We start from the raw sequence: 57,671 nt of genomic DNA, 5'->3' as shown, positions 1-57,671 counted from the left end.
GGGTTGATGGTTGGCGGAACGTTACAGCTTATGCGCTTAGGGATAGCCGCTTTCGGAGGGGCTTCTGTACCGGATTATTTTACTGGAGCTGTGTTAGGAACAGCGTTTGCTGTTATTTCAGGTAAAGGTGCTGAGTATGGTATTGGGTTGGCTGTTCCTGTATCATTGCTGATGCTCCAATTGGATGTTGTCGCACGATTTTGCAATGTGTTCCTTTTACACCGTGTAGATAAAGCAATCGATAATATGCAGGTCAAACGGATTCCACGATTGGTTTTATCAGGTTCATTTTTGTGGGGATTATCGCGAGCTATTCCCATTTTATTAATGTTATTAGTTGGAGATGCCGCTGTGACAACCATTACTGAAAACATGCCGGAATGGTTGATGACAGGATTGAAAACAGCTGGTGGGGTATTGCCAGTAGTGGGTGTGGGTATTTTACTACGTTATTTACCGACGAAACAATATATTCCTTATTTATTATTAGGTTTCTTTTTAGCAGCATATTTACAAGTCCCTATGTTAGGTGTGTCGATTATTGGAATGGTAGCTGCGATGCTTGTCTTTAAACGTGATAGTGACAAACCAACAGCTCAGGCAAATGCTAGTGTAAGTAATTTTGAAGGAGGGTTTGATGGCGATGAGTAATCAAAAACTAACAAAGCAAGAGTTGAATGCGATCAGTTGGCGCTATATTTTAGGAAGTCAATTGAATTGGAACTATGAACGAATGATGAGCTCTGGTTATCTATATGGTGTTTTACCTGTATTGAAAAAGTTCTACGGCCATGATGAAAAACAATTTCAAGATATGATGCGGACGCATAACCAATTTTTCAATACTAATGCTATCTTTGGGAATTTGATCATGGGAATCGATGTTGCGATTGAGGAACAAGATGGCTACAAAGCAAAAGACACGATCGTGGCCTTAAAAACAGCATTGATGGGTTCACTTGCTGGTGTTGGGGATTCACTATTTCATGTTATTTGGGGAACGATTTTCGGCTCAGTTGCCGGAACACTTGCTCAAAATGGCTCAGTTGTCGGATGTGTGATTTGGATCATTGCCAATATTGCCTTGTTATTTGGTCGAGCAGCATTATTGCCGTTAGGTTACAAACAAGGGGTGAAATTAGTCACAACATTGAAAGATAAATTGTCTGCTTTTACCAATGCAGCAACAGTCTTGGGGGTTACAGTAATTGGCGCCTTGATTCCGTCTGTGATCAAAGCGACAGTACCGTTTGTGTACAAAAAAGATGGCGTTGAACTAGTTATCCAAGATACATTAGATGCAATTTTACCTTCATTGGTACCGATTCTTTTAGTTCTGTTGACTTACTGGATGCTAGGACAAAAGAAATTAAATTCAACACGTGTGATTTGGATCATTTTGATTCTTTCAATCGCATTAAGCGCTTTTGGGATTTTAGGATAATAAAACGAGAGAATAGGTGATTAGATGAAGCGGGTCGATATTTTATCACGTTTAGAGAAAGCGGGTGTGATTGCGGTTGTCCGTGGTGCGACAAAAGAGGAAGCTGTAAAAGCCAGTCAGGCAATTATCAAAGGCGGAATGACTGGGATCGAATTGACCTTCACTGTACCACAAGCAGAAGAAGTAATCAGAGAATTAGCGAAGGAATATAAAAATCAATCAGATATTGTGATCGGGGCCGGTACTGTTTTAGATGAGGTCACTGCACGTTTCGCTATCATGGCGGGTGCTGAATATATTGTCAGTCCAAGTTTTAATGCAAAAACAGCGGAAATCTGTAATTTGTATCAAGTGCCGTACTTGCCAGGCTGTATGACAATCACCGAAGTTCAGGAAGCGTTGAAAAGCGGTGCGGATATCGTGAAATTATTTCCAGGAAGCGCTTATGGACCAACTATTATTTCGGCATTTATGGCGCCGATGCCTCAAGCGAGTATTATGCCGACAGGCGGTGTCAATTTAGAAAATATGGCAGATTGGTTTAAGGCAGGAGCTGTAGCGGTTGGAATTGGCGGAGATTTACTAGCACCAGCGGCTGTGGGGGATTTTCAAAAAGTTTCCGAAAAAGCTAGTCAGTATGCGGCAAAATTAAAAGAAATTAAGGGATGAGTAAATGGGAAAAGTCGTGACTTTAGGAGAAATTATGTTGCGTTTATCTACTCAAGCAGGAAATCGCTTAGTCCAAAGTGATCTTTTACAAGCTCATTATGGTGGTGGCGAAGCCAATGTTGGGATTTCCTTGGCTAATTATGGCCATGATATTATTTTTGCAAGCAAAATTCCAGATACAGCGCTAGGTGATGCAGTCTTTAAACATTTACGGCGTTATAGAATAGATACACGTTTTCTACTGACAGGCGGTCAGCGGCTAGGAACCTATTATTTAGAAACGGGCATTGGTGAACGAGCAGCGTCTGTTTTATACGATCGAGCGGGGTCGAGCTTTGCCGAAATGGATACACTTGAATGGGATTTAGCTGAATTGTTCCGAGAGGTTGACATTTTTCATGTCTCTGGGATCACGCCAGCGTTGTCAAAACGATGGCAGAAAATGACTTTGGAACTGATGAAACAAGCCAAGAAAGCGGGTTGTAATATCAGTTTTGATATCAATTATCGCAGCAAATTATGGAGTCAGCAGGAAGCGGGGCAAACATTACAACAACTTTTACCTTACGTTGATTATTGTTCAGCTGGAAAGTTAGATGCTATTCACTTATTGGGGATCGACGAAGCAACGAGCAAGCAAAAAGTAGATAAAGCTTTTTATTATCGGAAAATGCAGCAAATGTTTCCAAATATTCAACTATTTTACGGCACAAAACGAACCGTCCATTCAGCCAGTGCCAATCAATTGATTGGGACGATTTGGCTAGAAAATAAGTATTACGAATCAAAAATGCATGACATCGATCCAATCGTAGACCGAGTAGGTGCAGGAGATGCGTTTGCTGGCGGAATCTTACATGGTTTACTAGTGGAAATGCTGCCACAAGCAATGGTAGACTTTGCTACGGCTGCTTCGGCATTGAAACATACGATACATGGAGATTGCAATCAATTTAGTAAAGAAGAAGTCGAACGGTTCAAAGAAGTTGGTTCAGGAAAAATAAGTCGTTAAAGGAGCATAATCATGCAAAATATGGAAAATAGATATACACATAGTCCAGAAGATATCCGTCATTATTCGACGGAAGAATTACGTAGAGAATTTTTAGTAGAAAAAGTATTTGCACCAGGTGAAATTAGTCTGACTTATACGCATAATGATCGGATGATTTTCGGAGGCGTAACACCGACAGAAGAGCCCTTAGAAATTATTTTGACAAAAGAACTAGGGGTTGATTATTTCTTAGAACGTAGAGAATTAGGTGTGATCAATATTGGTGGGGCAGGTTCGATCACGATTGATGGTGAAACAGAGCCGATGAAAAAACAAGATGGGTATTATATTGGAAAAGAAACGAAACAAGTTGTTTTTCGGTCAGATGATCCCAAAAACCCAGCTAAATTTTACGTAAACAGTGTGCCAGCACATCACAAATACCCAAATGTGAAAATTAGCATTGATCAAATCAAACCGATGGAAACAGGAGAAGCATTGTCTTTAAATAAACGTAGAATCTACCAATATATTCACCCAAATGTCTGTGAAAGCTGTCAGTTACAAATGGGTTATACCGTATTGGAACCAGGAAGCTCTTGGAATACGATGCCTTGTCATACGCATGAACGTCGCATGGAAGCGTATCTGTATTTTGATTATGCTAATGAAGAGACTCGTGTGTTCCATATGATGGGCAAACCAGATGAAACAAAGCACTTAGTTGTAGCCAATGAACAAGCAATCATTTCGCCAAGTTGGTCGATTCATTCTGGTGTGGGAACAGGAGATTACACCTTTATTTGGTCAATGTGCGGAGAAAATATCACCTATACCGATATGGATATGGTTCCTATGGATCAATTAAAATAGAAAAGAGGCAGTAAAATGGAGTTCAATATGGACATGTTTCACTTAAATGGCAAAGTAGCCTTAGTGACAGGAGCGGTACATGGAATTGGGTTTGAAATTGCTAAATCTTTAGCAGCGGCTGGTGCGACAATCGTATTTAATAATTTGTCGCAAGAATCTGTGGACAAAGGACTAGCCCTTTATCAAGCAGCTGGCATTGAAGCAAAAGGTTACGCATGCGATGTAACCGATGAAAAAGCAGTTACTACCACGATCAAACAAATCAAAGCAGACGTGGGCTCAATCGACATTTTAGTCAATAACGCGGGAATCATCAAACGAATCCCGATGATCGAAATGTCTGCTGCAGAATTTAGAGAAGTAGTCGATGTGGATCTAAACGCGCCATTTATTATGGCTAAAGCGGTGATTCCAGATATGATCGAAAAAGGTGGCGGCAAAATCATCAATATTTGTTCAATGATGAGTGAATTAGGTCGAGAAACAGTCAGTGCCTATGCTGCGGCTAAAGGTGGCTTAAAAATGCTGACAAAAAATATTGCTTCTGAATATGGGCAGTACAATATCCAATGTAACGGGATTGGTCCAGGTTATATTGCGACGCCACAAACAGCACCATTGAGAGAAGTGCAGGCAGACGGTGAGCGCCATCCTTTTGACCAATTCATCGTGGGGCGGACACCTGCTGCGCGTTGGGGTGAGCCAGTAGATTTAGCAGGTCCTGCCGTTTTTTTAGCTTCAAGTGCTTCTGACTTTGTCAATGGGCATATTTTATATGTGGATGGCGGCATTTTAGCGTATATTGGCAAACAACCATAAGTAAAGAACTTATAATAGTAACAAGAGACCCATAATCAGTGTAATTGTATTATGGGTTCATGATTATAGTTATAATGTAAACGCTTGCTTTTTGTTACTGGATATTTTATCGTAAATTGCATAGTTGTTAGGTCAAAGAAGGAGGGTATCAAATGATACGTTTACACAAAAATATATTGTTCATGTTAGGCTGTTCCTTGTTGGTGGGGAGTTTTTCGTATGGAATGAATAGTAAGAGCTTTGCAGAAGAGGGAATAGAAAACAATCAAACGTCGAATAGTTTTTATGAGTCGGATTTTACTAAGCAAATAGGTGATTGGCAGGATGTTGTTGGAAAGTCTGATAAAGTGATTGGCAGCAATGGTTTGACTATTGGAAATACTAAACAGGGAACAAGTCTAGAATCGGTTTCCCTAAACAAAAATGCAGGAGCTAGAAGTGCGGGTGATTTAGAATATACTTTTTTATACGAAGGACAAACGAATTTTGGTTTGGTTTTCCGTGGTGATGTACAAGACTCAAAAAAATGGCAGTCTTTCGCTTATACCCGCGATGGCCAGTGGCAATTAGGGCAACCAGGAGGTAAATGGCTCACTAATATCACTGGAGCAACATTGATTTCAGGACAACGCTATAAATTGATGATTCGTTATGAAGGGAAAAGTATTAAAGCCTTTTTGAACGATCAAGTCTTGTATGAAAATAATGAAGTGATTTATCCCAATACCTCCGCTTCTATTGATGGCGATTGGAATGGCTACTCAGGAATTCGTTTGTTTGGAAACTTATCAAAATTGAATGTATTGTCAATGCGTAGTGGGGAGGTAGGAAGTATTCCTGTTGAAGAGGGAACAAATGAATATACTAGTTTAAAAGAAAAATGGAAAAATCAATTGGTCTCTGAGCAATATGATGCAACAAACACGACCGTTGTTCAATATGTTCAAAAACTTTCTGAAGAAGCGGAGCAATTATATCAAGCGTTAAATAAAGAGCCAAATCGAACATTTCTGTGGCCTGTTGAACAAGGAAACACCCCTTCCGCAGATTTGACGACCCAATTTACTAAATTACAGAAATTAGCGTTAGCCTATGGTACCAAGGGGAGTGTTTATTACAAAGATCAGCAAATTGCCGCAACAATCGAAAGTGGTCTCGATTTTATGGTCACTAAAAAAGGTTATGATGGAAAAAAATATCATGGCAATTGGTGGGATTGGCAAATCGGTGTGCCGCAAAAATTTGTTGGGATTTTAATGATCCTTGGAGAGAACATCTCACAAGCGAAGCAACAGCAATATACAGCAGCAATGAGTGGCTATGTGCCAGATCCATTTAAGCAATTGTATACAAAAACCCAAGGGGATTTTGTCGATTTAGCATTTATCCCAAATTTTGTGACCTCGGGAGCTAACCGGACAGATCTTGCTCAAACCGTTTTAGCATTGGGGATTTTACAAGAAAACGAAGGGAAAATCAGCCAAGCATCCAGTAGTATCGTAGAGGTGTTCAAACTTGTGAATAAAGGCGATGGCTTTTATCAAGACGGCTCATTTATTCAGCATAATAATATTCCCTATACAGGTTCATACGGAAATGTATTGATGAAAGGTGTTGGACAGATTTTAGCGATCACTAAAGATTCTAAATTTGAAATGGCACCAGATATCGTGCAGTCATTCGTTGAAAATATTGACAGGGCCTTTATTCCTCTGATCTATCAAGGAGAAATGATGCCAGGCGTCAATGGTCGCTCAATTTCTAGAGCACCTGCTAAAACGAAAGCCGGCTATGGTTCCACTACACTTTATAATTTATTAATCGTATCCAAATTTGCTCCAGCGGACTATCAACAAAAATTCAAAGAAGCAGCTAAATATTGGATGAAAGAAAATCCTACGTATTACTTAACCAATGCGAGAGATTATAATGATTTGCAGATGACGATGTCATTATTAGATGATTCACTGATTACTGGGGCTGCATTGCCGTTTATTGGTACGAAAATGTATGCTTCTATGGATCGCTTTGTCCAAAGAACACCAAATTACCAGTTGGGATTGAGTCTGTATTCTAGTCGGATTTCATCCTTTGAAGCAGGGAATAAAGAAAATAAACGTGGTTGGCATACAGCAGATGGTATGATCTATTTATATAATGATGATCAGGTTCAGTTTAATTCAGCATACTGGCCAACTGTCGATCCGTATCGCTTACCAGGCACCACAGTTGACACTATTCCTTTAAAAGACGAAATCTCATCTTTTACTACTGTTACGTCAAAAGAAAATTGGGTTGGTGGGGTAGCGCTGGATGATCAAGCTGTTGTAGGGATGGCACTAAACAAAACCGGTACAAAAAATAATGGTACGGTATTGCCGATGAATGTTCAAGGGAAAAAATCATGGTTTGTAATAGATGGACAAATTGTGGCGCTTGGAGCGGGTATTACAGGGAATACCACAGCTTCAATCGAAACGATCGTAGATAATCGTTTGTTGAATGATGACTATACGTATCAAGTCTTATCAAACAACGGCCCGATACAAGAGACCAAAGAAAGTAGTGCTAAAGAATGGTTACTTTTAAAATCTGACCACCAAAAGGCGAATATCGGGTACTATTTCCCAGGGAATACTACAGTGGATGTGATCAGTGAAGTTCGTAAAGGCACCTATGCTGATATCAATGAAGCTTTTCCAAGTAATGATGTTTATATAGGAAACTATCGGAAGTTTCTTCTTAATCACGGGAAAAATCCTACGAACGAGCAATACGCATATGTAACACTACCGGGAATTGATGAAGCAGGAATGAAAACATATGCAGCAGAAAAGCCAGTAACGATTTTAGCCAATTCAGCAGATATCCAAGCGGTAGAATTAAAAAAAGCTCATTATTTAGGTATAAACATCTGGAAAGACACCGGCGGCAGCATTTCTGGCATCACTTCTAACAAAGCTGTGTCGTTAATGCGCAAAAATAATGATGGCAAGAAAACTTACGTATTATCAGACCCTACTCAGTCAAATACTGTGATGACGGTCAAATTACCAAAGGATTTCACTAAAATTTTGACGTTGAGTGAAGGAATCACATATGATGAAGCAACAGCAACTTTCACAATTCATTTTGAAAATTCAGGTGGAAGTAGTAAGCAAATTATTGTAGAGTAATAGAATATCAATTGCGTTCATCTTAGACTTCTTGTGTTCTAGAGAAGCCTAAGATGGATGTCTTTTTTTTGCGTAATAGGCACTCAAACGAATAAATGGAATCCCTCCTAGCGTGATTAGCCCGAGCATAAAAAATAATTGTTGATAACCATCAATAGAAAAATAGTGAATAAAGAGAGCGCCGACGACAGGTCCTAGTGAATTACCTAGTTTTGTCAATTCCGCTAATCCAAAATAAAATCCCTTGTTGTGGCTAGGGGCAAGGGAATCAATCAAAAAGTCAAAGCGTGCACCTAACAATAATTCTCCTAGACTATTGGTCAGCGCAATAAAAAATACGGCAATAGAATGAGAGGCCTGAGGCAATAACCACAAACTGAGACAAAAAAAACTATTGCTTGCCGTGATAATCGAATAGGAAGAAAAAGATTTCGTAACTCTTAAAACAGGGAATTGTAAAAGTAAGATCATCGCTGCATTCATAGTCAAAATCAAACTATACAATCTAACGCCATCATCAAAGAGTGCACTGCTCGCAAGAAACTGTGGAACGGTTGAATTGAACTGAGCGTACGCAAAATAGGAAAAAGTGATTCCTGCGAGCAGTAAAAGATAAGGAACAAACGTTGTTTTAGTCAGTTTCGATTCCTCGATTGATTCAGAGGAAACCTTTTTCGTATTGGCTGGAGATAGGGGCATCACAAACCTATTGGCAATGCCATAAAGAATATACAAAATCCCTAATAGTAAGTAAGAACGAAGGGAATGTTTGACATGAAACAACAAGCTTAGTAACGGACCTAAAAAACCACCAATGTTGATTGCGGCATATCTAAAATTATAAACGATGATTCGTTGCTCGGGTTTGGAATGAAATGACAATGCTTTTTTTGAAGTTGGTTCAAAAATAACATAGCACAATCCATTAAGAGCATTTAACAATAGGAACAAATAAAAAGATTCAGCAAAGTAAAAACAGGAAAAAGTGACGCCCCACAAAATTGGAATATAAGTGAGGATCGTACGGCTATTGAATTTGTCAGATAAAAAACCACCCAAAGGACTACCTAAAACATTGATCAAAGGCCCAACACCTAGAATATAGCCAATTTGAAGTGCTGAAAAATGGCATTTATTGGAAAGATAGATTGCCAAAAAAGGAGTACTCATAAATAGGACTGTCCGAGTAAACAATGTTCCTAGTAGCAATACTTTTACTTCTGTACTTATTTTTTTCATTATGATCCCCTCCTAAATCGTTCTCAAGTATGGTACCATGATGAAAAATAAACCAGTTTTTTGTTGCGTATACGCAACAATTTCGAGGAGGACCATGATGCATTTTGGACAAACAATCAAACAAATTCGCCTGTCAAGAAGTCTTAGCCAAGAAGAATTATGTCAGGGAATCATGAGTCGTTCTAATTTATCCAGATTTGAAAACCAGCGCTTTATTCCAAGTTTTGACAAGGTTTTAAAGTTATTGGAAAGATTGACCGTTACCTTAGATGAATTTATGTATATCAATAGAGATTTCTTGCCAAGCCGCTATGAGCACTATTACCTTAAACTGATTCAAGCAGAAAATTACAAAAATAAATCAATGTTATTAGAAGTAACAAAACAAATTAGTGAGAATAAACAGGAAAGCACTGAATTTTACGAATTATTTTTACTCTCTCAACTGGCTTTGCTTGAAAATGGTTTGACAGCAGGACTAACAGTAGAGGATGTTGCGTTATATATACGTCCAAGATTATTTGATTTAGAGAATTGGTTGTTCTTTGATTTTCGTTGCTTGAATAATTTTTTGAACGTATTCGAAATAGAAGAAGCTGTGTTTCTTTATGATCGAGCAATCAAAGAATTTTCGAAGTATGACGGTTTTACGAAAGAAAATAATGTGAAAATCCACTTATCTTTAAACATGGGGCAACGGATGATGGAGGCTAGACAGCCTGAAAAAGCTGTCAGTTACTTTGAAAAAGCCAAACAATATGCGAATCAAAAAAATAAACTCTATCAAGAAATAATGAGTGATCTATTTATTGAAAAGATTTTGCTTGAGAAAGATAGCATTTATCGAAATCGAACGTATACGGAACTGCTCGATTTAATGACTGAATTAGGCTATAAGTCGTGGGTTCAATCGCTGACTTCTTATACAAGTTAAACGATGGCTATTTTTTTGTTGACATTTTTCCTTAATAGCAGTAAGATTTAAATGTAACTTAGAATGTTACTAAGAGTTGGAGTGATAGACATGGCCATGTCGACGAAATTAAGTGTTGCGATCCATATCCTCAGTTTGATTGAAATCGGACCACCCAATCGTGTTAATTCTGAATTGATCGCATCTAGTGTCAATACGAATCCAGTCGTTGTTAGACGATTGATGAGCAAGCTGAAAAAAGCTGGACTCATTCATACAAGTAGAGGGGCAACCCAGACCTATTTACTGAAAAAGCCAGAAGACATATCCCTATATGATATCTATGAAGCAGTTGAGTTAGAACATGAGCTATTCAATATCCATCAAAACCCTAATCCAAACTGTCTAGTAGGCGCAAATATTCAACTGGCTTTAGAAGAGCAATATACAAGAATACAGCATAGCATGGAAGCCGAATTAAAAGAGATCGCTTTATCTGAGGTGATTCATCAAATTAAGCTACAAGAGACCTGAACGTGTCTCTTCTCTTTTTAAATTTAAATGTAACAAAAAAAGTTTCATTAGAAGAAAGGAAGAATAAACATGAAAGTAGCAATTTTAGGAGCAAATGGTAAAGCAGGTTCAGCAATTTTGAAAGAGGCCAAAAAACGTGGCTTAGACGTAACAGCTATCGTTCGTGATGCAGCAAAAATCACTGATGGTACACCTGTTCTTGAAAAAGATGTGTATAGTTTAACGACAGAGGATATCTCAGACTTTGACGTTTTGGTCAGCGCCCTAGGATTTTGGGGAGATGTTAGTGAATTTACTGGCTCAACACAACGTTTGATCGATATCTTAACCAATCAAAAAACGCGATTATTAGTAGTAGGAGGCGCGGGAAGTCTATATGTTGATCCTGAGCATACTGTACGTTTGAGTGAAACACCAGATTTTCCAGATGGGTTTAAGCCGTTAGCTACGGCGATGGGGAAAGGGCTTAATCTATTAGAAGCAGCTAAAAATGTGAACTGGACATATCTTAGCCCAGCAGCAGAATTTGATGCAGAGGGCCCAGCAACCGGTCAGTATGTTGTAGCTGGTGAAGAATTAGCAACGGATAAAGATGGTAAGAGTTATATTTCTTATGCTGACTATGCCATTGCAATGGTCGACGAGATTGAAAAAAATGCTCATCCAAATCAACGTTTTAGTGTTCATCAATAAAAATGAGGAAGAGAAGTTAAGACAAAACGTTTGGTGTTTTGTCTTAACTTCTCTTATTCTATCTAACACTATTGATAGGCTCTTGTAAGAGGAATCCAAGGCAAAAAAGATTCCTTTATTTTATAATACTTTGGGTAAACTAGGAAGGAGCATGTCATAATGGAAAGTTTAACCACAAGTAAGTTCAAAGGATTCACAACATTTGATTTAAAAATAATAGGAATTGTTCTCATGTTTATCGATCATATTCATCAGATGTTTGTTCCAATGGGAGCACCTGATTGGTTGGATTGGTTCGGAAGACCTGTTGCAACACTTTTCTTTTTTGTTAGTGTGGTCGGATTTAGTCATACAAGAAGTAAAGAGAAATATATGTTGCGTTTGTATATAGGAATGCTCATCATGACGTTGGGAAGTTTTACTTTACAGCAAATTGTCGGTTATGAAGAAGTTCAGTTAATGAATAATATTTTTCGTGATCTTTTAGTCGGAACATTGATGATGTATGGCATCGATAAAATTTCGGAGGGGCGTTCAAGCAAAACGTTTAGCAAGATAGCATTGGGGATTGTGATCATATTGTTTCCAATCATTTCATCAGGCATTTTAATGTTACTTATGTCAAATCCAAGTGCGATCATGGTAGCAGTCTGGGGTGTGAATGTTATTCCAGCACTACTATTTACTGAAAATAGTTTCATGGTCTTGTTGATTCCGTTGTTGTATTTAGCTAAAAATCACCGTTGGTTACAATGTATGTTAATTGCCTTGACTGCAGTATTTTTCTTTTTTCAAGGCTCGACACAATGGATGATGATTTTTGCTGTACTGCCTATTATGTTGTTCAATGGAGAAAAAGGACGAGGCATGAAAAACTTTTTTTATGTATTCTATCCACTGCATATTTGGCTATTGTACTTAATTTCTGCATATGTATTTATGCATTGATCGTTGTAAATAAAAAAGGTTGGTGCAGAAGTTTTTCCGAAAGAATTACTTCTGCACCAACCGTTTATTCAAGTTCCTTTGAGGATGGGATGTGACTCTTAGAGTTACACCTGTCTTCTTTTTTATTGCTTAACCAAAACATTTTGAACACGGGGTTAAGCCTCTTGCCTGTGCTTGTTCTAAGGTTGCTTCAGTGTAAGTGCCATTACCGCATTTACGATTATGATATTTTGATCCAGTAGGTGTTACTAAAATGGTGTTTCCGACAGCTTGTGTATTTGGTACCTGTGATTCGGGAGTTTGTGCAGCGGCCGCTTGGGCTTGTTGTTCAGTAGCTTTTTGAGCTTCAGCAACTTTTTTGTCTTCTTCTTTTTGAGCAGTCAAAGTTTGTTTGACGTTATTTGCTCGGTTCGTTAAATCAGGATTGCCATTAGGTAATTCTTTGATTCTTGCAATTGCTTGATTGTAATGATCATCTGTCGGTTCCTGTTCGGCTTTTTCTACAGCTTCTCGGGCAGCAGCGATTTGTTTCTCCGCTTTTTCTTTTGCCGTGATTTTTTGTTGAACCGTTGTTAGACGCTGTACCAAAGAATCTTTATTTAAAGTAGCATTAGCAACTAGAGCAGTAGCAGAGTCTAGCTGTTCTTTTGTTTGTTTTGTTTCGGCCAATTCAACCGCTTCATAGATTGGCACATTTTCTTTTACGATGGCTAAACGCTTAGTGAAATCGGTCTGTTCCTGCGTTAAAGAAGTAATACGAGTTGAAGCTTCGTCATAATTTTTTTGGGTCGGTTTACTTTCAGCTAAAACTAAAGCAGTTTCAGCTTTTTTTAGCGTTTCTTGCTCTTGTTTCTCTTCATTTAAAAAGGCAATAAAAGCTTTTGAAGGTTTGACCTCGATGGTTTCAGCTTGATCACTATCACCGATTGACGCGACGAAAGTTAACTTTTTTGGCTGATCATCCTTCAACGTTACTTTATAAGTAAATTCACCATTTTTAGTGTTGATTTTTTCGCCATCAACAGTGATTTCACTTTGGTCATTGGTTGATCCTACGATTGTTGCGAGTCCTTGATCATTTGTTTCAATCGATTTTTCAGCGAGTTCTATTTCGGGTACAGAAGAATCTAATCCGAATGCTCCCGCAGTCAAAAGAAAACAAACGCCTGTTAAAATGAAAACTTTTTTATTCGGTTGTTTCCTAATAAGTGCTTTTACGGATAAAACGCCCCCGACGATTAACCCTACAAAACTTAAGACACCAATCATTGCTAACATCTTTCCATGTTCCTCCTTAATTTGAGAGCCCAATAGACTCATTTTTGCCGATAAATTAGTTCATAAGATCAGGTATACGAATAGACAAATTGTATCATATTATTATATAAATGGTAATTATTTACCTGCTTCAATGAAAAAAGTAAGTCATTTAAGCGTTGTAAAAAAAAATCCTGTGATAAAATGAAAATAGGAATCGTTTACGTATCTTATTAGAGAAGAGGAGAAAAATGAAAGCAGAAATCATAGCTGTTGGTACAGAGTTACTATTAGGACAAGTCGTCAATACGAATGCAACATTTTTATCAGAAGAATTAGCAGATCTAGGAATCGAGGTGTATTATCATACGGTTGTAGGAGACAATCCTCAGCGTTTAGAAAGTATTTTAGAGGAAGCACAAGAGCGAAGTGATTTAATCGTTTTATGCGGTGGATTAGGACCCACAGACGATGATTTAACCAAAGATACTGTTGCAGCACACATACACCATACCTTGATCCAAGATGAACAAGCACTTGCTCGACTTCATGAGTTTTTTGCGTTTTCAAAAAATAAAATGACAGAAAATAATTTAAGACAAACGCTGATGATTGAGGGAGGGCTCGCAGTGCAAAATCCTACAGGCCTAGCAGTTGGAACCTTGATCACCGAACAGGGGACGACATATTTGCTATTGCCAGGACCTCCGAATGAGTTAAAGCCCATGTTTCAACAATATGCTCGTCCATTATTAGAAGAGCTTTTCCCACAAGAAGAACAACTGATATCCAGAGTGCTACGCTTTTATGGCATTGGTGAATCTCAGCTCGTTACCGAGCTAAAAGAGTTGATCGATACACAAACCAATCCAACGATCGCACCATATGCTAAACCCAATGAAGTAACCTTACGCTTAACGGCTAAGAGTGGGGATGAAAAAGTCGGTCAACAGCTATTAGATAGTCTGGAAGCTAGTGTTATGGCTCTAGTAGGCGAGTATTTCTACGGCTATGGAGACGAAAATAGTTTAGCCAAGGTCACAGTAAAAGAATTGAAGAAACACAAAAAAACGATAACAGCTGCTGAAAGTTTAACAGCAGGTCTCTTCCAAAGTACGCTAGGTGATGTTCCCGGTGTCTCAGACGTTTTTAAAGGGGGATTTGTTACGTATTCTGCTGAAACAAAAGCAGCTTTTCTAGGTATTGACCGCTCGCTGCTTGAAAAAGAAGGAACAGTCAGTGAAGCTTGCGCCATTGCCATGGCTGAACAGTCAAGGATAGCAGCAGACGCAGATTTTGGTGTTTCGTTTACAGGGGTAGCAGGTCCGGATGAATTAGAAAATCAGCCAGCTGGGACTGTTTGGATCGGTTTAGCTGAAAAAGGCAAACCAACGATTGCTTTTTTACAACATTTTAATCGTGATCGTCGCTCGATTCGTCAAAGTGCTGTAATGAAGGGTCTTTCTCTAATTTTACAAGCAGTAAATAAGAAAAAATAAAAAGGCGAATGTTTGTTCGTTTTTCTCTTGCTTTTTTTAAATAAACCAGTTATGATATATTTATTGAAAAGGAATTTAAATCGTTTATATATAAGGAGGATTATCGATTGGCAGATGATCGTAAAGTGGCCTTAGATGCCGCACTAAAAAAAATCGAAAAGAACTTTGGTAAAGGTTCAGTAATGAAATTAGGGGAGAAGATCGATCAACAGATCTCAACTATTCCTAGTGGCTCTCTAGCTTTAGATGTAGCCTTAGGTGTTGGCGGCTATCCCCGCGGACGTATCGTTGAAGTTTATGGACCAGAAAGTTCTGGTAAAACAACTGTAGCGTTACACGCAATCGCGTCTGTCCAACAACAAGGCGGAACAGCCGCATTTATCGATGCGGAGCATGCGTTGGATCCTCAATATGCTCAAGCATTAGGTGTAAATATCGATGAGCTACTTCTTTCACAACCTGATACTGGTGAACAAGGCTTAGAAATCGCAGATGCATTAGTTTCCAGTGGGGCAATCGATATCGTCGTAATTGACTCTGTAGCGGCTTTAGTTCCTCGTGCTGAGATCGATGGCGAGATGGGTGCTAGTCATGTGGGGTTACAAGCACGTTTGATGTCACAGGCTTTACGTAAGCTTTCAGGTTCTATCAATAAGACTAAGACAATTGCGATCTTTATTAACCAAATTCGTGAAAAAGTCGGCGTTATGTTTGGTAACCCAGAAACAACACCGGGTGGTCGCGCCTTGAAGTTCTACGCAACAGTTCGTCTAGAAGTCAGACGTGCAGAGCAATTGAAGCAAGGTACTGACATTATCGGTAACCGCACAAAAATCAAAGTCGTTAAAAATAAAGTAGCACCACCATTTAAAGTGGCTGAAGTTGATATCATGTACGGTCAAGGAATTTCTCAAGAAGGAGAATTACTTGATATGGCTGTCGAAAAAGACATTGTTGATAAGAGCGGAGCTTGGTATAGCTACAAAGAAGAAAGAATCGGTCAAGGTCGTGAAAATGTTAAAGTCTACATGACTGAGCATCCAGAAATGGTCGAAGAAGTTTCAAAACGTGTCCGTGATGCATTTGGCATCGGTGACGGAACGGGTATTGTTGAGGAAGAACAAGCACAAGAAGAGCTTCCTCTTGACGAAGAATAATCTAGATAATAAAACAAACCCACCAAAGCTAGTATAAGCATTTTGTGGGTTTGTTTTTTCGTGTAGCGGAAATTCTGTTCCACATCGAAGCTCTTTCAATAGGAAAGGGCTTTTTTAAGTTGACACACTGGGTGACAAACATTAGAATAAAGTTGTGTGCAAAACACGTATGCAAGTAGGCATATTGATAATTGATTATAGTTTATCAGAAAACTACATGAATATTGAAAAATTGAAGATAGTACGGAGGTGGAAACAATGGGTTTAGAAATTCTCCTCGCTATCATCGGTTTAGTTGTCGGTCTTGGTTTAGGGTTAGTCGTTGCAAAATCACGTCACGAAAAGGCTATAGATGGTGCAAAGTCTTCTGCGGAAGGTATTCTTGAAAGTGCCGCTAAAGAAGCAGAAACTCTGAAAAAAGAAGCTTTATTAGAAGCTATGGAAGAAAGCCAAAAGTATCGGTTAGAAATTGAAAGTGAGTTGAAAGAAAGCAAAGTAGAACTTAAATCTCAAGAAAATCGTTTATTACAAAGAGAACAAACATTAGATCGTAAAGATGACTCTCTTGAAAAACGTGAACACTCACTGGAAGAAAAAGAAGAGAAACTTGGTGCCAAACGGCAATTAATTGATGAGCGAGAAAAAGATGTAGAAGAACTAGTTGAAAAGCAACACCAAGAAATAGAACGCATTGCTTCACTATCAAAAGACGAAGCAAAAGATATCATCATGAAATCAACTGAAGAAGAATTAAGTCATGAATTAACGGTCATGGTCAAAGAATCTGAACAACGCGCTAAAGAAGAATCAGATCGGAAAGCCAAAAATTTACTTTCTCTAGCAATTCAACGTTGTGCAGCAGATTCAGTTTCCGAAACAACAGTCTCTGTGGTTAGTTTACCTAACGATGAGATGAAAGGAAGAATCATTGGTCGTGAAGGACGTAATATTCGTACATTAGAGACCTTAACAGGAATTGATTTAATCATTGATGATACGCCGGAAGCTGTGGTACTTTCTGGATTTGATCCGATTCGTAGAGAAATCGCTCGGATGACACTTGAGAAATTGATTCAAGATGGTCGAATCCATCCAGCCCGCATTGAAGAAATGGTTGAAAAATCTCGTAAAGAAATGGATGAGCGTATCCGTGAATACGGTGAACAAGCAGCCTTTGAGGTTGGTGCGCACACATTACATCCAGACTTGATCAAAATATTGGGACGTTTACGTTTCCGCACAAGTTATGGGCAAAATGTATTGAATCACTCAATCGAAGTAGCAAAATTAACAGGTGTCTTGGCTGCAGAAATCGGTGAAGACATTCAATTAGCTAAACGTGCCGGACTATTACATGATATTGGTAAAGCGCTAGATCATGAAATTGAAGGCTCTCACGTAGAGATTGGTGCAGAATTAGCTGCTAAATACAAAGAAAATTCAACAGTCATCAATGCGATTGCATCCCATCATGGCGATGTAGAAGCAACCTCTGTTATTTCTGTCTTAGTTGCTGCAGCAGATGCATTATCAGCTGCTAGACCAGGTGCTCGTAGCGAGTCAATGGAAAACTACATCCGACGCTTAGAAAACTTAGAAAATATTTCTAATGGATTTGAAGGTGTGGAATCTAGTTTTGCAGTACAAGCCGGACGCGAAGTCCGTGTAATGGTTAAACCAGACGAAATTACAGATTTAGAAGCTGTTCGTTTAGTTCGAGATATTCGTAAGAAAATCGAAGATGACTTAGATTATCCAGGTCACATCAAAGTGACGGTTATTCGAGAAACACGTGCAGTAGATTATGCAAAATAATTAAAATGAATAAAAAAGAAGCGAGCCCTTTAAGTGTTCGCTTCTTTTTTCTGTAACAGTTAAATTAGAAAAAATTCAGAATATTTTTACTAAACTGACTATAGTATTTTAATTGCGATAACCTTAGAATTTTGTTATATTCTTTATAGCTTTTATTAAAATTGGGGGTTTTTTAGATGAAATTGAAGAAAAGTGCCTTACTAGGACTAATTGCTGTTTCAAGCATTGCCCTAGCTGCATGTGGCGGAAACGCTAAAAGTGCAGATAGTGGATCAGGCAGCGAAGAAAAAGTATTTAGATTTATTGAAAGACAAGAAATGCCAAGTGCGGATCCTTCATTAGCAACAGATGAAGTGAGTTTTGTTGCACTGAATAATGTTTATGAAGGAATTTACCGTCTAGATAAAGAGAGTAAACCTCAACCAGCTGGAGCAGCTGAAATGGCCGAAGTTAGTGAAGATGGCTTAACATACAAAATTAAATTAAGAGAAGATGCAAAATGGACAGATGATAAACCTGTAACAGCAGCAGATTTCGTGTATGGCTGGCAAAGAACAGTTGATCCTGCTACTGGATCAGAGTATGCTTATATGTTTAATTCTGTAAAAAATGCTGAAAAAATCTCTAAAGGTGAAATGAAAAAAGAAGAACTAGGGATAAAAGCCGTGAGTGATTATGAATTAGAAATTACTCTAGAAAAAGCAACACCTTACTTTGATTACCTATTAGCTTTCCCTTCATTCTTACCACAAAGACAAGATATTGCTGAAAAATATGGCAAAGATTATACAACTGCCAGCGATAAATCTGTCTACAATGGTCCTTTTACATTAACTGACTTTGATGGACCAGGAACAGATACAAGCTGGTCTTATTCAAAAAATGACAAATATTGGGATAAAGATACGGTTAAATTAGACAAAGTGGCAATCGATGTTGTAAAAGAAGCGCCAACATCATTGAACTTATTCCAAGATGGTCAAGCAGATGAAGTGCCGCTATCTGGTGAATTAGCGCAACAAATGAAAAATGACCCAAACTATATTATTTTAAAAGGTGCGTCAACATTCTATCTTGAACCAAATCAAATCGAAGAAAATTCACCTTACCGCAATGTGAACTTGCGTAAAGCGTTATCTTATGCAATCGATCGTACGGCTTTAGTTGACCAAATCTTAGCAAATGGTTCAACTGTTCCAATAGGCCTAGTTCCAGAAGGCTTAGCAGTTAATCCAAAAACAGATGAAGACTTTGCCAAAGAATCAGGAAACGAAGTCGTTTATGATGTGGATAAAGCAAAAGAATCATGGAAAAAAGCAAAAGACGAGCTAGGTATTTCAACATTATCTGTAGATTTATTGATTGATGATACCGATAATGCCAAGAAAATGGCTGAATATCTTCAAGGTTCACTGTCTGAAACATTGGATGGGTTAAAAGTATCGGTTAGTCCAGTACCGTTTTCAGTCCGTTTAGATCGTTCAAATAAAGGTGACTTCGAAATCGCTGTTAGCGCTTGGGGTGCAGATTATGCTGACCCAAGTAGTTTCCTAGATCTATTTGTAACAGGGAACTCATACAATAGAGGACATTATTCAAATCCTGAATACAATAAATTAGTAGAAGCTGCTGCAACAACCAATGCAAATGATCCAGAAGCACGTTGGAAAGACATGCTTGAGGCAGAAAAAATTATTATGGATGATATGGGCGTTATTCCGTTGTATCAAAAAGCGGAAGCACATCTTCGTTCTGAAAAAGTCAAAGATGTTGTTTACCACTCAACTGGTGCAAAATATGACTTTAAATGGACCTATATCGAAGATTAATTAATTAAAAATTAGAATGGTATTCTACTTAAAAGAGATGAGAGCAACTTATACAGTTGTCTACTCATCTCTTTTTTGTACTTTAGATTATTGGATAAGTCTTTATAATTGTAAGAGTAGTATTTTCGCCGATAAATAGTCACATGACAAATGTCATATACATCCATGACAAGATCCTCTAACGCGCGCCCTCATAATCAGATAAGATAAGGACATAAGCAAAGGGGAGAGAAAAAATGATCACAGCCACTAAACTCACAAAAATAATGAACAAAAAAACAATTTTAAACAAAGTTTCGCTAACCGTAAATAAAGGGGAAATCATTGCCTTAGTAGGTCCAAATGGTGCAGGGAAAACTACTTTGATCAATTGCTTAACAGGATTGATTCGTCCAACGGCTGGGGAAATAAGTCTCTTTGGTACAAATCCATTGAATAAAAAAAATAAAATGAAATTAGGCGTGATGCAGCAAGAAAGCACAACTTTAGAAAATGTCAAAGTCAAAGAATTACTGACTCTTTTCCGCAGTTTTTATCCAGATCCACTTTCTCTAGAAGCGTTGTTAGAGATAACGGGATTAAATGAACATCAAAATACGTATACAACGAAACTATCGGGCGGGCAAAAACGTCGGTTAACGTTTGGTTTATCAATTATCGGAAAGCCAGAACTGCTTTTTCTAGATGAACCGACAACAGGAATGGATGTGACCAGCCGTCAACTGTTCTGGGAAAAAATCAATCAGCTAAAAGAACAAGGAAAAACGATCATCCTAACCACGCATTACCTAGAAGAAATTGAAAAAGTAGCCACTCGAATTTTATTGATGAAACAAGGTGAAATCGTTCATGATGGTACTTTAGAAAGTATTCAGTCTGAAATGCTGCAAAATAAATTGAGTTTTCAGTTGTTAGACAAACATGCCGAAGTAAAACTAGCAGATTTACCTTATGTATCAACAGTCGAAAAAGTAGAAAACAACATAACGCTATACTCGTCAAACAGTGATGAAACCCTTATAGAGTTGTTCGCTACAGAAATTAAGTTTAAGAATTTATTGATTATTCCAGGGAATTTGGAGAGGGTCTTCAACACCTTAGTCGCGGGGGAAAACAAATGAACACATTGATTGTACTGACCAAAACAGATTTAAACCGCTCTTTAGTTAGGAGTAAACCATTTATCTTCTTTTCATTAGGAATGCCAGTGGGCTTTTATCTGCTATTTACTAAAGTATTTAATATGGGCGTTTCAACAGAATATATGGCTGTTTTTTATAAAGAAAGTATGATTCAAATGGCAACCTATAGCGTAATGATCAGTTCATTATTTTCCTTTTCAATGACCTTGATCGAAGATCGGAAACAAGGTGTGAAGCAGTTTTTACGTCTTTCACCTATTCCGGAGAGTATTTATTATGCGAGTAAGGTCGTAACTCAGTTTTTGATCAACAGCTTATTATTGAGCGTTATTTTTCTAGTCGGGCATTTTGTGAATGGTGTTCAAATGCCTGTCATTGCGTGGCTCACTAGTGCTGTATGGATTTTATATGGTTGTTTGCCAATCGTCGCATTAGCTACGATCGTAAGTCTTGTGAAAGACCCCAATACGGTTAGTGTACTGAACAATATGATCTTGATGCCGCTTGCAATCGTGAGCGGATTATGGTGGCCAATCAATATGTTCCCAGAAGTGATCCAAAAAATTGCGGCAGGGTTACCGACTTTTTATGCAGCACAAGGAGCAAAGCAATTAGCAGAAGGGCAGTTACCTGATGGCAAAGGAATAGTGATCATCTTCATTTATTTTGTAGGAATTATGGTATTATCAATATATCTGAATGGTCGTAAAGAAGAAGTAAAACGTTAGGGGAAAGTTATGATTGGTAAGTTTAGGTTGTATCCGAAAGAAGATGGCTTTGTTTCATTTATATGGTTGATTTTTATTTTGATTCCGATTATCGCAATGTTTCCATACGATAATTTTGATAAGCAGTTAGCACTTTTTACTTTAGGGATTTTTGTTGTAACCTATCGAAATTGTTTATTTAACGGGAAATGGTTTCCAATTTGGATGGCTTTGATGTATGGGATATCATTGTTTTATACACTATACTTTGGGTATATCTACTTGTTTATTTATCCAGCGTGGATGATCGGGTTTATTCCGATGAAGAAAAATGTCTTTAAGTATTATTATATGGCGTTATTAGGTACGTTGACACCTGTGCTGTTTAATTTAAGTAATTTACCGGAATATATGGCTCAAGATTTAAAGATCACGATGTTTGTTTATGGCTTTTTCATCTGTGCAGCACCTTTTGCGGGTCGCTCAATCCGTAAACAAGCTGAATTACGTAAACAAATGTATCAGTCTACCCAACGGATGGAATATGTGATCAAACAAGAAGAACGTTATCGAATCGCTAGAGATTTACATGATACACTGGGACAATCCTTATCGATCATGACAATCAAAACAGAGTTAGCAGGGAAGTTGTTAGATAAAGATTTAGAGTTGGCAAAAAAGGAAATCGCAGAAGTCACCGAAACTTCAAGAGGAACCCTACAAACTGTGCGGGAAATCGTTTCAAGTATGCGTCATGTGTTGATTGCTGAAGAAATGATCACGATTGAAAAAAGCTTACGGGCTGCCAAAATCATCTTATCCACAGAGGGTGAAGAATTAACAAGCGAGATTTCTACAGATATTCAAAATACCCTAAGTTATTGTTTACGTGAAAGTGTTACGAATGTGATTCGGCATAGTAAAGCAAGCCATTGTAGGATTGTTATAGAAAAAAACGCAACTGATTATACTTTTATAGTCGAAGATGATGGCAATGGAATGAAACATTCTATACAGGGCAATGGATTAACAGGGTTGCGTGAACGGATCGAAAGTATCTGTGGAGAACTCGAATTTACGCAAAAAAATGGGACGAAGGTTCAATTTACAGTTCCTATGGATAAAAAAGAGGAGACAATCAATGATTAAATTAATTATCGCAGAAGACCAAGGCTTACTCTCGTCTGCTTTGGCGACGATTTTAGGTTTGGAAGATGATTTGGACGTTGTAGGAATTGCTAAAAATGGTGTGGAGGCACTAGAATTGATTGAAAAGCATCAGCCAGACATTTGTTTGACAGATATTGAAATGCCGTTGAAAACAGGATTGGATATAGCAGAAGAATTACAGTATCAGAAGCAAAAAGTGATCATTTTGACCACGTTTGCTAGAGAAGGCTATTTTGAGCGTGCGGTTAAAGCAGAGGTATCAGGATATCTGTTAAAGGACACCCCGACAGATGAACTGATTGGAAATATTCGAGCCGTGATGCAAGGGAAAAAATTTTATTCGCCTGAACTTGTAACAGGCTTGTTTTCCCAACAAGAAAATCCTTTGACAGAACGAGAACAAGAAGTTTTACTGGCAGTTGGAGAAGGATTGTCTTCTAAAGAAATTGCAGAGAAATTATTTTTGACTGCCGGAACGGTAAGGAATTATATGTCTGAGATTTTGAGTAAATTAGATGCAAAAAATCGAATCGAAGCGGTAAGTATTGCAAAGGAAAAAGGCTGGATTTAACTTGTAGTGATAAAGAAAGCACATAGATGGAAGAGTATTTCTAATGATTGTTTGTAACACTTCGATCATCAGATTTTCACTGGATGACCGAAGTCTAAACTTACTTCTCCTTCTCAAAATTGAAATGAATCCACCAAACAACTCACAAATTCCTCATAAGAATCGGCTTTTAATAGCGAATCAATCGTTTCAGGATTATCCAACGATTCAATAATCAAATTGAAAATCTTTCGAAACTCCTTACGCTCGGACGTATTCATGGCGATCATTACGATGATTTGGACATATTCTTCGTCCCAAAGCATGGGTTCTTCATTGATCACAAAATAAAGCGACGTTTTTAAGGCATTCATCTCCATCGAATGAGGCATAGCCAAACCATTGCCAAAACTTGTGGAGGACATGTCTTCACGTCGAAGAATTTCCTCCTCAAAAGTCTGATTTACCCGCTTTAAATCAACCAAGTGATTCGTCATGTGATGGATTAGTTGATATTTGCTTTCATAGTGCCGATTTTTTTCAAATAACTCTTTAGAAAAATACTGTTCAATCACTTTTTTCATTTTTAGTTGTTGTTTCCCAAAATTGATTTTTTTGATGGACTTAGTAAGAATGTTTTTGTCTCGTTCATTGAAAAAAGGTGTTATCTTTACATAATCAACCGTATCAGGCAACGGAATACTTGAAATGATCAACTCCTGATTTAAATTAGAGATAGGCGCATCCACTTCTGTAATGATTTTCTTCAAAGTCAAAGTATCATCAAAGGACGCTAAAATCTTTTCGGAAAGGTCAACGTGCATATCGTAATAACTAGGACAAATCAAGGTAGCAAAGATTTTGCTTTGATTGATTTTTGCATGCTCAAAATAAGCCCCAATATGAAAAGCTAAATAAGTAATTTCATCTTCAGCAATTTTAGACCCTAAGTATTCTTCTAATTCATTTGAAACAAAAACGGCTAAGTCATAGACTAAAGGATAGTTTTCTTTAATTTCTTTCGTCATCGGATTTAAAGCTACCTGTTTTTCACGATTACGGCTTAATAAATTTTGCAGATGCAAAGAAAATTTGATAAAAAAGTCCTCGTCATCCAATGACAGTAAAAAAGCGTCATTGATCTTCTGCAAAATTTGATGGGCTAATTGAATACTTTCATCAGCAATATAGTCTTTTAAATCTTCTTTGATTTCAGCGTAATTCAGTAACGTCGTTTTACTTTTTAAAAGGATCGTCATATAAGAAATTTCAGTTTCTTTCAACTGGATATCATAAGTATGTTGGATGTAAGTGGCGATGGCGATAGCTGAGCGATGCTCTGCAGCAAGGCGTTCATCGATTTCAGAGACAACGGTATGGATAGTTTGATTGTTGTCATAGATTCGTTCCATTGCGACTACTATGTGCAAGATAATGCTGTTTAGCGTGTATCCATTGATATATAAGTTATTTTCATTAAGAATTCGCGTGATCATCGTTTTCAAGGCATCTAGATCATATCCATAAAAGGATGCTTGAATGGTTGCTAGGTGCAGAAATTCAGCGCTCGTTTCATGATAAAATTGTTCTCTGATCCAGACTCGTTTTTGTTCTTCTAGCCCAGTTAATTGAACCGTGTTTTCATGGTTAACAATTTTTAAGTGAAATTTGCTCAGTTCATTGTTGGCTTTACTGATCGTCCGTTCTAAAGTGGACAAGCTGACAAAAAGTTCTTCGGCTAGATCGTATTTATTGATCGGTGTTAATAAATAAATCAATTTTTCAGTTAGAATTTTTTCCCTGCTTGTTTCTCTTGTAGAAATGGTTTGAGTTTCAGTCTTAGCAATATAATACCCTTTTGATGTTGCGTGGATCAGCTTTTCAGTAACGTGTTCATTGATTTTTTTGATATAGTTTTTGATTGTTCTAGTAGAAACAGCAAAGATTTGAGCTAATTGGCTAGAGGAAGTGAGACCGTTTATTTGAAGATACTTTATTAATTGTTCTTCGGATAATTTTTTCATTTCATGCCCCTCCACTGTCTATTTCAAGATACATATATCTTGTTAATGATTGGCTTCATTATATAGTTTTAGACTAAAAGCCACAAATCAACCTTTTTCACCGTAAGCGTTTACCAGTGAAAAAAGTTGGCTTGTGTTCCTGTGACAAAATCGCGATAATTTGGGTGTGAAGTACAGAAGGAGGAAAATAGGATGACAAAGAAAAATATTTTATTAGTCTGTGGTGGCGGAGCATCTAGTGGCTTTTTAGCGCAAAGTATGAAAAAAAGTGCGAAGACACAGGGACTGCTGGTTACAGTAGAGGCCGTGGGCGATTCTGAAATCGAAGATTATATCGACGAAAAAGATGTAGTATTGTTTGGACCGCATTTGCGTTATATGGAATCGGAGTTAAAAGAAACGATGAGTGAATTTGATTCAATTCCGTATGATTTTATTCCAGATGCTTATTATGGGGCGCTAGATGGCGAAGGAACACTGAATTTCGCCTTATCTTTGATAGCGAAATAGACTAAACTATTAGGTGGGAGAAAAATGAAAAAGATTATTGATTGGATGACGAATGTCTTTGCACCGAAAGCGAATAAGATTACGAAAAATCCTTGGATTGGTGCAATTCAAGAAGCAATGACAACGGTGATGCCGATGATTTTAGTCGGCTCATTAGTAACAATTTTTGCCATTTTTGAAGAATATATTCCAGGTTTTCCAGATATTTGGCCAATTAGCAGTTTTAGTTTCGGCTTAGCTTCTATATTTGTTGCTTTTTTTATTCCCTATCTACTTTTGGAGAAAAAAAAGAAACATAAGTTAAAGAAACAAGCCGGAATGATTGGGATCGCGTTTTTCTTAATGCTGGTGTTTCCAACATTTAACGATGAGGGTGAGATTATCATTGAATTTGCTAAATTAGGTTCTGGGGGGATGTTTGCAGCAATTGTTGGGGGATTGTTTGTAGCATTTGTGATGGATAAGTTTTCTAAATTTAGTTTATTTAAAGAAGATACTATCATGCCGCCATTTTTGGTTGAAGGATTTGATAGTATTGCGCCAACATTTTTGATTTTGGGAATCGGTTGGGTGGCAATGTTCATTTTTAATATCAATCTATATGAAGGGATTTATTGGGTTTTATCACCGCTAGTCAATATGTCTCAAAGCTTCTGGGGATTTGTGTTGATCATGTTTATTCAAGCCTTTCTGTATTCATTTGGTATTAGCAGTTGGGTCTTGGAGCCTTTGTATGTACCGATCGGACTACAAGCAGTTGGGCAAAATGCAGCGGATCTAGCACGAGGAATTGATCCATCATTGATTTTAACGAATGAAACGTTACAAGGCTGGGTTTGGATCGGTGGGGCAGGTTCTACCTTGATGCTCTCGGTATTCATGCTATTTACAAAATCAAAGCGATTACGGGCAATTGGAAGATCATCGATTATTCCGTCACTATGTAATATTAACGAGCCGTTAGTCTACGGTGCACCAATCGTTTTTAATCCTATGCTGATGGTTCCAATGTGGATTTCAGGAATTGTCGTGCCGGCAATCACGTACCTGTCTTTCCAATTTGGTTGGGTCAGTATTCCGACAAAACCATTTGCCTTATGGTATTTACCAGTAGGGATTCAAACTTGGTTGATCAATGGAGATCTGAACGGATTAATTTTGTTAACGGTTTCTTTGGCTGCAACAGGAGTTATTTACTATCCATTTTTGAAAGTATATGACAATCAAATTTATAAAGAAGAATTGCTGAAAGTGGAGGAATCTTAGGATGACACAAGATGAAATAAATGAAGTAGCGATGCAAATGATCTTACATGCCGGAAATGGGCGTAATTTGATCAAAGAAGCATTAGAAAAAATGGATGAAGATTTCTTTGTGGAAGGGGAAGCGCAGCTGAAAGACGCAAAAAAAGAATTAAATCTAGCCCATAATGCTCAAACGAAAGTCGTACAATACAGTATGGAAAATCCTGTCGACATCAATTTACTCTTTACCCATGCACAAGATACCTTGATGACCATTTTAAGTGAATATAACATCGCAAAACAATTGTTTAAACTATACTATAAAATCAGTAAAATTGGAGGTTAAGAAGATGCCTTCATTTCCAGAAAAATTTTTATGGGGAGCATCCACGGCTGCTTATCAAGTAGAAGGAGCTTATTTAGAAGAGGGGAAAAGCCTATCTGTCGTCGATGAAAGTATCGCTCCTGAATATGCAGATACGAGTATTGCCAGTGATCACTATCATCGCTTTAAGGAAGATGTCAGTTTGATGAAAGAACTGGGATTGAAAGCCTATCGCTTTAGTATTGCTTGGACTAGGATTTTACCGAATGGGAGAGGACAGGTGAATCAAGCGGGGGTCGATTTTTATAATGAATTGATCGATGAATTAGTTAACAATCAAATTGAACCGATTGTAACAATTTACCACTTTGATTTACCAGTTGTTTTACAAAAGGAGTATGGTGGATTTAGTTCAAGAAAAATTATTCCAGATTTTATTGAGTATTGTCGTGTATTATTTGAATTATTTGGTGATCGGGTCAACTATTGGTTGACGATCAATGAGCAAAGTAATATGTTTTTACTCCCTTACTTGATTTCATTTACTGAAAATAGTGATCAATCCAAGCTGAAACAAAAGTATGAAATGAATCACATCATGACGTTGGCGCATGCGAGTGCGGTTAAACTATGTCATGAGCTTTTACCAAATGCCAAAATTGGTCCGGCGCTGGGAATCTCACCGATCTATCCTAAGACCTGTGATCCAAAAGATATACTAGCTGCTGAAAAAGCCGAAGAATTACGAAATACCTTCTTTTTAGAGTTGTATTGCAACGGCCGCTATTTACCTACTATGCAAGCATATATGCGGGGAAATGATTGTTTGCCAACTATTGAAGCAGGAGATCTAACACTGATCAAAGAAGGAAAATGTGATTTTCTAGGGATCAATTATTATGATAGTAAAACGGTTGAGCATGTAACGGAACAAGACCGTACAAAAGAGCTTGTAATCAATAAAGACGGTCAGGCGGGAACAACTGAAAAAGAAGTGGTTGAGGGAGTTTATAAAGGATGTAGTAATCCGTATTTAGAGCGGAATGATTGGGATTGGGAAATTGATCCGATCGGCTTGCGCGTTACCTTGAATCGTATTTATCAACGGTATCAACTACCACTGCTGATTACAGAAAATGGGGTGGGCGCAATTGATACACTGACTGAAGAGAAAAAAATCCATGATACTTATCGCAGTGATTATTTGAAAAAGCATGTAGAACAAGTTTGTTTCGCAATTGTTCAAGATGGGATAGAGATTTTTGGTTTCTGTCCGTGGTCATTTATTGACTTGGTTAGTACCACAAGTGGTTTTAGAAAACGGTATGGATTTGTTTATGTGGATCGGACGGATACTGCGCTTAGAGAATTGACTAGACATCGAAAAGACAGTTTTTATTGGTATCAAGGAGTTATTAGGAGTAATGGAAAAGTGTTGTAACTATAAATAAAAAAACAGATCAGATTCTATTTGGGGGAGAATCTGATCTGTTTTTTTGAGTTAGCGGGTATTCTTTAATAGACAAGGTCACTCTATAGCTGAGAATCTCCCGGTTAATTCTCATTAAAAATATCTGTCACTTTCTTCCCCAACGAAGTAGCAATATTAAGCGCTAGAGAATCAGAAGGTTTGTATTTTCCCTTTTCTATACTTTGAATCGTTTGGATCGAAACATTTACTTTATTCGCAAGCTCCTCTTGAGTTAGCTCTTGACTGGTTCTAGTTTCTTGTAAATTATTTTTGTTTTTGATTGTTTTTTTCATAGAATGCTCCTCTCTTTTTTATCGTTATTTTTGGTAATAAATAGTGAGCGTAAAATAAAAACAGTAAAATTTAATTATAAAATATATACTAAAACGCTCTTTTTGTGTTATATTTAGTACGTAGCATTAAGCTGCACCGAAAGAAATTGCTTTCTTTCCTAATCGACTTCTAGCATGAATAACTTCCCCAAATTTTATGATTGCTAGGAGTCGTTTCATTCAAGTCACATATGCTCATACTAAGGTTGCAAAAACTGTTTTCTTCTAACAGATTGTCTAATAGAAAAGACTTGTTGGGGACAATAAATGCTACTTAATATATAATATCAGATATTTCAATGTTTACAAACATATTATTCGACTATTTGTTAAAAATGAAGGATATTTCTTGTACTATTTTAGTAAAAAAATGAAATGAAGTGTAAAGCTAGCGCCGGAGCTGTTAAAATCGGCTAAATAAAAAGACTGTTTTAGTTATATTTGCAAAAAATATTAGTACTTGCTCTTACTGTTTTTAACTTTTCCACGTTAGGATCAATGCCCGCCTCTTCCTTTCCTTGCCAAAAACCTCTATAATAACGATAGAAATTAAAAGAGAAGAGGAAGTTTTTTGCGTATATTATTTATAGGAGATGTCGTCGGTTCACTAGGACGTGACACGATCAGCACGTATTTACCAAAACTAAAGAAAAAATATCGTCCGCAGGTAACGATTTTGAATGGTGAGAATGCAGCCGCAGGTCGAGGGATCACAGGTAAGATCTATAAGAAATTTCTACAAGACGGTGTAGACGTCGTCACTTTGGGAAATCATACCTGGGATAATAAAGATATCTTTGACTTTATCGAGGATGCCAAAAAAATGATCCGTCCAGCGAATTTTCCAGAAGGAACACCTGGCCAAGGGATGGTATTTGTCAAAGTCAATCAATTAGAGTTAGCAGTCATAAATATGCAAGCGCGTGTTTTCATGGCAGATATAGATGATCCATTTCGCAAAGCAGAAGAATTGATTACAGAAGCTCGCAAAAGGACACCATTGATTTTTGTTGATTTTCATGGAGAAACCACTAGTGAAAAGCAAGCGATGGGATGGTTTTTAGATGGGAAGGTCAGTGCTGTTGTGGGGACCCACACGCATGTGCAAACCAATGATGCGCGAATTTTACCAGCAGGGACAGCTTTTTTAAGTGATGTTGGGATGACTGGACCGTATGACGGTATTTTAGGCATGAAGCGTGGACCAATCATTGAGAAATTCAGAACAGCGTTGCCGAAACGTTTTGAAGTCGTTGAGGAAGGTCGGAGCTTGTTGTCTGCTTGTGTGATTGATATTGATGATCAAACAGGTCAAGCCAAAAAGATCGAACCGATCCAAATCAGTGATGATCGTCCGTTTGAAGAATAAACCGGAGATATTTAACGAACGATAAGGAGTAGCGGCTCTATCGTTGGAAGGATGAACAAACCACCGTAAGCTTCTAAAAAAATGACAGAAATTTCATATAAAATCAGGAACAACAAAGAAGCTAGTGCTGCGGTACTAGTAATCAGGCAATTTGGATAAATAGGTTGTTCTCCCTATTTGGGGCTTCATTTACTGGATTTTACCAGTGGATGAAGCGCCTTTTTTTACTCGTTTGTAGTTGGAAGGAGAAGATACCAATCAATAAACGTAGGAAAGTTCGGGTGAAAGAATTGGATCATCGTATAAAAGCCAAGCAAGACAATTTAGAAAAATAAGTAAAAGCAAACGGCTTGAAGTCACGTGGATAGTAATGGGATGAAAAGAGAGGAACCTTTATTTTAGCGTTGTTCACCAACGCAAGTAAAATTCAAAAAATCCCATACTTTTATCAAATTTGTCCGTTTTTCAGGACTCATTCGACAATTCAAATTCTTTCCCACGATACTATTGACTCTTCCGATATCTTTAGGTTAGAATAAATTTACAACATAAAATAAAAAAGGCGCCCTGTCAGAAGACGGTAATCTTCAAAACAGAGCCCTGTATTATCAGCCAAAACTAATAATACAAGTTGCCTCGTCAATAGATTTCATTGACTAACCTTATTGTACTAAAAGTAAGAAGAGATTTCCAATCTTTTTTAATTACTTAGTACTGTTAGTGGATGGTTATTTAACGAACGCTTCATGGTATTAGTAGCTGACTAATATCATTTTTTTGTGTTTAACATCAGGTAATTAGAGCGAAAAACAAAATAAAAAGGCACTCTGTACAAGGGCGGTAACCCAAATACAGAGCCTCATATTATCAGCCAAAACTAATAATATAAGTTGCCGAAGTCAATATTTTCATATCAACTCTTTTATTTTACTCAATTTTTGTAAGAAATACTAGTGTTTTTTACAATTCTTGTGTAGGTTGAAGCAGTTGATGGTTATTTGTTGCACTTTTGCGCGGTATTAGTTGGTAGCTAATGCCGTCTTTTTTCGCTCTTTTTATATATCGTAAGCACCTTTCTCTCCTTTCAAATACGACTCCTTTCGTATTTGCATTCTACCAACTGGTGTTTACGATCGGGTATCTTGGGAGTGATCGCTACCAGACATTTGTCATTCAATCAAAAAAGGCAGCTGAGTCAATGCGTACAAAATAGGACAGAACAAACAGAACCAGTAAATAATTTCCAACCCGATTGAATGAAAAAATGCTCCGTTCTACTCTTAGGATAGCCATCCCCTCAATACTTGATTTAGCGGAAAATCAAGTATTGAGTAAAAAATGCGCAAGCGACCAGAACTTGCGCATATCAAGCAGTTGCTTATCGTATTGTCACAACCAACCATTTTTTGCTATCACATGGTAAGCAACTGCTTGTTTTTATCCATTTGACTATTTTCATCGAATCTCTTCTAATTTTATGGACTAATTCTTTCACAATTATACCTCCATCCTCTCCAGCAAAAAGGTTAGCTTATCCACTCTATCTACAGATTGAATATTCCTACCATCCAGAATATACGAGCAATGACAACTGTTGTTCTTTCTTTGTATCTACTTCTTTTTATTCTTGGCTAAAAATAGATGTCTTCTTGTGGTACACTATAAAATGAACGTATTTATACTGTATTATGAGAGGAGTTGATCGCTTGTCAGAAACTAAAAATGATCCGCAACAAGCTAGTAACATTGCCAGTGGTTTCGTCATGCCATTTGCTACACCCTATGCAGGAAGTAGCGAGTCTTTGTCTATCTCAGATGGGCCTGCATCAAAAGATATTACAACCATTCTTACACAGACAAAATCAATCATGAGCACATTTGAACAGAGCTTAAAAACGGATGCCGATAATATTCTATCGATCAGTGCAACATATGAACAAACCAATCAGGCTTTAGTAGATGTGGTGACGCATGGATAAAAAAAGAACGATGGCGGATGTCTCAAAACAAGTATCGGCGCTAGAAGACGAGAGATATACTAGTCAAAAAAAGAAAAAATTGTGGGAAGAATACCAAGAACATTGGGCGTACCTACAACGAGAAGAACAAGCAATACTGGAAGAAGTAGCGTATTTAAGTCAAGGAACGGTCGCGATAAATCATGCGACACAACAACTGACTTATTTTGAAGAAGAACAACGCTCCTTTGCACGAACGTTTGATTCTATCGATGAGCACTTTGAGCAGAAGGAAAAAGAATTTTATGTTCGAGAAGATCAGCTGACGGAAGCTTATTACGACGCGAAGAAGCAGGAGGAGGCGACCGATGACGAAATTTAACTATTCCGAAGTCCAAGGTGTCTTTACAAGTTCTCAATCGGATCGCGTCGCATGTTTAGCTAATTTTTCGATGGTGGAAGCAACAGTATCAGAATTTAGTGCAACAGGAGCCTTAACGGGACCAGGTTGGGATTCAGCCAAACAAGCACTCGCCCCATATGCAATTGTAACCAAGGCATTGTATAATTATCATTGTGACTTTGGCGAAACCTATACGGCCTTCTTAGCGGATTTTGAAGGAGAAGTAGGCGAAACGGGAAAAACTTTAAACACGGAAGAGCTAAGACAGCTACAAGACAAGCTGAATCATATTCAGCAAGAGAAGCAGGATTTGTTAGAAAAGATTGCAGGAAATATAGCACTTGAAATTCTCGGTGGCTATGGCGTGATGGCAAAAGATTTCCAACTAAACAGTACAAAAAAAGAAATTGAACTGCTTGAAAAATATGAAACATTTGAAAATGCTCATGCAGGAGATTTTACAGCGATCGTCTCAACCGGAGGAGACGTGGCAGCCGCATTAAATGATTTAGGAAAAAGTAAATCGTTTAACGCAAAAACAGGAACATATACGTATTCCGATCTTACAACTAAGAATTGGTATGCCAAGCTAACGAAGTACAATGAGGATAGCCCATCGCAACGAATAGAAATAGTAAAAACCGACAAATATGGCTATGGCTTGAAGGTCTATCTAAACGGAAAGTATAGTGAACAAGCCTCAGCGAACCTGATATATGCCCAATCGAAAGAAGGCATGAAGAAATTAGGGATTGCATTAACCAACATGGCTGGAGAAATGACCGGAATGTATAGTCTCTATCGCTTATTCACTGGAACAGATCCCGTCACAGGAAGCAAAGTAAGCCGACTAGAAGCAGGACTGTGGGTCGCATTATTATTACTTCCACAAGCAAAAATGGTAGAAGCAGTCAAAACATTACGAGCAGGAGATCGGGCCTTGGCAGGAGCCGCCTTAACGGAAGCGGATCTAATGATACTAAGTAAAGCCGGCTATTTTGATGATGTTGCTAAGATTAATAAGATTGAGAAAGCTAGTGGGGCTGGAAAAACGAGTAAAGAAGTTGAAATAATTAATAAGAATGGTAGCCCTCTTGGGGAATTTGATGAAATTGATTTAAACAAAGGAATCTTTTATGAAGATAAAACTGCAAAAGGTTTGGATGTAGTCAATCCTAGAACTGGATTACCAACTCAAACACCTCAGCAATTTGCAGATAAACAAATTTATCAAAAAACTGTAAATAGAATTAAAAACTTGGATATTGCAGATGCCACTAGACCGACAGTAAATGGTAGTCAATCTATTCCTTCCTTGCAAGAAATAAAAGAAATTAAAAAATTTGTGTTTAGGCTCGACGGTAATAGTGCAGAATTGCAAAGCGCTGTAAATCAAAGTATTAAAAAATTACAATCTGAATTTCCAGATTATACATTTGAAGTTATATTTGGGGGTAAATAGAATATGTCAATCGGTATTATAATTGATGAACCAAAAAATGAGGAAGAACAATTGTTTTTTATTCCAGTTGCAACAGAAGAATCTTTTACTAATTATTGGTTAAAAGCTTCCAACGAACTGCAATTGAGCTGGGTTCCTATTTTTGAAACAGGAATAGTTATTGAGAAGGAAGATACGCCAGTGGTTCTAAAAGAAATAAAACTTGTTAAGGAATGGATCGAAAAAAATGTTGAAAATGTAGATACAAAGATTGACTTGCAGAAAAGAATCAACTATATTTTAGAAACTTTACCAAAAGCATTTGAGAATGAAGATATAAAGCTATATGTAGGATGATAATAAAAAAGGTACTTTACTATCTGATTGGCACTTGATAGTGGTAGTAAAGCTTTTGTTAGTAAGCTCGAACGCACTAATCAAGTTGCCAGTAGCTAACAAAAGCTAACTATATTTAAAGAAGCGAATGAACTTTGTCGCTTCTTTTTTTAGTTTTAGGGCGTAAGTCACAGTCCCGAGAAATCCAGTGGGTCTGATAATCTGTTAAAATATAATTTAATAAAATACAATAACTCGAGCCGATCCCAACGAATAGAAATAGTAAAAACCGACAAATATGGCTATGGATTGAAGGTCTATCTAAACGGGAAGTATAGGGAACAAGCCTTAGCGAACCTGATGTATGCCCAATCGAAAGAAGGCATGAAGAAATTAGGGATTGCATTAACCAACATGGCTGGAGAAATGACCGGAATGTATAGTCTCTATCGCTTATTCACTGGGACAGATCCCGTCACAGGAAGCAAAGTAAGCCGACTAGAAGCAGGACTGTGGGTCGCATTATTATTACTTCCACAAGCAAAAATGGTAGAAGCAGTCAAAACATTACGAGCAGGAGATCGGGCCTTGGCAGGAGCCGCCTTAACGGAAGCGGATCTAATGATACTAAGTAAAGCCGGCTATTTTGATGATGTTGCTAAGATTAATAAGATTGAGAAGGCTAGTGGGGCTGGTGTTCCAAAGAACTCAACAAATAGTGCTCAATATCAAAAATATAAAAATGAGTTAATGAAAGGTGATATACTCGAAAACTCAAAACCAATCATATCTGGTTCTGATTTAAAAGACCCTAAAGTAATTTCTGAACTTACTAAGAATGGAAGCTCCATGTCTGACTGGGCGAAAATGGAGTCAACATATAGTTATGAAACTTCAATGGGGAAAGGGAAAATTCACTATTATCATAATTTGAAAACTGGTGAAATTAGTTTTTATGATGTGAAAATGAAAGTACCAATTCCTAAAGACCTTAAAATTAGGGAAGGGCTTACTGATGATTTTTGGATTATAGACTTAGATAATAATTTCATACTGAAGGGGGTCAGATAATATGATTGTAAAAGCAATTTCTAATAAAGAAAATAGAGATATTATTATTAATAAACTCTATCCAGTTCTTATAAAAAAAGAGGATGAAATTAGAATAGTTGATGATTTTGGCGGATTATCAATATATGAACTTAAGGATTTTCAAGTTTACAAAGAAAATAGTAGTTCGTATATTAAGGATATGAATTCTTTAGTTTATGATCTAATTGATTATCCAACTTTTTTAGAGAATTATTACAATGATGACAAAAAAGCTAGAAATGATGTAGATAAGAGCCAATTAAACATCTTTGAAGAGGATTTAAATGAAGATGAGCTCATTGAATTAATTACATCAGAATATTATTCAAGTGATGAAAAAATTATATTTATTGAAGTAGTAGAAGATAAAATGAATGACAAATCAGTCAAAATATTAGCTGAATATTTCCAAAAAAATCACAATATAGAACCAACAATGTTGTTGCCTATTTGTAAACTTCTATCTAAGTATCAAAACCAAGAAGTTTATGATTTATTTTTAAATTTTATTAGCGATGATACAATTAATAATGATTCTATGCAAAATATAATTATTGATTATTTCAACAATTATAATTAAAAAAAGCACTTTACTATCTGATTGGCGTTGGATAGTAAAGCCTTGACTAGTAATCTGTAACGCACTGATCAAGTTACCAATAGCTACCAAAAGCTAGCTATATTTAAAGAAGCGAATGAACTTTGTCGCTTCTTTTTCTATTTTTAGGGCGTAAGTCACAATCCCGAGAAAGCCAGTGGGTCTGATAATCTGTTAAAATACAATAACTCGAGCCCGTCCCAACGAATAGAAATAGTAAAAACCGACAAATATGGCTATGGCTTGAAGGTCCATCTAAACGGGAAGTATAGTGAACAAGCCTCAGCGAACCTGATATATGCCCAATCGAAAGAAGGCATGAAGAAATTAGGGATTGCATTAACCAACATGGCTGGAGAAATGACCGGAATGTATAGTCTCTATCGCTTATTCACTGGAACAGATCCCGTCACAGGAAGCAAAGTAAGCCGACTAGAAGCAGGACTGTGGGTCGCATTATTATTACTTCCACAAGCAAAAATGGTAGAAGCAGTCAAAACATTACGAGCAGGAGATCGGGCCTTGGCAGGAGCCGCCTTAACGGAAGCGGATCTAATGATACTAAGTAAAGCCGGTTATTTTGATGATGTTGCTAAGATTAATAAGATTGAGAAGGTTAGTGGACTTGGAAAGAATATTGAAAATGTTAACCCTTCGGAAATTAGGTTCAGTCAAACTTCTGTAAATGGTTCAGATGAAATTATTGCTAGTATGAAAGCGAATGGTTGGAAAGGAGACCCAATTGATGTTGTGAGAATGCCTGATGGTAGTTTGACGACTCTTGATAACACAAGAGTTGCAGCAGCTAGAGAGGTTGGAATAGACGTTCAAGCCACGGTTAGAAATTATGATGACCTTTTACCTCCCGATATGGTTGCAAGGTTTACAACACCTAAAGGAGTCCCTAAGACATGGGGAGAAGCTACTGATTTGAGAATTGGAAAACAAAAAGCTAGTTTCAGAAATAATAATCCAATGGAATCATTTGATTTAGAAAAAATGAAATAGAAAGTGTAGGTGGTTAATTTGTGCAATTTTTATATGGAAGAAATTAATTTTGAATATCCCGAATCATATGAAAAACTAATAGATTTAGGATTAGTAAATTTTGACATTTGGTTTTTGATGGAAAAAGAACAAGCTTCAAGTATTTATAATGGCATGCGAGATAGGTATCCAAATCGGAAGTTGATTCCGTTTGCTAAGAGGGCTGATAATGATGATACTGCTTGTTTTGAAATTGGTAAAGGAAGTAAAATTCAATTAATTCATGATTTCACTACGGAAGGTTTTGAACAAAGAGGTGAATTTGAGGACTTATGGGAATGGGTAGAATCTGCTGTTAAAACAATGGTTGAATATAATCGGGAGGAAGAAATTGTCTAATGAAATAAACTATACAAAATTGAGTAAAGAAGTTTCTTATGCATTGCGTCATGCTCCATGGGAATATGAGTTAGAACTAGATAAAAATGGTTGGGTGCCAATTGACCAATTATTACAAGCGTTACATCAGTCTACCGAATGGCAAAATGTAGAATTTGATGATTTAAAAGAAATGATTGAAAAATCAGAAAAAAAGAGGCATGAAATCAAAGAGGATAGTATTCGAGCATTGTATGGACACTCTGTTCCAATGAAAATAGTAAAAGAAGAAGCCAATCCTCCTAAAATTCTGTATCATGGAACTGCACATAATCTTTTATCTGAAATTGAAAAGAATGGTTTATCTCCTATGTCTCGACAATATGTTCATTTATCCGAAGATATAGAGACAGCTATTTTAGTAGGGAAAAGAAAAGAGAAAAATCCGATTATTTTAGTGATTAATACAGAAAATGCTAGAGCGAAAGGAACAAAGTTCTATTTGGGAAATGAAAAAGTTTGGTTAGCAGATAGTATTCCATCAGAATTTATAGAAGTATTTACACAAAAATAAAAAGGTGCTTTACTATCTGATTGGAGTTGAAGAGTAAAAGCTTGAATAGTAAGCTTTAAACTCACCAATCAAGTTGCCAATAGCTAACAAAAGCTAGCTGTATTTAAAGAAGCGAATGAACTTTGTCGCTTCTTTTTTTAGTTTTAGGGCGTAAGTCACAATCCGGAGAAATCCAGTGGGTCTGATAATCTGTTAAAATACAATAACTCGAGTCCATCGCAACGAATAGAAATAGTAAAAACCGACAAATATGGCTATGGCTTGAAGGTCTATCTAAACGGAAAGTATAGTGAACAAGCCTCAGCGAATCTGATGTATGCCCAATCGAAAGAAGGCATGAAGAAATTAGGGATTGCATTAACCAACATGGCTGGAGAAATGATCGGAATGTATAGTCTCTATCGCTTATTCACTGGGACAGATCCCGTCACAGGAAGCAAAGTAAGCCGACTAGAAGCAGGACTGTGGGTCGCATTATTATTACTTCCACAAGCAAAAATGGTAGAAGCAGTCAAAACATTACGAGCAGGAGATCGGGCCTTGGCAGGAGCTGCCTTAACGGAAGCGGATCTAATGATACTAAGTAAAGCCGGTTATTTTGATGATGTTGCTAAGATTAATAAGATTGAGAAAGTTAGTGGGGCTAATCAAAAAGTAGTAGAGGAAATAACCAATCCTGTTTTAGAAGCTCCTAGATCTGGAAGCGGACTGAAGGTTGATGATATTAAACCAGTTAAAGGGAAAGGTTCTGTTTATGATATTGACCCGTTAACAGGAAAACCACCTACAAAACAAACTCAAATTATTATAGATGAATTTCCTAATGTTCCAAAAGCACATGGTTTCTCTGATATTATTGATAATTATGCTGGTTTAGCAGAAGTCACGGATTTAGGTAATGCTAAATTATATCAAATTCAAGGAAGCCAAAATGGTGTTATGGGACGTTTTGAGTGGATAATTCAAGACGGAAAAGTTACGCACAGAATGTTTGTCAGAAATCCAGAATTGAATGGAGTGCCTATAAAATAATGAATTATATCGATGAATTTAAAAAAAATAATATTCCTTTTTCTTGGAATGAGCTTAAAATAGGTAGATTTGGTTATTCAGAAAACGAATTTTATTTACAGGGTATACTTGATGATGAATTTGTAATGAAATACACCTTAGATTATCTATCTAAAAATGAAAATGAGGAAAATTCGTATGTGTGGGAGCTTGGAAGTCTATTTTCACCATATGACGAGAACGAAATATATAAGCTTCTTGATTTAATTGAAGATTCTAATGAAAAAGATTTGGTGTCCTATTATAGATGGCGGTGGATTTTAGTCAATAATCTATTGAAGAAAATCTTAGATAAAGACTATGTAAATGCTTTGTTAGAAATTAGTGAATTCTGGCTTGATCTGAAATCCCCTTTCGATATGCCTTATCAATATCAAGGTGTGGAAAATGAATTAACCCCACAAGAATTTTATACTGAGGAACACTTATCTAAAGTTATTTCTGACCATAAAAAATGGTTGGAAGATGAAAAAGAGAAGTTAAATTAATAGTTATCAAAATAAAAAAGGCACTTTACTATCTGATTGGCGTCGGATAGTAAAGCCTTGACTAGTAAGGGTAAACTCACTAATCAAGTTGCCAATAGCTAACAAAAGCTAGCTATATTTAAAGAAGCGAATGAACTTTGTCGCTTCTTTTTCTAGTTTTAGGGCGTAAGTCACAATCCCGAGAAATCCAGTGGGTCTGATAATCTGTTAAAATCTAATTTAATAAAATACAATAACTCGAGCCCATCGCAACGAATAGAAATAGTAAAAACCGACAAATATGGCTATGGCTTGAAGGTCTATCTAAACGGAAAGTATAGTGAACAAGCCTCAGCGAACCTGATATATGCCCAATCGAAAGAAGGCATGAAGAAATTAGGGATTGCATTAACCAACATGGCTGGAGAAATGACCGGAATGTATAGTCTCTATCGCTTATTCACTGGAACAGATCCCGTCACAGGAAGCAAAGTAAGCCGACTAGAAGCAGGACTGTGGGTCGCATTATTATTACTTCCACAAGCAAAAACGGAAGCGGATCTAATGATACTAAGCAAAGCCGGCTATTTTGATGATGTTGCTAAGATTAATAAGATTGAGAAAGTTAGTGGAGCTGGTGTTCCAAATCCAGATTTGGGGGTCGTTCAATCAAGAGTTAATATAGCAAATGGAAGAACGAGATTTACTCCAACTAGACCCTCGACAGGAAAACCAGTATCAGCGGGATTCGAACATGTGCTAGATGGACATTTTAACCGACCTATTGCGAATAGTCGTTCTATTTTTTCTATAACAGCAGATAAATTGAAACAGGTATTGCAATCTCCAAATGTTGTGAAGTCAACAGTTATAGATATGTCTGGAGGACAATACAAAAGAATTGTAGACACCGGTGAAATAATTGGAAATACAGCATTAAAACACGGTGGTAATCCTACTAGCTGGATTGAAGTTATTACGGATAGGGCAGGAAATCTAATTACTACTTATCCAGTTCCAAAACCTTAAAGGTATTATATGGAGGTAAAAATGAGCGAAGAATTGATTAATGAAAAACTATTAAAAGATTATTACGAAATTTTTAATGATTCCGAAAAATTGAAAGATTTTTCTAATTATTATAAAGCGTTAGTACAAATTGTTAAAAAGTATCCTTTAGAATTTACAGATGAAGTTAGAGACGAATGGGGATTAAATGAACTTCTTAGTATTGAAGAAAAGAAGTATATAGTTGACAAGCCTGATATTTGTTTAAATATGGAAAAGAAACGACTGGTAAGAAATTATGAAAATATTGATACGTTAGCTATGGCTATTAGAGATACTTTATGGGATATGGTTACTGTGTATTCAGGAAAAGACTGTCCAATAACTCCAAATGATGAGTTGAGATATATTAAAATAGTTTATGAAGATAATTCTGATAAGATACTTTTAGAGTGTGCAGGATGTGGATGGACAGAGGATATTGATGGAAACGAGTATACTGGACCTGTTGGAAAAGTATTTCCTGTTAATAAAGAGGAAATTAAAAATATATAAAATAATAAAAAAGGCACTTTACTATCTGATTGGCGTCGGATAGTAAAGCCTTGACTAGTAAGGGTAAACTCACTAATCAAGTTGCCAATAGCTAACAAAAGCTAGCTATATTTAAAGAAGCGAATGAACTTTGTCGCTTCTTTTTCTAGTTTTAGGGCGTAAGTCACAATCCCGAGAAATCCAGTGGGTCTGATAATCTGTTAAAATCTAATTTAATAAAATACAATAACTCGAGCCCATCGCAACGAATAGAAATAGTAAAAACCGACAAATATGGCTATGGCTTGAAGGTCTATCTAAACGGAAAGTATAGTGAACAAGCCTCAGCGAACCTGATATATGCCCAATCGAAAGAAGGCATGAAGAAATTAGGGATTGCATTAACCAACATGGCTGGAGAAATGACTGGAATGTATAGTCTCTATCGCTTATTCACTGGAACAGATCCCGTCATTGGAAAAAAGTGTGGAGCAAAACAGATTTAGTGTTTTGTTCCACACTTTTTTTAGTTTTTCTCTTGCTATTCCTAATTTTTTGCGTATGTTATACAATGAACTCTAAAAGGAAATGGAAAAAGGAGAAAAGAATGATGGCGCAAAATCAAAAAAAGTTCAAAGAAATAATCATCAGCTTATTGTATGTTATCGTACCACTGATTTTAGGAACAATACTTAGTCTATGGCTCAAGCTATCAATTTACATACCCACAGCTACAATTTATGCAATCATGTTGTTATTTCTCGTACCGGCTGACAATTTCTTTCATAGTAGTGTAGACTACAAAGCGAAAAGCATCAATCCTACTTACCGACCACCCACTTCAAAAATAGATGGAGGAACGAAGCGTGAGCTGCTTCATTTTATTCTGGTAGTGATCTCGTTGATCTTCTGTCTTGTGGGATGGTATCTTAGTTCTCTATAACAAAGCTAGCTGCTTTACTTTTTACGCAAACTGTTGATTCTGCTTGAATTATGTTAAAATAAGTAGACCTGTTTTACAACAAAATCTTACCCAGAATAAAGGTGTGAAATCATGGAGCCATCCATTACAGATAAAAAAATCAACGAAGAATTAACGACATTATTAGCCTTGATCGGTGAAGATGAATTGATTCAGCGTTACAAAGAATTAGAAGAAAAAGTTCAACATAACGAGAAGCTCGCGGACTTAGTAGAGCAAATCAAAGCTGCTCAAAAAGATGCTGTCCAATTTGCCCACTATGATAAACCCGAAGCAGAAAAGGCCGCAATCAAACGCGCAGATGAATTGACCAGAGAATTTGATGAGCATCCATTAGTTGTTGCCTATCGCGAGCAACTAATGGAAGCCAATGACCTCTTACAACACGTCACAGACATGATCCAATATAGAATCAACGAAGAATTAGAGAAGGAAGGGTAACAATGCCTCAAAAAACGAAAAATACACCCATGATGGAACAATACTTAGCGATCAAGGACCAATATCAGGATGCCTTTCTATTTTATCGATTAGGGGACTTCTATGAAATGTTTTATGAAGATGCTGTCAATGCCTCGCAATTGTTGGAGCTAACATTGACTAGTCGTAATCGTAACGCAGATGACCCAATCCCGATGTGTGGGATCCCTCACCATGCGGCACAAGGCTATATTGATACATTGATCGAAAAAGGCTACAAAGTCGCAATCTGTGAACAAGTGGAAGATCCTAAAACGACGAAGGGAATGGTCAAACGAGAAGTCGTCCAGTTGATCACGCCTGGAACAGTGATGACCAGCAAAGGGTTAGATGCCAAAGATAATAACTATCTGACTGCTATTGTAGAAAAAAATGGAACATTTGGATTAGCTTACGTGGACTTGAGTACAGGTGAGTTAAAAACAGCTGTGCTAACGGATGAAGATGGCGTAATCAACGAAGCTTCCGCACTGCAAACGAAAGAAATCGTCTTAGGCAGTGCTATATCTGAAACATTGCAGCAAACACTAAAAGATCGTTTGAATATTATTTTTTCTGAACAAGATCATGCCGAAGAAAATGCAGAGTTCAGTTTCTTAACAAGTGAATTGACTCAGCCATTAGAAGTCGAAGTAACTGGAAAGCTCCTAACCTATTTAACGGTGACCCAAAAACGAGGGTTATCTCATATCCAAAAAGCAGTCGAATATCAGCCAGATCATTTCTTAAAAATGGATCACTACTCAAAATTTAACTTGGAGCTGACACAATCGATCCGAACAGGCTTAAAAAAAGGCACCTTGCTATGGTTGTTAGATGAAACAAAAACAGCAATGGGCGGCCGTCTATTGAAGCAATGGCTAGATCGTCCTTTGATCCAAGAAAAACAGATCCAAACGCGCCAAGAAATGGTTCAATCCTTACTAAATGCTTATTTTGAGCGAGTTGATCTGCAGTCGACCTTAACGAAAGTCTACGATTTAGAACGTTTAGCTGGTCGCGTTGCTTTTGGAAATGTGAATGGTCGAGATTTGATCCAATTGAAAACATCCTTAGAACAAGTTCCGCTAGTTCGTGAGCTGATCGTTGGGATCAATCAAGGCGAATGGAATGATTTATTAATTGACTTGAATCCAGCAGAAGATATTGTAGAGCTGATCAATCGAGCAATCAATGAAGAAGCACCGCTTGCAATTACAGAAGGAAAGATCATTAAAGACAACTACAATGAAAAATTAGACGAATATCGTGATGCTATGCGTCATGGCAAACAATGGTTAGCTGAACTAGAAGCCAAAGAACGCCAAGAAACAGGAATCAAAACCTTAAAAGTTGGTTTTAATCGAGTATTTGGTTATTACATCGAAGTGACGAAATCGAATCTAGCCAATTTAGCAGAAGGCAAATATGAACGAAAACAAACCTTGGCAAACGCTGAACGCTTCATAACCCCAGAGTTAAAAGAAATGGAAACCTTGATTTTAGAAGCGGAAGAAAAATCAGTTGATCTTGAGTATCAATTATTTTTAGAAGTGCGTGAACAAGTCAAAGCGAATATCGAACGTTTGCAAAAACTAGCGAAAACAATCAGTGCCGTAGATGTTTTACAAGCTTTTGCCACAGTCAGCGAAAGATATCAATATGTTCGCCCAATACTGAAGAGCAATAGCAAAGAACTGCAAATCATTGAAGGACGTCACCCAGTAGTGGAAAAAGTTTTAGGACATCAAGAATATATCCCAAATAGTGTCCGAATGAGCAAAGAGAACATCATTCTATTGATCACAGGACCGAATATGTCGGGTAAAAGTACGTATATGCGTCAATTAGCTTTAACGGTAGTCATGGCTCAAATTGGCTGCTTTGTTCCCGCTGAGTCAGCTGAGTTACCAATTTTTGATCAAATATTTACACGAATCGGTGCATCTGATGATTTAATTGCAGGTCAAAGTACTTTTATGGTTGAAATGATGGAAGCCAACCAAGCGTTAAGGCATGCCACACCAAACAGTCTGATTCTATTTGATGAATTAGGCCGAGGCACCGCAACTTATGATGGTATGGCATTAGCGCAAGCAATCATTGAGTATATCCACCGAGAGGTCAAAGCAAAAACGCTGTTCTCCACGCATTATCATGAATTAACGGTGTTAGATGAAAATTTGCCCGGCTTGAAAAATATTCATGTCGGTGCCGTAGAAAAAAATGGGGAAGTTGTCTTCTTGCATAAAATGATGGACGGACCAGCGGATAAAAGTTATGGTATCCATGTTGCTAAGATTGCTGGCTTACCAAGTGCATTATTAGAACGCGCAGCAACAATCTTATCAGCGTTAGAAGCAGAAGAACAGCCACTCAAAACGGTTGAGTACTCAAACGAAATCAATGAAGATACCGAACAACTTTCATTATTCAAGGAAGTATCCACCGATGAATTAGGCGTGATCGATACCTTGAAAAAAATCAACCTATTAGAAATGACACCAATGGATGCTTTAAATAAGCTGCATGAATTACAAAAAAGAATTTAAATTTAAAAACTGAGCAAGGAGACGATCGAATATGGGGAAAATTCAAGAACTATCCGAACAGCTTGCCAATCAGATCGCTGCTGGTGAAGTAGTAGAACGTCCTGCATCAGTGGTCAAAGAACTTGTAGAAAATGCGATCGACGCCGGCAGTACCCAAATCGATATCTTTATTGAAGAAGCAGGGCTAAAGACAATACAAGTCATCGATAATGGGGAAGGAATTGCGAAAGAAGATATCTTAAATGCGTTTAAACGACATGCAACCAGTAAGATCCACACAAGAGATGATTTGTTTCGCATTCGTAGTTTAGGGTTCCGCGGAGAAGCCTTACCCAGTATTGCTTCTGTATCAGAAGTGACGCTTGAAACAGCCGTTTCGGATGAAGAAGAAGGTAGTTTTGTCCAAATGAAGGGCGGAAAAGTCGAAGAACATCGTCCTTCTGCCTTAAGAAAAGGGACTAAAATCACAGTCGCTAATTTATTTTTTAACACGCCTGCCCGCTTAAAATACGTCAAAACGATCCAGACAGAATTAGCCAATGTTGGAGATATTGTCAATCGCTTGGCATTAAGTCATCCGACTATTGCATTTCGCTTAGTTCACGACGGCAATAAAATGATGAACACAGCCGGTAATGGAGAGTTAAAACAAACGATTGCGGGGATCTATGGAATCGGCACAGCCAAGAAGATGCTGAAAATCACAGCAGAAGATTTAGATTTTAAACTGACAGGGTATGTTTCGTTGCCAGAAGTCACGCGCGCTAGTCGAAATTATTTATCGACGATCATCAATGGTCGTTATATCAAAAATTTTGCATTGAACAAAGCGATCGTGGAAGGCTACGGCTCGAAGCTAATGGTTGGCCGTTTTCCGCTAGCAGTATTAGAAATTGAAATGGATCCTTTGTTAGTGGATGTAAACGTTCATCCCACCAAACAAGAAGTTCGTTTGAGCAAAGAAAAGGAATTAATGGCTTTGATCAGTGAAGCAATTCGCGAGGTTTTGAGCCATGAACAATTGATTCCCAATGCGGCAGATAATCTTGGCTTTAAAAAGAAAGTGGAACTGCAAGCAAAAGTCGAGCAGATGGAAATTCCTTTAACGGAACAAGAAGCCTCAGCCCAACCTATCAGAAAACCAGGGAGCTTAGGCTATGATGCGATGAGCGGGAATTTTTTCATCAAAGAAACACCAGCAGCATTTTCAACCCAAGAAACACATGCTGAAAAAGCAGAACCACAGACAGAACAGCCAGTAGACAAAGAAGCGTTGATGGCGTATGCCTTCAGCTCACCTTATGCTGAAAAACAAGACGCTGATGATACCCAATCAACAGAACAAGAACCAGAAGTGACAGTAGAAGCCCAAAAACAAGCAGAAGCGACAGCTATTGATGCACAAGTTTATGAAGAAGAATTAACTCTGCATCCTGAATTTGATTTTTCAGCAACCGGTGCGCAAAATGAACTAAACAAAGCCTTGAATAAGTTGTCTGATGAACGTCCTAAAGAGCGTTTTCCAGAATTAGACTATTTTGGTCAAATGCATGGTACTTATCTATTTGCACAAAGCAAAGATGGGTTATATATCATCGACCAACATGCGGCGCAAGAGCGGATCAAATATGAATATTTTAGAGAAAAAATCGGTGAAGTAACCAATGATCTGCAAGAACTACTGGTGCCAATCGTGATCGATTATCCAAATAGCGACGCCTTAAAGATCAAAGAACAAAAAGAAACACTAGAAGAAGTAGGAATTCATTTAGAAGATTTTGGGCAAAACAGCTTTATTGTTCGTTCCCATCCGACTTGGTATCCTGCAGGCGAAGAAGAAACGATCATTCGAGAAATGATCGATATGTTTTTGACCACAGGATCAGTCAGTGTAAAAAAATTCCGTGAAGCAACTGCAATCATGATGAGCTGTAAACGCTCGATCAAAGCGAATCACTACTTAAATGAACAACAGGCGAGAGTGTTGTTGAAGGATCTGCAAACATGTGAGAATCCCTTTAATTGTCCTCATGGTCGTCCGGTCTTGATTCATTTTACGAATTCAGATATGGAAAAAATGTTTAAACGAATCCAAGATCCACATTAAAAATAAAAGGAAGAAGGTTTTATCCTAATGACAGTGATCCTTGCCTCTCAATCTCCTCGCAGACGTGAGCTGCTGAGTCGAGTTATTTCTGATTTTAAAGTGGTGCCAGCTGACATCAATGAAGAGGTCAAAGACTACTTCACACCAATGGACTATGTATTGACGATGGCAGCCCAAAAAGCGATGCATGTGGCAAAGCAATACCCTAATGATTTAGTGATTGGGTCTGATACAATCGTAACGATCGATAATGATATATTAGGAAAACCGACTTCTAGAGAAGATGCTTTTCGGATGCTTAGACAGTTGAGTGGTAGAACGCACAAGGTCTACACTAGCGTTGTCTTGATGAAAGATGATCAAGAATCCTCAGCAACGGTTCCAGCTACAGTAGAATTTTATGAGCTGACGGATGAAGAAATCAATCACTATTTAGATACAAAAGAATACCAAGACAAAGCGGGTGCTTACGGAATTCAAGAGCAAGGTGCGTTATTGGTGAAAAGTATCCAAGGCGATTTTTATTCGATCGTGGGTTTGCCAATTGCGACTTTAAATCGTATGTTGGCAGCATTTGATTAGTTACAAACAAATGAAAGAAGGCAACCAAGCAATGAAATGTTCACAAACAAGAGCGATCCAAACACATATCATCACGTATCCCTATTTAAACTTCCATAAGACCCTATTTGGGGGACAATTAATGGCCTGGTTAGATGAGACAGCGGGTATTTCAGCCGTTAGAGTTTCAAGAGCGGCAATCGTGACCGCATCAGTAGATCATTTAGATTTTTTGGCGCCATTGAAAGCTAGTCACTCTGCATGTATCGAAGCGTATGTATCAGGGGTCGGTACACGGTCAATTGAGATATTTGCTAAAATAATTGGAGAAGATTTATTGACGGGTGACCGTTATTTGGCAGGTACTTGTTTTATGACATTTGTTGTACCTAAAGGAGCTAGTTTACCGGAGAAAATCGAGCCTGAAACGAAGGAAGAACACTTTATCTGTCAGGGCTACGAAGCAAGGAAGCAAGTTAGGCAAGCAAAACGACAAGAGAGTCTTGCTCTTGCCAGTAATGTCGATTTAGATATTCCTTGGAACTAAGAAAGAATGAAACACTGATTTTCTAAACAGGAAATGAGTGTTTTTTTCTCAATGATGCTATGATAAGACTAATAAAAAAGTAAGGGTGTGATTTGTCATGGAAAAACCATCAAAAGAAGAATTGAAAAAAAAGCTATCTGCTATTGAATACGCTGTGACGCAAGAAAATGCGACTGAACGACCATTCACAGGGAAGTATGACGACTTTTACCAAGAAGGTATTTATGTTGATGTAGTTAGTGGTGAACCCCTTTTTAGTTCAACAGACAAATACGACGCAGGGTGTGGCTGGCCAGCGTTTACTAAACCAATTGAAAAGCAAGGAATCAAAGAAAACGAAGATGTCTCGTTAGGCATGCGGCGTGTTGAAGTTCGTAGTAAAGAAGCAGATTCTCATTTAGGACATGTTTTCACAGACGGACCTCAAGAGCGAGGTGGGTTGAGGTATTGCATCAATGCGGCAGCCTTACGCTTTATTCCTGTTCAAGAATTAGAGAAAGAAGGATATGGCGAATATAGATCCTTATTTGAATAAAGTGAAAGCTTATCTAGGCAGGTGAAAACTGCTTAGATAGGCTTTTTTTACTATTTCGCAGTAAAAACAAATGTTATTTCTTTATTATATAATAATGATTGCTATTTTCAGCTATATCGAGTATTATAAAAATATTCCGAAAATTAAAATTAGGAAAGAAAACAATTGTTTATTGGGGAGAAAAAGATGAAAAAAACGAATATAAAGAAATTAATTAGTGTTATGATGCTATCTACTTTAGTATTAGCAGCTTGTGGCAGCGGTGGTAAGACCGACTCAACAGACAGTAGCACCGATAGTAAAAAAGCGAGTGGGGAACAGCTTTTTAGATTGGTCGTTCAACAAGAAATGCCAAGTGCAGATCTTTCAGTAGCAACAAATACGATCAGCTTTTCAGCATTGAATAATGTGTACGAAGGGTTATACCGTTTAGATGACAAGAGCAGACCACAACCAGCTGGAGCAACAGAAATGGCACAGAAAAGCGACGATGGTTTGACATATACCTTCAAATTGAGAGAAGATGCAAAATGGTCAAATGGTGATCCAGTTGTAGCAGCTGATTATGTCTATGGTTGGCAACGGACAGCTGATCCTAAAACAGCAGCAGAATATGCTTATATGTTTGAACTAGTGAAAAATGGAGCGGATGTATCGGCTGGTAAAAAAGGCCTTGATGAATTAGGAATAAAAGCAACTGGGGATTATGAGTTGGAAGTAACATTGGAACAGCAAACACCCTATTTCGATTACTTGTTGGCATTCCCCTCATTTTTCCCTCAAAATCAAAAAATCGTTGAAAAAAATGGCAAGGACTACGCAACAACAAGTGAGGCAGCTGTCTATAATGGACCATTTACATTAACAGATTTTGATGGACCAGGAACAGATACTGATTGGTCTTACACAAAAAATGATCAATATTGGGATAAAGAGGCTGTTCAATTAGATAAAATTGAAGTAAAAGTAGTAAAAGAAGCACCAACTTCATTGAATCTTTTCCAAGATGGACAAGCGGATGATGTGATCTTAAGCGGAGAATTAGCCCAACAAATGGCAGATGATCCAGAACTTGTCATTGAAAAAGATGCTCGGACTTCTTATCTTGAATTTAATCAAAGAGACGAGAAATCACCTTATCACAATGCTAATCTAAGAAAAGCAATCTCTTATTCAATCGATCGAGATGCATTGGTTGATCGTATTTTAGGAGATGGATCAGTTGCTTCTAAAGGGTTAGTTCCAGCGGGAATGTCATTTTCACCAGAAGGCAACAAAGACTTTGCTGATGAAAATAAAAATATTTTGACTCACGATACTGAAAAAGCCAAAGAATACTGGGAAAAAGCGAAAAAAGAATTGGGAATTGATTCATTCAAGTTTGATATCGTTGGAGACGATACAGATTCTACTAAGAAAGTATTGGAGTATATCCAAGGCGCAGTGAAAGAAACCTTAGATGGCGTGGATGTAACAGTAACTAACGTACCGTTTACAGTTCGCTTAGATCGTGGTAAAAATGGCGATTTTGAAGTGATCATGGGTGGTTGGGGTGCTGATTACGCAGATCCGAGTAGTTTCACAGATTTATTTGTAACAGGCGGTTCTTATAACAGAGGACGCTACTCAAATGAAAAATATGATCAACTAGTAGAAGATTCTAGAACGACAAATGCCTCAGATCCAGAAAAACGTTGGACAGACATGCTTGACGCTGAAAAACTATTGATAGATGAGATGGGTGTTGCACCAGTTTATCAAAAAGCAGAAGCGCATATGCGTAGTAAAAAAGTACAAGGTGTTGTCGCTCATGGAGCTGGCGCAAGATATGATTATAAATGGACGTATATTACTGAATAGATGAAGAAACTGAGGATAGACTGTCACTCACAGAGTGACAGTCTATCCTTTTTTTATCTTAATAACTACACATTTTTCAAGCTACTGATTTCCTCTGATTTGTGGTAAAATAGAAACGTATGTGCGTGTAAAACGCAAGATGTGGTGAACAACAACAGTTTTTGCTTTAACCATATCGAGAAAGGTGAATTATGTACGAGTATATCATTGGTAAAGTGACCTTTATCAGTCCTTATTATATTGTAATCGAAACAAATGGAATCGGCTATCAGATTTCTGTAGGAAACCCCTATCGTTATTCTGGCAAGACGAACGAGAAAATTAAAATCTACGTTCATCATGTTATTCGTGAAGATGCCCATCTATTGTATGGCTTTGGTGACCTAGATGAAAAACAACTCTTCTTAAAGCTGATCAGTGTGTCAGGGATCGGACCTAAAAGCGGTCTAGCAATCATGGCTTCAGATGATCATGGCGGCTTGATCAATGCGATCGAAAGTGAAGATGCTGCGTATCTAACTAGATTCCCGGGTGTAGGTAAGAAAACGGCACAGCAAATGATTTTAGACCTAAAAGGAAAACTTGGGGAACTAGAAACATCAGATGCAGCTGTAGAAGCCATGACCAAAAGACCAGATACACAATCAGTTAATCAATCATTGACTGAAGCCTTAGAGGCATTGAGCGCATTAGGCTATAGTGAAAAAGAAATCAAGCGAATTACACCAAAACTAGAAGAACTAGGCAAACAGCCAACAGATGAATACTTACGCAATGCACTGAAATTTATGATGAAACGCTAAGGAGGAATGGCTATGACAGAAGATGAAAGACTACTTTCCGCTGAAACCAGCGAAGGGGAGGAGTCTCTTGAAAAGTCGCTACGCCCGCAGTTTCTCGAGCAATATATCGGTCAAGACAAAGTAAAACAAGAGCTTACGATTTATATTGAAGCGGCCCGTAATCGTGAAGAAGCGCTCGATCATACTCTTTTGTATGGACCACCAGGACTTGGTAAAACTACGATGGCCATGGTGATTGCCAATGAAATGCATGTCAATATCCGTACAACGAGTGGACCTGCGATTGAGCGTGCCGGTGATTTAGTTGCTATTTTAAATGAACTCGAGCCAGGGGATGTTTTATTTATCGATGAAATCCACCGTTTGCCACGAATCGTTGAAGAGATGCTCTATTCAGCGATGGAGGATTTTTATGTAGATATCATGGTGGGGCAAGGAACAACGGCTCATCCAGTCCATTTCCCATTGCCGCCGTTTACCTTGATTGGAGCAACAACCCGTGCAGGTATGCTGTCTGCACCACTTCGAGATCGCTTTGGTATCATTTCTCATATGGAGTACTATGAAACTCAGGACCTAAAAGAAATCGTGTTACGTTCTGCTGATATTTTTCAAACAGAAATCGTTGAAGAAGGTGCCTTTGAAATTGCCCGCCGGTCTCGTGGGACACCGCGGATTGCCAATCGTTTATTAAAACGTGTTCGTGATTTTGCTCAAGTTCAGTCAGATGGTACGATCGACCGCAGTATTGCGGATCAAGCATTGACCTTGCTGCAAGTTGACCATCAAGGATTAGATTATGTCGATCAAAAATTATTGAAAACAATGATCGAATTATATGGTGGCGGACCTGTTGGATTGAGTACCTTAGCTGTGAATATCAGTGAAGAGACTGAGACCGTTGAAGATATGTACGAGCCTTATCTGATTCAAAAAGGATTTATCAAGCGGACACCAAGAGGACGAATTGCAACGGCACTTGCCTACGAACATTTTGGGTATGAGTCTTATTATCAAGAATAATCTATTCAACACTCAATTTGTTTATTCAAACATGGATAAACAAATTGAGCGTTTTTTATCGGCAATAAAAAACAACTGTTCATTAAGACGAATTAGTTGTTTGCTACAAAGATAGAAACTATACTAAAAGAAAATAAACGCAAGGGCGTGGAGAAAATGCAAGAATTATTTGATCGAAAAGTAAAACTAGTTCCAGCAATTGTTTCGTTAGTATTATTAGGAGGTGCATTTTACTCATTATTGAATACGGCATTTATTTTGAATTTTTGTATTATTCTCATTGCAGGATTAATAGGAATGTATTTGATGTATGGTGTGGAAGGCATTAAACAATTATATTCTCCACTAAGAAAAGGTTCGGTTAAAATTATATTGATTGCCTATGTGCTAAGTTGGATAACTGCTCTCTTAGCAAAAGTTTTAGCTGGGGCAATCGGACAACCAACTGCTGCCAATCCAATCGTAGATGAATTTAGTCATGGAATAGGCCCCGCGCTTACACTCTTAGGGAAAACGTTATTCATGCTTGCAGGAGAGGAAATCATTACAACGATTCCGCTGATTTTATTGGTCCATGTAGCATTACGTTATAAAGTTGAACGAAAGACCGCTATCATTGGTTCTGTTATTTTAACAAGCCTTATGTTCGGATCACTACATTTATCGACTTATGATTGGAATTGGTTCCAGTGTTTAGTTGTGATTGGTTTGACCCGAATTCCATTTACATGGGCGACATTAAAAACGAATTCAATCTGGGCGGGCACGATCATTCATATCGCTTTTGACTGGCTGATTTTTATAGGAGTCATGTTGGGGACCTTAGCACATTAACATTCTTTTACAATTGTTATGGCTATACCAATAGGTGGTATAGCCATAACATTTTTTTGGATTACATGCAAATAATATATCTCATCATAGAAGAAGTGAGTGTTTGATTAGAAAAATAATCGTATCATTTGCACAAAATATTTTATGCTCTTATAGTTAATAGTGTACCAATTAGAAAAAATAAGCGAAAGGATGGGAATTATGGAAAAGAACACGAGAAAAAAAGGTTTTGTGTCGTACTTGACAACGCAAGATGAAGCAGGGGTAAATATCTCTTGGGGGGCAATTATAGCGGGATTAGTTTCCTTCTTTGCGATTTTCTTTACCTTAAGTTTGATTGGTTCAGCAATTGGTTTTGGGATCGTTAAACCAACATCAGATAATCCTTTAGATGGTGTGGGTATGGGACTTATTATTTGGACAGTGGTGACATTTGTCCTTTCATTATTTTGTAGTGGATTTATAGCTGGTGTAGCAGCACGTAGAGTCGGTTTAGTTCATGGTTTTTTAACATGGGCAACGAGTGTTTTAGTATTGATTGCGATTCTTTCTTATACCGCAATCGGCGCATTTTCAGCAATCGGTTCTCTATTTGGGAATATCGCTTCAGCAACAGGCAGCACGGTGGAAACTGTCGCTTCGGGTACATCCGATGCAATCAGTAAAGGCTTTGATAAAGTCACAGACAGCGTTCAATCAGTGGATACGACAGACCTTCAAGGTCAAGTGAAAAAAGTCTTGTCTGATACGGATGTAAAAGAATTACAACCTGATTACTTACAAGATAAAATGAAAGAAGCAACTGACGAAATCACAGATGCTGGGAAAGAAATTGTCAAAAATCCCGATAACTCTGATAAAATCTTTAAAGATACTGCAGATTCTTTAGAAGCCAAAGCGAAAAAAATCGGTGATTCAATCGATCGTCCGGCAATTGCAAATGCAGTAGCTAAAAATACAGATTTATCACAAGAAGAAGCAGAGCAAGCAACTGATAATATTTACAATGAATTACAAAAAGCATCGAAAGAAACACAAACACAAATTGAAAATGCTAAAACAAGTCTTGAAGATGCCAAAGAAGAGTTGGATAAAAATATCAAAGAAGCGAGACAAACAGCAGAGGATGCTTCAAACACAGTATCTAAAGCATCGATCTGGGGCTTTGTAGCGATGATTCTTGGTATGATCATCACTTCTCTAGCAGGTTTATGGGGTTCTAATTTAGTGAAAGACCCAGTGACTGAAAGTAAATTATAAAAGTATTCGACAACAGTACTCTGTAAAAAAAGGCATAGCATCGCTATACCTTCAGACTGTAAACAAACTCCTAAATTTGGAGAGTTGTTTACAGTTTTTTTGTTTTATACTAATTATATAAACTATTTTAGGATTGATTCCAATGATAAAAAAAACAATCTATTGAAGGTAGCAATTAATTTGCTATGGTAGCGATCGATGATCTTCTACAAAAAAATCACTTAGTTCGAAAGATTGACACTGCAATTCAGCTCAGTTTGATTTCATTTCCCCCATTGTAGAACCTATGTATTAGACCTCTAGTTGTCCCAGTATTGAGCCAGTAATCTTGATTAACCAATAAACAATTGTTTGTTATTCGTTCTATGAAACAGACAATTAAAGAAGTTAGCACAAATAGTACTTGTGGTTGGTTTTCAGGCTATTCTTTCGAAAATTGTATTTTTACGGAAGACCACTTTGTCTACAGTCTGAGAAGCCAGTCTGATAATCAATTTCTTTTTTGTTGTTTATGTACAATTAATAGTTTTCCTCGTTTTTTTTATACTACGTAAACAAGTGTAAATACTAGGCATTGGAATCCACAAAAGAGTTTTTATTTGTTTTAAATCAAAAAAAAAGGATAATGGATGCTTTTTGTAAGAGGAAACTATTTATTTTCTATTATTATTATATCTGTTAAATGATTAAAAACAACCCTTTTTTTAATTTTCTTCTTACTTTTTTCAAAAAAGAAGAGTTTTTAACTAGATAATTACACTTTTTATTGAACGTCAAATAAGCCGTCAATTTAGAAAGGATGAATCTTATGGCACGTAAAGGTGAAAATATTTATAAGCGAAAAGATGGACGCTGGGAAGGGCGTTATAAAAAAGGACGAAAAAAGAATGGTCAATTGAAGTATGGCTATATTTATGGACAAACGTACGCAGATGTTAAATACCGTCTCTATACCTACAAATTGCATTATCATGCGCTCATTCAGCAACAAGGAGAAAGTGGCTTTTCTTATGAAGAATGGACTATTATCTGGCTTTCCCAACAACAATCTACCGTCAAAGTATCTACCTATACAACCTATCTCTATAAGTTAAAGAAATACATACTCCCGTCAATCGGAAACTGTCCATTGAATCAATTAACGCACGAAACTGTTCAAAATCTTGTGAATAGTTGGCTTCAGTACGGTCTCAAAGCTTCAACCATCCATGTTTTGTACCAACTAGTAAAAAAAACATTAAAAGATGCGACAGAACAAAGCTATTTAAAGCAAACGCCCTGTACAAGAATTCGATTACCAAAAAAAAGACAAGTACGCGTACGTGCTATGACTAAAAAGGAACAACATGTGCTAGAAAGTTGTGCGAAGGGGCTTCCCTTATACAGAGGATTATCTGTTTTATTGGCTCTGAATTCAGGACTAAGAATAGGGGAAATTGCAGCATTACGTTGGACTGATATAGATTTGAAGCAGCGAATGATTCATATAACTCAAACCTTTCAACGCGTATCGTTAGAAGGTGGAATAAAAAAAACGCAACTGCTCATGGATAGTTCAAAAACAGAAAGTTCTAATCGAGTGATCCCTATTAGCACAACGTTATATAAATACCTAAAAAAGTGGAAAAAGAAGGCGCCAGGGAGTTATGTATGCTCCAATAGTGAACTGCCGAGTGAACCTCGCTTACTGACCTACTATTTCCATAAAATACGAAAACAATGCGGATTTGAGCATCTTCATTTTCATCAGTTAAGACATACGTTTGCGACCCGTTGTATAGAAACAAACTCAGATATTGTGTCGCTGAGTCGTTTATTGGGTCATACGTCTACAAAAACGACATTGGATATTTACGCCGATTCTATGGTCGAAAGTCGAATAAAAGTTATCACAAATATGAGTAAAGCATTGCAATAAAAAGTAAAAAATACCAATCATTTATAAATAAGTAAAACAAATAAATGTAAACGTTCTCTTTAAACGCAAAATTTTTAAATAGATAATGAAAGATACTAGACTCTACTTGAATAGAGTCTAGTTAGTTGTCGTCACTTTTATTTATACGCCGTCAATCAGCGTCACAAGTAGGCACAAAGTAGTATATCTGGAGGGCTTAATGGTTATTTACGTAGTATAAAAAAAACGAGGAAATCTTTTTCAAACGTCTCTTCTATATAACTATAATTTAGTTGAAATTGGAATTAAAAGGACTTGTTTGTTTACCAACAAATAATTAAAAAGATGACATATAGAAAGGAAGAGGAAGACATGCTTCATTTAGGCATTGTAGGCCAAACAAATTTAACTGATAAATGGACACATGAGTGTAAGAATAACCTCTATGATCTTATTGAAGTGAAAGACAAAGAACAGCTCGCTTACTTAGATGGCGTAGTGATTCCAATGGGAACGACAGAGCAATTAAGTCAAGTTATTGACTGGATAATTGCTTGTCGAATCAATCCAGCGGTTTTCATTTGGGTGTTCTCCGAAGTACCACTTGAAACAGAGAAAAAAATTATGATGAGTATAGGTGCGACAAACGTGATAGCTATGCCAGAAACCTTTACGTATCTATCAATGAGTATAGAGAATA

55 protein-coding genes and 1 pseudogene (2 of these 56 running past the window's edge) are annotated in these 57,671 nt (G+C 37.4%); 52 read left to right on the top strand and 4 right to left on the bottom strand.

Annotation, left to right across the window (positions count from 1 at the left end; translation table 11 throughout):
- From BCR24_RS09905 to hylB, 7 genes are all read left to right on the top strand, one after another.
- Positions 1-651, top strand: partial view of a PTS mannose/fructose/sorbose/N-acetylgalactosamine transporter subunit IIC gene (locus BCR24_RS09905; protein WP_069640391.1) — the 3' portion only. 141 nt of this gene lie to the left of the window's left edge; 651 of the gene's 792 nt are visible here — the last part of the coding sequence; its start codon lies beyond the left edge, outside the window; its stop codon occupies positions 649-651.
- Positions 644-1,444: a PTS system mannose/fructose/sorbose family transporter subunit IID gene (locus BCR24_RS09900; RefSeq protein ID WP_204638607.1), complete on the top strand. Its 801-nt coding sequence runs from the start codon at positions 644-646 to the stop codon at positions 1,442-1,444. The genes BCR24_RS09905 and BCR24_RS09900 overlap by 8 nt, the downstream gene beginning before the upstream one ends.
- 24 nt (positions 1,445-1,468) lie before the next feature.
- Positions 1,469-2,113: a bifunctional 4-hydroxy-2-oxoglutarate aldolase/2-dehydro-3-deoxy-phosphogluconate aldolase gene (locus tag BCR24_RS09895; RefSeq protein ID WP_069640389.1), complete on the top strand. Its 645-nt coding sequence runs from the start codon at positions 1,469-1,471 to the stop codon at positions 2,111-2,113.
- Between the two features lie 4 nt (positions 2,114-2,117).
- A complete protein-coding gene (locus tag BCR24_RS09890; RefSeq protein ID WP_069640388.1) occupies positions 2,118-3,125 on the top strand; it encodes a sugar kinase in 1,008 nt (335 codons plus the stop codon).
- A 12-nt stretch (positions 3,126-3,137) separates the two neighbouring features.
- Positions 3,138-3,980, top strand: a complete 843-nt coding sequence (gene kduI / locus BCR24_RS09885; protein WP_069640387.1) for a 5-dehydro-4-deoxy-D-glucuronate isomerase — start codon at positions 3,138-3,140, stop codon at positions 3,978-3,980.
- A 15-nt stretch (positions 3,981-3,995) separates the two neighbouring features.
- Entirely contained in the window at positions 3,996-4,799 is an 804-nt protein-coding gene (locus BCR24_RS09880) for a gluconate 5-dehydrogenase (protein ID WP_069640386.1), read from the top strand.
- A gap of 152 nt (positions 4,800-4,951) precedes the next feature.
- Positions 4,952-7,975: a hyaluronate lyase HylB gene (gene hylB, locus BCR24_RS09875; RefSeq protein ID WP_069640385.1), complete on the top strand. Its 3,024-nt coding sequence runs from the start codon at positions 4,952-4,954 to the stop codon at positions 7,973-7,975.
- A 48-nt stretch (positions 7,976-8,023) separates the two neighbouring features.
- On the opposite strand, the gene BCR24_RS09870 is transcribed toward hylB, so the two are convergent.
- Positions 8,024-9,214 carry an MFS transporter gene (locus tag BCR24_RS09870; protein ID WP_069640384.1) on the bottom strand — a complete coding sequence of 397 codons (1,191 nt, stop codon included), beginning with the start codon at positions 9,212-9,214 and terminating at the stop codon, positions 8,024-8,026.
- 97 nt (positions 9,215-9,311) lie between these two features.
- Between BCR24_RS09870 and BCR24_RS09865 the strand changes: the two genes are divergently transcribed.
- From BCR24_RS09865 to BCR24_RS09850, 4 genes are all read left to right on the top strand, one after another.
- Positions 9,312-10,148, top strand: a complete 837-nt coding sequence (locus BCR24_RS09865; protein ID WP_069640383.1) for a helix-turn-helix domain-containing protein — start codon at positions 9,312-9,314, stop codon at positions 10,146-10,148.
- A gap of 90 nt (positions 10,149-10,238) precedes the next feature.
- Positions 10,239-10,661 (top strand): Rrf2 family transcriptional regulator, encoded by a 423-nt coding sequence (locus BCR24_RS09860; protein ID WP_069640382.1) that lies wholly within the window; start codon positions 10,239-10,241, stop codon positions 10,659-10,661.
- 69 nt (positions 10,662-10,730) lie between these two features.
- Positions 10,731-11,354 carry an NAD(P)-dependent oxidoreductase gene (locus BCR24_RS09855; RefSeq protein ID WP_069640381.1) on the top strand — a complete coding sequence of 208 codons (624 nt, stop codon included), beginning with the start codon at positions 10,731-10,733 and terminating at the stop codon, positions 11,352-11,354.
- A 159-nt stretch (positions 11,355-11,513) separates the two neighbouring features.
- Positions 11,514-12,302, top strand: coding sequence for a TraX family protein (locus BCR24_RS09850; protein ID WP_069640380.1), 789 nt, complete (start codon positions 11,514-11,516; stop codon positions 12,300-12,302).
- A gap of 129 nt (positions 12,303-12,431) precedes the next feature.
- Here the strand turns inward: BCR24_RS09850 and BCR24_RS09845 are convergent, their stop codons facing one another.
- A complete protein-coding gene (locus tag BCR24_RS09845) occupies positions 12,432-13,580 on the bottom strand; it encodes a PspA/IM30 family protein (protein ID WP_069640379.1) in 1,149 nt (382 codons plus the stop codon).
- Positions 13,581-13,810: 230 nt separating this feature from the next.
- Between BCR24_RS09845 and BCR24_RS09840 the strand changes: the two genes are divergently transcribed.
- The 8 genes from BCR24_RS09840 (at position 13,811) to BCR24_RS09805 (ending at position 23,449) form a co-directional block, all read left to right on the top strand.
- Complete coding sequence (locus tag BCR24_RS09840) at positions 13,811-15,058, top strand: competence/damage-inducible protein A (RefSeq protein ID WP_069640378.1); 1,248 nt, start codon at positions 13,811-13,813, stop codon at positions 15,056-15,058.
- Between the two features lie 107 nt (positions 15,059-15,165).
- Positions 15,166-16,215 carry a recombinase RecA gene (gene recA / locus BCR24_RS09835; RefSeq protein ID WP_069640377.1) on the top strand — a complete coding sequence of 350 codons (1,050 nt, stop codon included), beginning with the start codon at positions 15,166-15,168 and terminating at the stop codon, positions 16,213-16,215.
- A gap of 258 nt (positions 16,216-16,473) precedes the next feature.
- The gene (rny, locus tag BCR24_RS09830) at positions 16,474-18,030 is read left to right on the top strand and encodes a ribonuclease Y (protein WP_069640376.1); all 1,557 of its coding nucleotides are present in this window, start codon (positions 16,474-16,476) and stop codon (positions 18,028-18,030) included.
- 176 nt (positions 18,031-18,206) lie between these two features.
- A complete protein-coding gene (locus tag BCR24_RS09825) occupies positions 18,207-19,859 on the top strand; it encodes a peptide ABC transporter substrate-binding protein (protein ID WP_083244378.1) in 1,653 nt (550 codons plus the stop codon).
- Between the two features lie 236 nt (positions 19,860-20,095).
- A complete protein-coding gene (locus tag BCR24_RS09820) occupies positions 20,096-20,980 on the top strand; it encodes an ABC transporter ATP-binding protein (RefSeq protein ID WP_069640375.1) in 885 nt (294 codons plus the stop codon).
- Complete coding sequence (locus BCR24_RS09815; RefSeq protein WP_069640374.1) at positions 20,977-21,729, top strand: ABC transporter permease; 753 nt, start codon at positions 20,977-20,979, stop codon at positions 21,727-21,729. Before BCR24_RS09820 ends, BCR24_RS09815 begins: the two co-directional genes overlap by 4 nt.
- 9 nt (positions 21,730-21,738) lie before the next feature.
- Positions 21,739-22,857 carry a sensor histidine kinase gene (locus BCR24_RS09810; RefSeq protein ID WP_069640373.1) on the top strand — a complete coding sequence of 373 codons (1,119 nt, stop codon included), beginning with the start codon at positions 21,739-21,741 and terminating at the stop codon, positions 22,855-22,857.
- Positions 22,850-23,449 carry a response regulator transcription factor gene (locus tag BCR24_RS09805; RefSeq protein ID WP_069640372.1) on the top strand — a complete coding sequence of 200 codons (600 nt, stop codon included), beginning with the start codon at positions 22,850-22,852 and terminating at the stop codon, positions 23,447-23,449. The genes BCR24_RS09810 and BCR24_RS09805 overlap by 8 nt, the downstream gene beginning before the upstream one ends.
- 113 nt (positions 23,450-23,562) lie before the next feature.
- Here the strand turns inward: BCR24_RS09805 and BCR24_RS09800 are convergent, their stop codons facing one another.
- Positions 23,563-25,452, bottom strand: a complete 1,890-nt coding sequence (locus BCR24_RS09800) for a BglG family transcription antiterminator (protein WP_069640371.1) — start codon at positions 25,450-25,452, stop codon at positions 23,563-23,565.
- Between the two features lie 192 nt (positions 25,453-25,644).
- Between BCR24_RS09800 and BCR24_RS09795 the strand changes: the two genes are divergently transcribed.
- From BCR24_RS09795 to BCR24_RS09780, 4 genes are read left to right on the top strand one after another with little or no spacing between them, the layout of a single operon-like run.
- On the top strand, positions 25,645-25,962 hold the full coding sequence (locus BCR24_RS09795; protein ID WP_069640370.1) for a PTS sugar transporter subunit IIB: 318 nt from the start codon (positions 25,645-25,647) through the stop codon (positions 25,960-25,962).
- Positions 25,963-25,986: 24 nt separating this feature from the next.
- Positions 25,987-27,228, top strand: coding sequence for a PTS sugar transporter subunit IIC (locus tag BCR24_RS09790; RefSeq protein WP_069640369.1), 1,242 nt, complete (start codon positions 25,987-25,989; stop codon positions 27,226-27,228).
- A gap of 1 nt (position 27,229) precedes the next feature.
- Positions 27,230-27,553, top strand: a complete 324-nt coding sequence (locus BCR24_RS09785; RefSeq protein ID WP_069640368.1) for a PTS sugar transporter subunit IIA — start codon at positions 27,230-27,232, stop codon at positions 27,551-27,553.
- Positions 27,554-27,557: 4 nt separating this feature from the next.
- Positions 27,558-28,973, top strand: a complete 1,416-nt coding sequence (locus BCR24_RS09780) for a glycoside hydrolase family 1 protein (protein ID WP_069640367.1) — start codon at positions 27,558-27,560, stop codon at positions 28,971-28,973.
- 113 nt (positions 28,974-29,086) lie between these two features.
- Here the strand turns inward: BCR24_RS09780 and BCR24_RS09775 are convergent, their stop codons facing one another.
- Complete coding sequence (locus tag BCR24_RS09775; RefSeq protein WP_069640366.1) at positions 29,087-29,296, bottom strand: helix-turn-helix transcriptional regulator; 210 nt, start codon at positions 29,294-29,296, stop codon at positions 29,087-29,089.
- A gap of 610 nt (positions 29,297-29,906) precedes the next feature.
- Between BCR24_RS09775 and BCR24_RS09770 the strand changes: the two genes are divergently transcribed.
- From BCR24_RS09770 to BCR24_RS09635, 29 genes and pseudogenes are all read left to right on the top strand, one after another.
- Positions 29,907-30,704 (top strand): TIGR00282 family metallophosphoesterase, encoded by a 798-nt coding sequence (locus tag BCR24_RS09770; RefSeq protein WP_069640365.1) that lies wholly within the window; start codon positions 29,907-29,909, stop codon positions 30,702-30,704.
- A gap of 1,706 nt (positions 30,705-32,410) precedes the next feature.
- Positions 32,411-32,683 carry a DUF3130 family protein gene (locus tag BCR24_RS09765; protein WP_069640364.1) on the top strand — a complete coding sequence of 91 codons (273 nt, stop codon included), beginning with the start codon at positions 32,411-32,413 and terminating at the stop codon, positions 32,681-32,683.
- Positions 32,676-33,044, top strand: coding sequence for a hypothetical protein (locus BCR24_RS09760; protein WP_069640363.1), 369 nt, complete (start codon positions 32,676-32,678; stop codon positions 33,042-33,044). The genes BCR24_RS09765 and BCR24_RS09760 overlap by 8 nt, the downstream gene beginning before the upstream one ends.
- Positions 33,031-34,527 (top strand): pre-toxin TG domain-containing protein, encoded by a 1,497-nt coding sequence (locus BCR24_RS09755; RefSeq protein ID WP_069640362.1) that lies wholly within the window; start codon positions 33,031-33,033, stop codon positions 34,525-34,527. Before BCR24_RS09760 ends, BCR24_RS09755 begins: the two co-directional genes overlap by 14 nt.
- A gap of 3 nt (positions 34,528-34,530) precedes the next feature.
- A complete protein-coding gene (locus tag BCR24_RS09750; protein ID WP_069640361.1) occupies positions 34,531-34,863 on the top strand; it encodes a hypothetical protein in 333 nt (110 codons plus the stop codon).
- Positions 34,864-35,151: 288 nt separating this feature from the next.
- Positions 35,152-35,913, top strand: a complete 762-nt coding sequence (locus BCR24_RS09745) for a pre-toxin TG domain-containing protein (RefSeq protein WP_141707049.1) — start codon at positions 35,152-35,154, stop codon at positions 35,911-35,913.
- A 1-nt stretch (position 35,914) separates the two neighbouring features.
- Complete coding sequence (locus tag BCR24_RS09740; RefSeq protein ID WP_069640359.1) at positions 35,915-36,514, top strand: hypothetical protein; 600 nt, start codon at positions 35,915-35,917, stop codon at positions 36,512-36,514.
- A 336-nt stretch (positions 36,515-36,850) separates the two neighbouring features.
- Entirely contained in the window at positions 36,851-37,540 is a 690-nt protein-coding gene (locus BCR24_RS16505) for a pre-toxin TG domain-containing protein (RefSeq protein WP_083244377.1), read from the top strand.
- 33 nt (positions 37,541-37,573) lie between these two features.
- A complete protein-coding gene (locus BCR24_RS09730) occupies positions 37,574-37,918 on the top strand; it encodes a hypothetical protein (protein ID WP_239574170.1) in 345 nt (114 codons plus the stop codon).
- On the top strand, positions 37,911-38,471 hold the full coding sequence (locus BCR24_RS09725) for an RNA 2'-phosphotransferase (RefSeq protein WP_069640357.1): 561 nt from the start codon (positions 37,911-37,913) through the stop codon (positions 38,469-38,471). The genes BCR24_RS09730 and BCR24_RS09725 overlap by 8 nt, the downstream gene beginning before the upstream one ends.
- A gap of 261 nt (positions 38,472-38,732) precedes the next feature.
- A complete protein-coding gene (locus BCR24_RS09720; protein WP_069640356.1) occupies positions 38,733-39,503 on the top strand; it encodes a pre-toxin TG domain-containing protein in 771 nt (256 codons plus the stop codon).
- On the top strand, positions 39,503-40,030 hold the full coding sequence (locus BCR24_RS09715) for a DUF2247 family protein (protein ID WP_069640355.1): 528 nt from the start codon (positions 39,503-39,505) through the stop codon (positions 40,028-40,030). The genes BCR24_RS09720 and BCR24_RS09715 overlap by 1 nt, the downstream gene beginning before the upstream one ends.
- A 291-nt stretch (positions 40,031-40,321) precedes the next feature.
- Positions 40,322-41,038 (top strand): pre-toxin TG domain-containing protein, encoded by a 717-nt coding sequence (locus BCR24_RS09710; RefSeq protein WP_141707048.1) that lies wholly within the window; start codon positions 40,322-40,324, stop codon positions 41,036-41,038.
- 21 nt (positions 41,039-41,059) lie between these two features.
- Positions 41,060-41,572: a hypothetical protein gene (locus BCR24_RS09705; protein WP_069640353.1), complete on the top strand. Its 513-nt coding sequence runs from the start codon at positions 41,060-41,062 to the stop codon at positions 41,570-41,572.
- Between the two features lie 284 nt (positions 41,573-41,856).
- Entirely contained in the window at positions 41,857-42,057 is a 201-nt protein-coding gene (locus BCR24_RS16750) for a hypothetical protein (protein ID WP_141707047.1), read from the top strand.
- A 548-nt stretch (positions 42,058-42,605) separates the two neighbouring features.
- Complete coding sequence (locus BCR24_RS09695; protein ID WP_069640351.1) at positions 42,606-42,974, top strand: YlbF/YmcA family competence regulator; 369 nt, start codon at positions 42,606-42,608, stop codon at positions 42,972-42,974.
- A 2-nt stretch (positions 42,975-42,976) separates the two neighbouring features.
- Positions 42,977-45,544, top strand: coding sequence for a DNA mismatch repair protein MutS (gene mutS, locus BCR24_RS09690; protein WP_069640350.1), 2,568 nt, complete (start codon positions 42,977-42,979; stop codon positions 45,542-45,544).
- Positions 45,545-45,575: 31 nt separating this feature from the next.
- On the top strand, positions 45,576-47,651 hold the full coding sequence (gene mutL / locus BCR24_RS09685; protein ID WP_069640349.1) for a DNA mismatch repair endonuclease MutL: 2,076 nt from the start codon (positions 45,576-45,578) through the stop codon (positions 47,649-47,651).
- Positions 47,652-47,678: 27 nt separating this feature from the next.
- Entirely contained in the window at positions 47,679-48,233 is a 555-nt protein-coding gene (locus BCR24_RS09680) for a Maf family protein (RefSeq protein ID WP_069640348.1), read from the top strand.
- Between the two features lie 31 nt (positions 48,234-48,264).
- A complete protein-coding gene (locus tag BCR24_RS09675; protein ID WP_069640347.1) occupies positions 48,265-48,759 on the top strand; it encodes an acyl-CoA thioesterase in 495 nt (164 codons plus the stop codon).
- A gap of 97 nt (positions 48,760-48,856) precedes the next feature.
- Complete coding sequence (msrB, locus tag BCR24_RS09670) at positions 48,857-49,294, top strand: peptide-methionine (R)-S-oxide reductase MsrB (protein ID WP_069640346.1); 438 nt, start codon at positions 48,857-48,859, stop codon at positions 49,292-49,294.
- Positions 49,295-49,480: 186 nt separating this feature from the next.
- Positions 49,481-51,154 (top strand): peptide ABC transporter substrate-binding protein, encoded by a 1,674-nt coding sequence (locus BCR24_RS09665; RefSeq protein ID WP_069640345.1) that lies wholly within the window; start codon positions 49,481-49,483, stop codon positions 51,152-51,154.
- A gap of 191 nt (positions 51,155-51,345) precedes the next feature.
- The gene (gene ruvA, locus BCR24_RS09660; RefSeq protein WP_069640344.1) at positions 51,346-51,957 is read left to right on the top strand and encodes a Holliday junction branch migration protein RuvA; all 612 of its coding nucleotides are present in this window, start codon (positions 51,346-51,348) and stop codon (positions 51,955-51,957) included.
- A 12-nt stretch (positions 51,958-51,969) separates the two neighbouring features.
- Entirely contained in the window at positions 51,970-52,980 is a 1,011-nt protein-coding gene (ruvB, locus tag BCR24_RS09655) for a Holliday junction branch migration DNA helicase RuvB (protein WP_069640343.1), read from the top strand.
- A 156-nt stretch (positions 52,981-53,136) separates the two neighbouring features.
- Positions 53,137-53,814, top strand: a complete 678-nt coding sequence (locus tag BCR24_RS09650) for a CPBP family intramembrane glutamic endopeptidase (protein WP_069640342.1) — start codon at positions 53,137-53,139, stop codon at positions 53,812-53,814.
- A gap of 201 nt (positions 53,815-54,015) precedes the next feature.
- Positions 54,016-55,074 (top strand): hypothetical protein, encoded by a 1,059-nt coding sequence (locus BCR24_RS09645; protein WP_069640341.1) that lies wholly within the window; start codon positions 54,016-54,018, stop codon positions 55,072-55,074.
- Between the two features lie 185 nt (positions 55,075-55,259).
- Positions 55,260-55,517: pseudogene (locus tag BCR24_RS17130) on the top strand (transposase); the annotation flags it as partial.
- A gap of 365 nt (positions 55,518-55,882) precedes the next feature.
- Entirely contained in the window at positions 55,883-56,992 is a 1,110-nt protein-coding gene (locus tag BCR24_RS09640; RefSeq protein ID WP_069640340.1) for a tyrosine-type recombinase/integrase, read from the top strand.
- A gap of 351 nt (positions 56,993-57,343) precedes the next feature.
- Positions 57,344-57,671, top strand: partial view of a winged helix-turn-helix domain-containing protein gene (locus tag BCR24_RS09635; RefSeq protein ID WP_069640339.1) — the 5' end (the start) only. It continues 344 nt past the right edge of the window; only the first 328 of its 672 coding nucleotides appear in the window; its start codon is at positions 57,344-57,346; the stop codon falls past the right edge of the window.

It is taken from the genome of Enterococcus ureilyticus (assembly GCF_001730315.1).
Lineage (GTDB): Bacteria > Bacillota > Bacilli > Lactobacillales > Enterococcaceae > Enterococcus_L > Enterococcus_L ureilyticus.
The sequence above is the reverse complement of the archived record's forward strand: the minus strand, read 5'-3'. Positions and strand labels throughout refer to the sequence as shown.

Bases quoted from the DNA above. Each gene is read 5' to 3' on its own strand.
- BCR24_RS09645 (WP_069640341.1), top strand. From the start codon at position 54,016: ATGGAAAAGAACACGAGAAAAAAAGGTTTTGTGTCGTACTTGACAACG.
- BCR24_RS09850 (WP_069640380.1), top strand. From the start codon at position 11,514: ATGGAAAGTTTAACCACAAGTAAGTTCAAAGGATTCACAACATTTGAT.
- BCR24_RS09805 (WP_069640372.1), top strand. From the start codon at position 22,850: ATGATTAAATTAATTATCGCAGAAGACCAAGGCTTACTCTCGTCTGCT.
- mutL (WP_069640349.1), top strand. From the start codon at position 45,576: ATGGGGAAAATTCAAGAACTATCCGAACAGCTTGCCAATCAGATCGCT.
- BCR24_RS09750 (WP_069640361.1), top strand. From the start codon at position 34,531: ATGTCAATCGGTATTATAATTGATGAACCAAAAAATGAGGAAGAACAA.
- BCR24_RS09650 (WP_069640342.1), top strand. From the start codon at position 53,137: ATGCAAGAATTATTTGATCGAAAAGTAAAACTAGTTCCAGCAATTGTT.
- kduI (WP_069640387.1), top strand. From the start codon at position 3,138: ATGCAAAATATGGAAAATAGATATACACATAGTCCAGAAGATATCCGT.
- rny (WP_069640376.1), top strand. From the start codon at position 16,474: ATGGGTTTAGAAATTCTCCTCGCTATCATCGGTTTAGTTGTCGGTCTT.
- BCR24_RS09890 (WP_069640388.1), top strand. From the start codon at position 2,118: ATGGGAAAAGTCGTGACTTTAGGAGAAATTATGTTGCGTTTATCTACT.
- BCR24_RS09695 (WP_069640351.1), top strand. From the start codon at position 42,606: ATGGAGCCATCCATTACAGATAAAAAAATCAACGAAGAATTAACGACA.
- msrB (WP_069640346.1), top strand. From the start codon at position 48,857: ATGGAAAAACCATCAAAAGAAGAATTGAAAAAAAAGCTATCTGCTATT.
- BCR24_RS09880 (WP_069640386.1), top strand. From the start codon at position 3,996: ATGGAGTTCAATATGGACATGTTTCACTTAAATGGCAAAGTAGCCTTA.
- ruvA (WP_069640344.1), top strand. From the start codon at position 51,346: ATGTACGAGTATATCATTGGTAAAGTGACCTTTATCAGTCCTTATTAT.
- mutS (WP_069640350.1), top strand. From the start codon at position 42,977: ATGCCTCAAAAAACGAAAAATACACCCATGATGGAACAATACTTAGCG.
- BCR24_RS09855 (WP_069640381.1), top strand. From the start codon at position 10,731: ATGAAAGTAGCAATTTTAGGAGCAAATGGTAAAGCAGGTTCAGCAATT.
- BCR24_RS09760 (WP_069640363.1), top strand. From the start codon at position 32,676: ATGGATAAAAAAAGAACGATGGCGGATGTCTCAAAACAAGTATCGGCG.
- BCR24_RS09800 (WP_069640371.1), bottom strand. From the start codon at position 25,452: ATGAAAAAATTATCCGAAGAACAATTAATAAAGTATCTTCAAATAAAC.
- BCR24_RS09895 (WP_069640389.1), top strand. From the start codon at position 1,469: ATGAAGCGGGTCGATATTTTATCACGTTTAGAGAAAGCGGGTGTGATT.
- BCR24_RS09665 (WP_069640345.1), top strand. From the start codon at position 49,481: ATGAAAAAAACGAATATAAAGAAATTAATTAGTGTTATGATGCTATCT.
- BCR24_RS09815 (WP_069640374.1), top strand. From the start codon at position 20,977: ATGAACACATTGATTGTACTGACCAAAACAGATTTAAACCGCTCTTTA.
- BCR24_RS09785 (WP_069640368.1), top strand. From the start codon at position 27,230: ATGACACAAGATGAAATAAATGAAGTAGCGATGCAAATGATCTTACAT.
- BCR24_RS09845 (WP_069640379.1), bottom strand. From the start codon at position 13,580: ATGTTAGCAATGATTGGTGTCTTAAGTTTTGTAGGGTTAATCGTCGGG.
- BCR24_RS09860 (WP_069640382.1), top strand. From the start codon at position 10,239: ATGGCCATGTCGACGAAATTAAGTGTTGCGATCCATATCCTCAGTTTG.
- BCR24_RS09730 (WP_239574170.1), top strand. From the start codon at position 37,574: ATGGAAGAAATTAATTTTGAATATCCCGAATCATATGAAAAACTAATA.
- BCR24_RS09870 (WP_069640384.1), bottom strand. From the start codon at position 9,214: ATGAAAAAAATAAGTACAGAAGTAAAAGTATTGCTACTAGGAACATTG.
- BCR24_RS09715 (WP_069640355.1), top strand. From the start codon at position 39,503: ATGAATTATATCGATGAATTTAAAAAAAATAATATTCCTTTTTCTTGG.
- hylB (WP_069640385.1), top strand. From the start codon at position 4,952: ATGATACGTTTACACAAAAATATATTGTTCATGTTAGGCTGTTCCTTG.
- BCR24_RS09790 (WP_069640369.1), top strand. From the start codon at position 25,987: ATGAAAAAGATTATTGATTGGATGACGAATGTCTTTGCACCGAAAGCG.
- BCR24_RS16505 (WP_083244377.1), top strand. From the start codon at position 36,851: ATGAAGAAATTAGGGATTGCATTAACCAACATGGCTGGAGAAATGACC.
- BCR24_RS09865 (WP_069640383.1), top strand. From the start codon at position 9,312: ATGCATTTTGGACAAACAATCAAACAAATTCGCCTGTCAAGAAGTCTT.
- BCR24_RS09810 (WP_069640373.1), top strand. From the start codon at position 21,739: ATGATTGGTAAGTTTAGGTTGTATCCGAAAGAAGATGGCTTTGTTTCA.
- BCR24_RS09705 (WP_069640353.1), top strand. From the start codon at position 41,060: ATGAGCGAAGAATTGATTAATGAAAAACTATTAAAAGATTATTACGAA.
- BCR24_RS09820 (WP_069640375.1), top strand. From the start codon at position 20,096: ATGATCACAGCCACTAAACTCACAAAAATAATGAACAAAAAAACAATT.
- BCR24_RS09825 (WP_083244378.1), top strand. From the start codon at position 18,207: ATGAAATTGAAGAAAAGTGCCTTACTAGGACTAATTGCTGTTTCAAGC.
- BCR24_RS09900 (WP_204638607.1), top strand. From the start codon at position 644: ATGAGTAATCAAAAACTAACAAAGCAAGAGTTGAATGCGATCAGTTGG.
- ruvB (WP_069640343.1), top strand. From the start codon at position 51,970: ATGACAGAAGATGAAAGACTACTTTCCGCTGAAACCAGCGAAGGGGAG.
- BCR24_RS09755 (WP_069640362.1), top strand. From the start codon at position 33,031: ATGACGAAATTTAACTATTCCGAAGTCCAAGGTGTCTTTACAAGTTCT.
- BCR24_RS09675 (WP_069640347.1), top strand. From the start codon at position 48,265: ATGAAATGTTCACAAACAAGAGCGATCCAAACACATATCATCACGTAT.
- BCR24_RS09740 (WP_069640359.1), top strand. From the start codon at position 35,915: ATGATTGTAAAAGCAATTTCTAATAAAGAAAATAGAGATATTATTATT.
- BCR24_RS09680 (WP_069640348.1), top strand. From the start codon at position 47,679: ATGACAGTGATCCTTGCCTCTCAATCTCCTCGCAGACGTGAGCTGCTG.
- BCR24_RS09775 (WP_069640366.1), bottom strand. From the start codon at position 29,296: ATGAAAAAAACAATCAAAAACAAAAATAATTTACAAGAAACTAGAACC.
- BCR24_RS09640 (WP_069640340.1), top strand. From the start codon at position 55,883: ATGGCACGTAAAGGTGAAAATATTTATAAGCGAAAAGATGGACGCTGG.
- BCR24_RS09795 (WP_069640370.1), top strand. From the start codon at position 25,645: ATGACAAAGAAAAATATTTTATTAGTCTGTGGTGGCGGAGCATCTAGT.
- BCR24_RS09840 (WP_069640378.1), top strand. From the start codon at position 13,811: ATGAAAGCAGAAATCATAGCTGTTGGTACAGAGTTACTATTAGGACAA.
- BCR24_RS09780 (WP_069640367.1), top strand. From the start codon at position 27,558: ATGCCTTCATTTCCAGAAAAATTTTTATGGGGAGCATCCACGGCTGCT.